The organism is Pantoea sp. S-LA4 (assembly GCF_054482835.1).
This window is the reverse complement of record NZ_JBTLRC010000004.1, coordinates 401687-459357: the sequence shown is the minus strand read 5'-3', so window position 1 is coordinate 459357 and position 57671 is coordinate 401687. Positions and strand designations below refer to the sequence as shown.

The window sequence follows — 57671 nt, the reverse complement described above, 5'->3', positions numbered from 1 at the left end:
AGCGTGCCGTCGCGCAGGCAGACGGCAATCCCTAAGTGGTCAGCGGCAACGTCCGCCAGCGCCGGAATGTAATTGGCCACTTTCCCCTGATGCACCAGTGGACGCACCTGGTCCAGCACTTCCTGTAGCAGTTCATGACTCAGATCGGACACGCACGCTTCTCCCGTCGATAATGGCTGGCCGGGATGATGAGTCTCCGCGGCCAGCGAATCAAGGCTAATTTTTGCCGCTGTGAACCATGCCGAAGCGCAGCTTCAGCTGATGGGCTTCGACTGAGCGGCGAGCGGAGCCAGCAACATCTGCAGCAGGCTCAGCCCGGTCAGCAAGGTGAAGGGTAAGGTCCAGTTGCCGCTGTAGTCGTGCAGTACGCCAAAAAACAGCGGCCCGAGCGCCGCCAGCGCGTACCCGACGCACTGCGCCATACCCGACAGCTGTGATGCCTGGCGGTGGTTACGGGCCCGCAGATTAAATAATGAGAGGCAGAGTACCAGCGACGCGCCCGCGCCGAGCCCGGCCAGCGTCAGCCAGGCCAGCGCCGCCTGCGGCAGCAACAGCAGGCCCAGCATCCCGAGAAAGATGGCGGTGGAGGCAATAAAGGCGGTCAGCCGGGCATCCCTGACCCGCTTCAGCGCCACCATGCAGCCAAGATTGGCGACGATCGCTATCGCCTGATACCAGAACAGCAGCCATCCCGCAGCAGCCTGACTAAAACCATTGGCCTGGGCATAGAGCGTGAACCAGTCAATCAGGGTATAAAACGCCAGCGACTGCAGCGCCATAAACAGCGCAATCTGCCAGCCACCGGGCGACCGCCAGGGATGACGATGCGCCACCGTATCTGAGGCGGGCGGCAGCGTGGTGGCGTGACGGCGTAACAGCGGCAGCCAGGCGATCAGCGCCACCAGCCCCGGCAGCGCCCAGACCACCAGCGACAGACGCCAGCCCGCCGGCGACAGCTGACTCAGCGGCACCGCCACGCCCGACGCCAGGCTGGCGGTAATTGACATGGTGGCGGCATAAAGACCGATATATTTCGCGGTGCGGGCGGTAAAGTCGCGCTTGATCAACGGCGGAAGCAGCACGTTCGCTGCCGCGATGCCGGCACTCAGCAGCAGCGTGCCGCCCCATAATGCCGCTTCGGCAGGCAGCCAGCGCATCAGTGAACCCACAGTAATCAGGCACAGCGCGCCCCATAAACTGCGTTCCAGCCCGATACGGTTGCCCAGCCAGGCCGCCAGCGGCGCCAGCACAGCAAACAGCATCAGCGGGATAAAGTTAAACAGGCCCGCTTCACCGGCGGTCAGGCCAAACGTCAGGCGAATATCCTGCAGCACCGGACCCACAGCGGTTATCGGCGCACGCAGGTTAGCGGCAGTGAGTAGCAGAACGAACAGAAAAAAAGCGGCACTGGAAAAGCGCGGCTGAGAGGTGGAAACGTGTTGAGCTGGGGTCATCAGGATAATCGTCACGGGCAGCATTGCTGCGGGGGCGTTGATTAACGTTAACGCTTACGCATCAGAATTGATGTCTGGACGCTACTTTACTGACCGCTCTTACCGCTGTAAAGCCTTGTTATCCGTTCATATTTGCGCCGTCACGCTTTAAGCCACCTGCACGCCATGATGCAGCAGCAGGTGGCGGCGCAGCGGTTCAGTGAAATTCAGGTTCCGGGAAGTGGCCGCAGTCGTTTTGGCTGGGATTGGTACCGGGTGGGCAGGTTTGCTGGCGGGTTTCACCGGCGGGCACCGGTTTTTCATTACCCGGTTGGGCACTACAGGCGGTCAGGGCAGTGATCACCATCATCAGGCTGAGAAAACGCATATCCGCTCCTTAATTGAGATTTTCATGAGCAAACAAACGTCGGTGGCCAGGCGATATCCGGCCAGAGGCGTATACCCTCAGTGTGGTGGGAAAGGGTAAATTGTCAATTAAAACAGGGCAAACATCAGCGCGACCGGGAAACTCATCGGCCAGGTTGCGCCGACTAAAAATGCGCTCAGCAGTTTAATGCTCAGTTTATCTTTAGCGATAAAGAAGGTGATCAGCGTAGCGACCAATGCAACAACGGCATAAAAAATTAGCATACCCTGGTACAGTGTCATCGATCTCTCCGCAGCGTCATTAAGGTTTTCGCAGCGCATGATGCGGATTTTTGTGATCCAGATCAAGTCAAACACCCTTAAAAATCTAAAGAAACTGCACGCTAAACGGGGCAGTAAAATGAGGAAAGATCGGGCGATTTCAGGCTGAAACCGGGCGGTTAAAAAGCGGTTGAGGCGTTGCCGGCTGCCGTTGGCTGAGGTGAAAGCGTTGTGGCGAAGCAGAATTAAGGAACCGGCCCGCAACAGCAGGCGGACCGGTTTACATGCCACCCGCAGCGCGGGCGGCAACAATCGACGTTAGCTCTGAAGATACAGCGCCATCACCTCGTCCAGATTTGGCTCACGCGGGTTACCACCGGTACAGACATCATCCAGCGCCGCCTGGGCCAGCGCGGCAATATCCGCATCCTGCAGGCCAACTTCCCGCAGTGAGCGTGGAATGCCGACATCACGGCAGAGCTGCCTGACCGCTTCCACCGCCGCCTGCCGCGCCTGATCGAGCGACATCGAATCCACCTGCTTCACGCCCATTGCGCGGGCGATATCGCGATATTTCTCGCCGGTTGCCGGCGCATTCCACGCCATCACCTGCGGCAGCAAAATCGCGTTGGCCACGCCGTGCGGCACGTTATAAAACGCGCCCAGCGGATGCGCCATGCCGTGCACCAGCCCCAGCCCGACGTTGGAGAATCCCATGCCGGCCACATATTGTCCCAGCGCCATCTGCTCCACCGCGTCGATGTTGCCCGCCACCGAGTCACGCAGCGAGTGGCTGATAATCTCGATCGCCTTGAGGTGCAGCATATCGGTTAACGCCCAGGCACCACGGGTAATGTAACCTTCTATCGCGTGCGTCAGGGCATCAATGCCGGTCGCAGCTTTGAGCGAGGCGGGCATACTGGCCATCATCTCGGCATCAATAATCGCCACTTTAGGAATGTCATGCGGATCAACGCAGACAAATTTGCGGCGGTTCTCTTCGTCGGTGATGACGTAGTTAATCGTCACTTCCGCCGCCGTACCAGCGGTGGTCGGAATGGCAATAATCGGCACGCAGGGGTGGCGAGTGGGCGTGACGCCTTCAAGGCTGCGCACATCTTCAAACTCAGGATTATTGATAATGATGCCGATCGCTTTGCTGGTGTCCTGCGGTGAACCGCCGCCAATGGCGATCAGATAGTCGGCACCCGACCGTTTAAAACATTCCACTCCTGCCTGTACCACCCGAATGGTAGGGTTCGGGACAACCTCATCATAGAGTGCCCAGTCGAGCTGATGTTGCGCCAGTAAATCGGTCACCCGCTTGAGTGCACCGGCTGCCACCAGCGCTTTATCCGTGACGATTAGCGCTTTACGCATACCACGACGCTGAACCTCTTCCGGTAAATGGCGTAACGCACCTGCGCCAAACCAGGCGGTCTCATTCAGAATCATACGTTGGGTCATCAAAACATCCTCTGTTAACAAATGAATTTTTACCTTCCGTGTTTAATCAGTGCAGTTCTGCGCATAAGCTCTCAGAAAAAGGTAAAGACATTTGATAAAAATCAATCAATTAACGAAAAGTGTTTCGACTGGCGGGCAGACGTGCTGCAGACCGCCCGGTGTGTCGTGTGCCGAACTGTCTGATTTCTGCGCTTAGCGGCGTGAATTTCCCCACGTCTTCTTTGGCTGTGCAACACTTCGTCAGGAGCAAACCGACACTTTCAGAAGAGGAAAAGCCATGACCCGGTTCGTAATGAACAAAAAGGATGACCTTGTTGATAGCGCGTTAGATGGCATGATTTACGCCAGCCCGTGGGGCAATCTGGTGCGGCTGGCGGTTGCGCCACGCATCCGTATCGTGATGCGCAAAGATTGGCAGAAACAGCAGGTTGCGCTGATTTCCGGTGGCGGATCGGGCCATGAACCGGCGCACGTCGGGTTTATTGGTAAAGGGATGCTGACCGCTGCGGTGTGCGGCGATCTGTTTGCCTCGCCAAGCGTTGATGCGGTGTATAACGCCATTATCAATCTGACCGGTGACGCGGGCTGCCTGCTGATCGTCAAAAATTACACCGGTGATCGGCTCAACTTTGGCCTGGCGGCGGAGAAAGCGCGTAAGGCGGGCTTTAAGGTCAATATGGTGATTGTGGGTGATGATGTCGCTTTGCCCGACAATCCTCAGCCGCGTGGAGTCGCCGGGACTCTGCTGGTGCATAAAGTGGCCGGTTTTGTCGCTGAACGCGGTGACGATCTGGCGGCAGTGACCGAGGCCGCTGAGTCCGCCAGCCAGGCGATCGCCAGCATGGGCGTGGCGCTGTCGAGCTGTCATCTGCCGGATGAACAGAGCGGTGAGCGCGTGCCGGAGGGCAGCGTTGAAATGGGGCTGGGTATCCATGGTGAACCGGGCGTGGACGTGCTGAAAACGCAGAACAGCGAGCAAATTGTGCAGCATCTGCTGGAGAAAGTGATGCAGAAGGGCGATGCGCAACAGCCGCGGGCGCTGCTGGTCAATAATCTCGGCGGCATGTCGGCGCTGGAGATGAGCCTGGTCACCCGTGACCTGATTGCTTCGCCACTTAGCCAGCAGGTCAGCTATCTGATTGGACCCGCGCCGCTGATGACGGCGCTGGATATGAAAGGCTATTCCGTCACCAGCATGACGCTGACACCTCTGTTTGAAGAGGCGCTTTGCGCGCCGGTAGAGGTCACGGGCTGGGTGAAGGCGATTAAACTCAGTCCATTACAGCCGGTTAGCGCAGAGAAGCAGGTGACGGAACAGGCCGCCACGCCTTCAGAGAATCCGGCTGTCGCCCGCATAGTGAACCGCATTTGTGAAACCCTGATCGCCAGTGAAAGTGAACTGAACCAGTTGGATGCGCAGGTGGGCGACGGGGACACCGGATCGACCTTCGCCGCCGGTGCGCGCCAGATCCAGCGCGAATGTGCGGACAACCAGCTGCCGCTCAACACATTACCCGATCTGCTCGCGGTTACCGGAGAACGGCTGGCCACGGTGATGGGCGGTTCCAGCGGCGTGCTGATGGCCATTTTCTTTACCGCCGCTGCGCAGCAACTGGCCGAAGGCGATGCCCTGCCCGCCGCGTTGCAGCAGGGGCTGGAAAAAATGAAGCAGTATGGTGGGGCGCAACAGGGCGATCGTACCCTGATCGATGCGCTGCAACCGGCGATTGAAGCGATGATGGCAGGCAAATCGCTGGCGGAGGTAGCTGCCGCGGCGCAACAGGGCAGCGACGCCACGGCGACTATGGGGCAAGCCAAAGCGGGACGCTCATCCTACCTCAACAGCGACAATCTTAATGGCGTACCCGATCCTGGTGCCGTGGCGGTAGCGCGGGTGTTTGCCGCTCTGAACAAGGGTTAACGCTGGCGGCGCGGTTAAGCAAGCAATCGCGCCTGTAAAAAGGCCAGTAACTGACGGTTTACCTCACTGCGCTGACGGTGCTGGGGGTAAACCGCATTCAGCGCCAGCGACGGCGGATGAAACGGTTCCAGCACCGTCACCAGTTCGCCCCGTTGCAGCGCCTGACCAACAATGAACTCGGGCAGCAGGACCAGCCCTAAGCCCGCCAGCGCCGCATCCCGTAACACTTCACCGTTGTTGCTGACCATCGGCCCCTGTACCGCCAGCCATTTCCCTTTGCCGCTGACCTGTAACTCCCAGCCGTTCTGACCTTCCCGGCCATAGCGCAGACAGGCGTGTTGCAGCAGTTCATCCGGCTGTTGTGGCGTGCCGGCCCGGGCCAGATAGGCCGGACTGCCGCAAATGACCCGTTTCAGCCCGCCTAACGGACGGGCAATCAGCGTGGAGTCGGCCAGTGCGCCAATGCGGATCGCCATATCAACCCCTTCACCAATCACATCGACATAGCGGTCGGCCAGTTCAATCTGAAACTGCAGTGCCGGATGCTGGCTGAGAAACTCCGCGATCAGCGGCGAAAGATGATTCATGCCATAGGACATCGGCAGATTAATGCGAAAGCTGCCGCGCAGCGTCTGACGCTGTTCCGATACCGCCAGCTCCGCTTCCTGAATGTCATCGAGAATGCGCTGGGCGTGTTGTGCGAACAGCAGACCGGCATCGGTTACCGACAGTTTGCGGGTATTACGAATCAGCAGGCGTGCGCCAAGCGAGGCTTCCAGCGCGGCCATACGGCGACTCACATACTGCTTCGATAACATTAACTGGTCAGCCGCTGCGGTAAAGTTGCCTGCATGAATGACGGCGACGTAGATCCGGAGGTCTTCGATCTGCATTGTTCCTGCTTCCGGGCGTCAAGGCTGTGCATTGCCTTGTTTATTAATCAGAAGCGTTAACTTATATCGATTAAATCGCCAAAGGACAACGGCGTCGCGATCGGCAGGGCAGAGCAGACCGATCCCGGCGTTAAAGCCGCTAAATCTTTCAAAACCGTTATATTTAAGCAGCAGCAACCGGCAACAAGCCGCCAGACTGCTGCAAATTACCCTGATAAAACCCTGTAAAGGAGCGACTGGTGAAGAAATTACTCTGTGCAATGATGCTGGCAACGCTGCCTGTGACTACCCTGGCAGCATCGGTATTTACGTTGCAGTCAAAAGATTTCAACGATAATGCGCTGCTGGATAAAAAGTTTGCCGGTGCGAATAAAAGTAATCCGTCCTGCACCGGCGAGAACATTTCGCCGGAACTTAACTGGTCTGCCGTTCCTGCCGGCACCCGCAGTCTGGCCCTGCTGATGACCGATCCGGTGGGCGCTAAAGGGCTGGGCGTGACGCATATGGTGGCCTATAACATTGCGCCAGATCGCAACGCCTTTGCTCAGGGTGAGCTGACGCAGGGCAAAGGATATACCGGCGGCAAAAATACTCCCGGCACTCAACACTACTACGGGCCCTGTCCTCCGGCGGGCAGCGGTCTGCATCACTATAACTTCGTGCTGATTGCGACCGATCTGCCGGCCGGCCAGCTCAAAGCCGGGTTAACCCATCAGGAGCTGCTGAGCCAGCTTAAAGGGCACGCGATTGGCGCGGCCAGTACCGTGGGCCGCTTCAGTAATGAGTAACATTCGGTGAACAGGCTGCCGCCAGGGGCGTAACGGCACGGCAGCCCAGGCGGTGAGTCGTCGCTGAAAATCTCGCGGATGCGCTGGGCGATATAAGCGGTATAGGTTTCCAGCGCAAAAGGGCCACTTTCCAGCCTCTCAACCACCGCCTGCGGGTTATCGCGCTGCCGCGCCATGCAGATAGTGCCACTTAACGGCTTCCGGCGTCAGGATGGCGTTGCGGATCACCTCATCATTGGCTTCAGTCGGCTCGTCCCAGTAAGCCCGCACCGGCGCCCAGGCGTCACCCGGCCCTTACAGATCAGCGTTGCCGTTTTGTGAGATCAATCCGCTGACCCGTTCGGGATAAGCCAGCGCCAGCCGCACCGTAATCGGAAACAGAGATCGCATAGCGCTCAAGCCCTAACGCATTGACCAAGGCGGTCGGCGTCTGGCCAGAGGCATCGAAAGTCTACGGATAGTGGCGCTCTGCGGGCATGTCGGTAAAGCCGAAAACGGGCAGAGGTGAATAATGTGGAATTTATCAGCCAGCAGCGGAATTAAATCGCGGAACTGATGAGACAAGGTGGGAAAAGCGTGCAGCAACAGCAGGGCAGGCAGCGCCCGTTTCAGGCAGGCGAATCCGGCGGGGAAGTCACGGACGACAGAGAAAAAAACACCCTGCTAAAGCAGGGTGTCGGTCAGGTTATTTAGCCGGTGTCGCTGCGGGCTTGTGGCGTTTGCGCAGCTTATCAATCAGGCGCTGCGCTTCGGCTTGAGTGGCCACCGCAGGCGATGAGCCGCTCAGCGGCTGACGAGCGGTTTCACGCACCGTCAGGATAGTGATCAGACCAATCACACCGGCGCCCATCATATAGTAAGCGGGCATCATGTTGTTTTTGGTGGTATCCACCAGCCAGGCGGTGATCAGCGGCGTGGTGCCACCGAACAGCGATACGGACAGGTTAAAACCGATCGCCAGTGCGCTGTAGCGAATGTCCGTGGTAAACAGCGCAGGCAGCGTCGAGGGCATGGTGCCGCTGAAGCAGGTGTGCAGCACGCCCAGAATCAGCAGCCCGCCGAATACCGCCCACATATTACCGGAGCCGATCAGCATAAAGCTGGGGATTGCCAGCAGGATCAGACCCACTGCACCAAAACCAATGACCGGACGACGACCAATGCGGTCGGTCCAGCGTCCCCACAGCAGCGTCAGCGGCATCATCACAAACATCGCTACCATCACCAGCAGCAGGCCGCTCAGTTCAGGCAGACCCAGTACCCCGGTCAGATAGCTCGGCATGTAGGAGGTCAGCATATAGTTCGAGACGTTAAACAGCAGCACCAGGCCGATACATTTCAGCATCGGCGCGCGGTATTTGCTCAGCATCTGCATCAGCGTCAGACGCGGCTTGCTCTGCTCCAGCGCCTCCTGTTTTTCCATATGCTGCTGGAAGGCTGGCGTCTCTTCCAGTTTCAGACGGACATAGAGCCCGAACAGACCCAGCGGCGCGGCGATAAAGAACGGCACGCGCCAGCCCCATGACATCATCGCTTCATTCGACATCAGGGTTGTCATCACCGTGACCAGACTGGCGCCCAGCAGATACCCGCCGATGGTGCCAAACTCCAGGAAGCTGCCCATAAAACCACGGCGTTTATCGGTGGAGTATTCCGCGATAAAGGTCGCTGCACCACCATATTCACCGCCGGTAGAGAAGCCCTGAATCAGACGCGCCACCAGCAACAGGATCGGGGCCATGATGCCTATCGACGAATAGGCCGGGATCAGCCCGATACAGAAGGTGCCGATCGACATCATGATCATGGTCATCGCCAGCACTTTCTGCCGGCCGATACGGTCGCCGAGCGGGCCAAACACCAGGCCGCCGATCGGACGTACCAGGAAGGCCGCAGCGAAAGTACCAAAAGTGGCGATCAACTGAACCGCGTTATTGGCATCCGGAAAGAAAACTTTGCCGATAATCACGGCGAGATAGCTGTACACGCCGAAATCAAACCACTCCATCGCATTACCCAATGCGGCAGCGCCCACGGCACGCTTCAGCATGTCGTTATCGATCACGGTAATGTCATCAACAGTCAGCTCTTTTTGCTTCCTGTTCCAGAAGTGTTTCTTTGGATGTTCAGACGATGAGTTTCTGGTGTCCATATTCTCCTCAAATGCTTCAAATAAAGGAGTCTTATAGCTTTCGCAGCCGCAAAATAATGTTCAGAAGAAACCGTGGAAATGAAAGCTATAAGAAGCCGAATAATAGTTAAGCGAAGCGGCTGGTAACCGCAGCCGCCAAACCTTAGACCATTATTGTAAGTTATTGCAAGTTTTCGGAGTAAATAACCGCAGTTCCTGACAAATGCAGCAGGGTCTGTTTGTTCACCCCTGCTTACGCTTATCAATATTTTGTAACCAAACTGCAAATTTTATTATCAAAATGGCTGGCGCTGATTATTAATGTTCCGCATCAGATCAGCCAAATAATTTTAGCGCCGCAACGCGATCCAGGGCGCGCATAATTAAATCCGTCTCTGCAGTAAGGCTGATGCGAATATAGTGTTCACCCGCCGGACCGAATCCTTCACCAGGCGCGACCAGCAGATGCGCCTGCGCCAGTAACAGGGCGGCAAACTGCTTACCGGTCATGCCGGATGGCGTGGCAAGCCAGAGAAAAAAGGTGCCCTGACGGGACCGCACCGGCCAGCGCAGGTCGGCCAGCTTAGCCAGCACCTGCACCCGTCGCTGATGCCAGCATTCGGTCAGTTGCCCGATCTGTTCAGACGGTAGCCCCAGCGCGGTGATGGCGGCATCCTGCACGGCACCATAGACCGTGCTGTAACTGTGGGTATGCAACTTTTTAAACGCCGCGATGATCGAGGCATTGCCAACGGCAAAGCCAATCCGCCAGCCAGCCATCAGAAAGCTCTTCGACAGAGTATAAATTTCCACTCCCCATGCTTTAGCGTCAGGCTGAGCGAGCAGGCTGATCGGCTGTTCGCCGCGCTGGCTGCCGAGAGTGGCATAGGCAAAGTCGTGCACCAGCGGCACATGGTGCTGACGGGCAAACGCCAGCGCGGCGGCAAACAGCGCGGGCGTTGCCAGTGCGCCGGTCGGGTTATGCGGATAGTTCAGCAACAGCAGCCCGGCACGCGCCGCTATTTGCGCCGGGACGGCCTGGAAGTCAGGCAGGAAATCGTGGCGCGCCTCCAGCGGAATGCCGTAAAAATCCGCATTCGCCTGGCGGGCCGCTGAGCGATAAAGCGGATAGCAGGGATCGGTGGAAATCAGCACCTCGCCCGGGTTGAGCAGCGCGCGCGGCAGGCCGTTAACCGCAATATGCGCTCCCTGAAACACCGCAATTTCGCTGTCAGGATCGAGCGTCACGCCGTACTGCCGCTGATAAAAGTCAGCAATCGCCCGGCGCAGAGCAGGTTTGCCCCAGAAAGAGGGGTATTCATGATTTTCAGGCTGCGCCGCGGCTGCCTGCAGGGAAGCAATAATGTCGGGTGGTGTCGGCTGGCGCGGACTGCCCGAAGAGAGATCGATTAACGGCAGGTGCGGGTCATCGAACTGCGCCGCCTGCTTTTCCAACAGACTGAAAAGGTTTTCCTCCAGCCCTGCCACCATGTCCGATGCTGCAAACTCCGCCATAATATCCCCGAAAAGTGTCTGCTAAACGGCAGAGCATGACACAGCCGGGTTATTCCTTTTTAGCAGAAATAACACTATCGATTGCCGTTAAATGAATTTCCGGCAGACAACTATCGTTAGCATAAAAAAGCCAAAGCGACGGGCGGGTTTTAACTATTCCTGATTACAGCGGCTGTGATTAAATCAATTTTTCTCACAATAATGAATAAGGTTTTTTTATGCGCATCAGTTTTAAGGGAACGTGGTATTTAATGGTTGCCGCCGCAACGCTCATTTCCGCCGCCCATGCTGCGGAAGAAAAAGTGATTCGGATTGGCTTTAATCCCGGCCCCTATAAAGAGCAGTTTGAAAAGGGTGTTGCGCCCTGGCTAATTAAGCAGGGATATAAAATCGAATATAAAGATTTCAGCGATGGTATTCAGGTTAATGACGCGGTACACCGTGGCACTATCGATGCCAATATTATGCAGCATCCGGTCTATCTTAAATCGGTTAATGATCGGCTCGGCATCGATAATGTTGGCATTGTCCAGGTGCCGACGCCACCGATGGGGCTCTATTCTGAGCGCGTCAAACAACTGCCCACGCCAGCGCCGGGTATGACGGTTTCGGTGCCTAATCAGCCCTCTAATGAATATCGCGCCGCGCTACTGCTACAGAGCATCGGCTGGCTGAAGATCACGCCTGACAGCGACGCAGCGACATTTTCACAGAAAAACATCAGCGAAAACCCGTACAAGATCGTGCTGAAAGAGATGGACAACGCGCAGCAGGTGCGGGCGTTGCCGGACGTCGATTTTGGCGTGATTCAGGGCAATTTCGCCGTATCAAGCGGCATGAAGCTGAGTTCAGCGCTGAAGCTGGAAGCACCGACCAGCCAGTTTATTAACGTGGTGACCGTCGCCGGTAAGAATAAACAGGCGGCGTTTGCCCGCGATATTATTGCCGGCTATCACTCAGCGGCATTCAGACAGTATATCGTCAGCGATCCGCAATATAGCGGCTATCTGCTGCCAGATTATTTCAAATGAGCCAGCCAACTATCGTCTTTCGCCAGGTGAGCAAAACCTTCTCACGTAATGGCGTTGAGGTTAAGGCGCTGGATAACGTCAACCTGACCATTAATCAGGGCGACATTTTCGGCGTTATCGGCACCAGCGGGGCCGGAAAAAGTACCCTGCTGCGGTTGATCAATCATCTGGAAACGCCGACCACAGGCACGGTTGAGGTGCAGGGCGAAGCGTTACAGGGCGTCAGTAAAGCGCGTCTGAATCAGGTCAAAAAGCAGATTGGCATGATTTTCCAGCATTTCAATTTACTGAATGCCCGCACGGTTTTTCATAACGTGGCGATCCCGCTGATTTTACAGGGGCGGGATAAGGCATTTATTACCGCACGGGTCGACGAACTGCTGGCGTTCGTCAACCTCAGCGACAAGGCCCACAGTTATCCGGATGAACTCTCCGGCGGTCAGAAACAGCGCGTCGGGATTGCCCGCGCGCTGGCAACTAATCCCGCCATTCTGCTGTGCGACGAAGCCACCTCAGCGCTGGACCCACAGACCACGGTGCAGATTTTGCTGCTGCTGCAGGAGATCAACCAGCGCTACGGCATCACCATCGTTCTGATCACGCATGAGATGTCGGTGGTGCAGAAAATCTGCAACAAGGTGGCGGTGATGGCGCAAGGGCGGATTGCTGAACAGGGTGAAGTGCTGGCGCTGTTTGCCGATCCGCAACAGTCGGTCAGCGCCAGCTTTGTGCAATCGGTGATCCACGATCGGCTGCCACAGCAGACGCTGGCGCTGCTGAGCCAGCAGCCGAATCTGCAGTCCCTGCGGCTGGAGTTCGTCGGCAGCACCGCTCAGCAGCCGATTATCCATCATCTGATCCGCAATTTTGCCGTCGAGGTCAATATCCTGTTCGCCAATATGTCGGAAGTGCAGCGCACCATTCTCGGCTTCATGATCGTTCAGCTCAGCGGGGAGCCGGCACAGATCGCGGCGGCAAAGGATTTTCTGACCGCAACAGGAGTGAAAATTAGTCATGTCTGATCTGTTTGATACGGCGGTTACCGGCGACCAGTTTTTGATCGCCTTGCAGGACACGCTGGTGATGGTGGGCGTATCGCTGGGGTTTGGTTCGCTGCTCGGCCTGCCGCTGGGCGTGATTCTGGTGATTTGCCGTCCCGGCGGCATCATGCCGAACCGGCTGGTGCATCAAATCCTCAATCCGCTGGTGAATATTATCCGTTCACTGCCGTTTATTATTCTGCTGATTACTATTCTGCCGCTGACGCGGCTGCTGGTGAACACCACTATCGGCACCGCCGGAGCCATCGTCCCGCTGGTGATTTTTATCGCGCCCTACATTTCCCGGCTGGTGGAGAGTGCACTGCTGGAGGTCGATGAGGGCATTCTTGAATCCGCTAACGCCATGGGTGCCACCACCTTTCAGACCATCTGGTACTTCATGTTGCCGGAAGCGGCCGCCTCTCTGGTACTCGCGCTGACCACGGCCACCATCGGCTTGCTGGGCGCGACCGCAATGGCCGGCACGGTAGGCGGCGGTGGGATAGGGGATCTGGCGATCACCTACGGCTACCAACGCTTTGATGCCTTTGCCACCCTTACCACCGCGCTGGTGCTGATCGTTATCGTTCAGCTATTACAAACCCTGGGGACGCGCCTGTCGCGTCGTATTCGCCGCGAGTAGCCAATGAAAAACAGTGATTTAGCCGTAATGCACTGGGGGACTTATCACGTCACCACCGAAGAGGGGCGGCTGACGGCGGTAACCCCAGTGGCGTGGGATCGCAATCCTTCTCTGATTGGTCAGTCGCTGCCGGACGCGATACACAGTGACACGCGGGTGAAGTATCCGGCGGTGCGGCTGGGTTACCTGCAGGGTAAGCCCGCATCGCGCCAGTCACGCGGCAAAGAGCCGTTTGTTGAGGTGAGCTGGGATCACGCGTTACAGCTGGTGGCGGATGAGCTGGCACGGGTGCGGCAGCAGCACGGCAATCAGGCCATTTATGCGGGCTCTTACGGCTGGTCGAGTGCCGGACGTTTTCATCATGCGCAGAGTCAGTTGCACCGCTTCTTCAACGGTTTTGGCGGCTATACCGCCAGCACCAACACCTACAGCATTGCCGCCGGTGAACGCACCTTACCGCATATCCTCGGCGATCTGGACACGCTGCAGCGTCAGCACACCCACTGGCCGGTACTGGCGCAGCATTGCGAACTGTTTGTCGCGATCGGCGGATTGCCGCTGCGCAATGCTCAGGTCAATGGCGGCGGGGCCAGCGATCATGCGCTGGCGCACTGGCTGACGACGCTGCGCCACAACGGCACCCGCTTTATCAATATCAGCCCGGTCAGAAACGATTTGTCGGCGGTGCCGGATGCGGAATGGCTGGCGATTCAGCCGGGCTCCGATACCGCGCTGTTGCTGGCTATCGGTCAGGTGCTGATTGCGGAATCCCGCTATGACGCCGACTTTGTTGCCCGCTACACGGTGGGATTCGAGGAGTATGCCGCTTATCTGACTGGCGAGCGGGACGGCGTGGTAAAAACCCCGGAATGGGCCGCGCCGCTGACCGGATTAGCGGCGGCGCAGATCCGCCAGCTGGCGCGGCAGATGGCGGAAAGCAAAACCATGGTCAACATTGCCTGGTCGGTGCAGCGTGCGCGACAGGGTGAACAGGCGTTCTGGGCGGCGGTCGCGACGACGGCGCTGCTGGGCCAGATTGGCACCGCGGGTGGCGGGCTGGGTTTTGGCTATGCCTCCACCAATCTGGCGGGTGCGGCCCGGCGTCAGTTTTCCGGTCCCCGGCTGCCTGCCGGTCACAATCCGGTGCAGCAGAACATTCCGGTGGCCCGTATTGCGGACATGCTGCTGAATCCTGGCGGCAGCTATGCGTTTGATGGTCAGCAGCGGACCTACCCGGATATCCGGCTGGTCTACTGGGCGGGCGGCAACGTTTTCCATCACCATCAGGACCTTAATAAGCTGATCCGCGCCTGGCAGCAGCCGGATACCATTATCGTGCATGAGCAGTTCTGGACTGCCCAGGCGAAGTTTGCCGATATCGTGCTGCCCGCCAGCACTTCGCTGGAGCGCGAAGATATCGGTAGCGCCAGCAATGATGGTTTTATGATCGCCATGGCGCAGCATCTGCCCCCGTTTGCCGGATCGCAGTCTGACTATGCGATTTTTGCGGCGCTGGCGGAACGGCTGGGCTTCGCCGGGCATTTCACCGAAGGACGCGATGTACGCCAGTGGTTAGCGGCCATTTACGAGGCATCGCGCCCACGCGCTGCGGAGCAGGGCATTATGCTGCCCGACTTCGAAACGTTCCGGGCCGCCGGCAAGCTGGAATATCCGCTGCCCGATACGCCACAGATCCTGTTGCAGGCGTTTCGTGACGATCCTGATGCCGCCCCGCTGACCACGCCTTCGGGCCGGATTGAGCTGTTTTCGCAGACGGTTGCCGGTTTTGGCTACGCCGAAGCGCCAGGGTTTGCCTGGTGGGACCCGGACGAATATCAGGCGCAGCAGCAGGAGAAGCAGCAGTGGCCACTGCATCTGCTCTCCAGCCAGCCGCGTACCCGGCTGCACAGTCAGTACGATCACGGGCGTATCAGCCAGCAAACCAAAATTGCCGGACGCGAGCCGCTATGGATGCACCCGGATGACGCCGCACCGCGCGGCATCAGCGAAAACAGCATTGTGAAGGTGTTTAATGGGCGCGGCGCGGTGCTGGCCGGTGTGCATCTGACGCGGGATATCCGGCCTGGTGTGGTGCAGATGTCGACCGGCGCCTGGTATGACCCGCTGGATAAGGAGAGCGACCAGCCGCTGGATAAACACGGCAATCCTAACGTGCTGACCCGTGATTGCGGCAGCTCGCGGCTCGGGCAGGGATGCAGCGCCCAGACCTGCTTTGTCGATATCGAGCGTTATGACGCGCCGCTACCCGCTATCACCGCCTGGCAGCCGCCGGAATTTGTCCGGTGGCCCGCAGAATAATCACTGAATATTGAGACGGTTAAGAATAATCGCGATATTCCCGCCGTCTGAATATCGATTGCAGGATTAGTTGGTAGTTAAACCCTGGATGAACTGGCAAGGTTAATTCATTCCATGCCAACAGGGTGTTAATAATGAGTGAGTCAGCGTCATCATCATTACCGATCATTGATTTCGCGCTATTGTCCGGTAATAAACAGCAGCAGCAACAGTGTCTGGAAAAATTAGGCCAGGCAGCGCGCGATGTCGGTTTCTTTTATTTAATTAATCACGGCATAGATACTGAATTATTAAATGCGGTACAGCGCGTCGCCCGGGATTTTTTTGCGTTACCCGAGCAGGACAAATTATCGGTCAGAATGGCTAATTCGCCCCATTTTCGCGGCTATAACCTTGCCGGTGTTGAAATTACCCGTAGCCAGCCTGATTTCCGCGAACAGTTTGATATTGGTGCTGAACGCGAGGCGCTGCCGGTGACTGCGGATTCTCCCGCCTGGCAGCGGATGCAGGGACCGAACCAGTGGCCCGCCGCGCTGCCTGAGCTACAAACGGTGGTGACCCACTGGCAGCAGGAGATGACTTCGGTGGCGCTGGAACTGCTGCGGGCCTTTGCCGAAGCGCTGGACCTGCCGCGTCACGCCTTCGACAACCTCTATGGCGACTACCCCAACGAACACATCAAGCTGATCCGCTATCCTGGCCGCACCGACAGCGAATCGCGTCAGGGCGTAGGTGCGCACAAAGACTCCGGTTTTCTGACGCTGCTGCTGCAGGACGACCAGCCAGGCTTGCAGGTGGAAGTCACGCCCGATCGCTGGGTTGACGCCTCGCCGCTGCCCGGCGCTTTTGTGGTGAATATCGGCGAACTGCTGGAGCTGGCGACCAACGGCTACCTTCGCGCTACCGTGCATCGGGTGGTATCGCCTCAGCAGGCCAGTGAACGACTCTCTATCGCCTTCTTCCTGGGCGCGCAACTGGATGCCGTTGTACCGATCTATCAGTTGCCGCCGTCGCTGGCCCGGCTGGCGCAGGGACCGAGCAGCGATCCCCAGAATCCGCTGTTACGTGAAGTAGGCTGGAACTACCTCAAAGGCCGGTTACGTTCCCATCCGGAAGTCGCCCAGCGTTTCTACCCTGAACAAACTCAACACTGATAATAAGAGATAAATGATGATGAAAAAGCGCTTCTTAGCCCTTGCCGGGCTGACTTTACTGATTGCTCAGAGTTTGCAGGCGGCGCCATTACGCATCGCGGCCGATCCGGTACCACACGCGGAAATTCTGGAGTATGTCAAAACCCTCGATCCGGCACTCGATTTCAAAATCGTCGAGCTGAGCGGTGGCGTCAATGCCAACGAGCTGCTGGCATCAGGTGATGTCGACGCCAACTATTTCCAGCATCTGCCTTATCTGAAAGATCAGGAAAAAGCGCTGGGGAAAACCTTCGCGGTGGCGGCCAGTGTGCACATTGAGCCGCTGGGCATTTACTCGCATAAAGTGAAAAGCCTGTCGGCCCTGCCGCAGGGTGCCAGCATCGCGGTGCCGAACAACACCACCAACCTGAGCCGGGCGCTGTGGCTGTTGCAGGACAAGGGGCTGATTAAACTGGCTGCGCAGGGCGAAGCGGGATCAACGCTGGTGACGCCAAAAGATATCAGCGACAACCCGAAGCAGATCAAAATCATTGAGATTGAGTCGCCGCAGCTGCCCCGGGCGCTGGATGATGTGGATGCGGCGGTCATTAACGGCAACTACGCGCTGGAGGCGGGGCTGACGCCCGCGAAAGATGCGCTGGGACTGGAGTCAGCGAATCACAATCCGTATGCCAACCTGCTGGTGACCACGCCTGAGCTGGCGAAAGATCCGCGTATTCTGCAGCTGGCGAAAGACCTGCGCTCACCGCAGGTGGCTGACTTCATCCGCAAAAATTATCACGGCTCGGTGATCCCGGTGGCGGACCCGCAGCATGATTAAACTTTCTCATCTCAGCAAACACTATCCCGGCGCGGCAACCCCCGCGCTGGATGATCTGTCGCTGACCATCGAAGAGGGGACGATTTTTGGCATTTTAGGCCGCAGCGGTGCCGGAAAAAGTACGCTGCTGCGTTGCCTGAACCGGCTGGAGAGTCCCTCCAGCGGCCAGATTGAGATTGATGGGCAGGATATTGCCGCCATGAGCCTGGCGCAGTTGCGCCAGCAGCGGCAGCAGATGGGGATGATCTTTCAGCACTTTAATCTGCTGCACTCGCGCAACGTACACGACAACATCGACCTGCCGCTGGAGATCGCCGGTATAGCGCCCGCCGCGCGGCGTCAGCGGGTCAGTGAACTGCTGCAACTGGTGGGGCTGGAGCACTTTGCCCGCGCCTGGCCGTCGCAGCTTTCAGGCGGGCAGAAACAGCGGGTTGGTATCGCCCGCGCGCTGGCGGCCAGGCCGCGTTATCTGCTGTGTGATGAAGCAACCAGCGCGCTTGACCCGGAAACCACCGCATCGATTCTGGATTTACTGGCGGATATCCAGCAGCGGCTGAATATCACCATTGTGCTCATTACCCATGAGATGACGGTGGTAAAACGCATCTGCGACGGTGCCGCGCTGCTTGAACAGGGTCGGCTGGTGGAGAGCGGTTCACTGAGTCAGATCATGGCACGTGAAGAGGGACGGCTGCGGCAGATGTTGCTGAAGGATGGCGCAGCGGACCGGGCTTTTATCGAAAAATATCAGCGTGGAGCCTTAACCCGATGCGTAGCCTGACCAGCGATCGTTTTCAGCAACTGCTGCTGAACGCCACCGGAGAAACGCTCTATATGGTGCTGCTGGCGGCGCTGTTTACCGTGGCGATCGGTTTACCGGTTGGCGTCTTACTGTTTCTGACTCGCCCGCAAGGCATTCTGCCCAACCGGCCAGTTTCATGGCTGCTGAATGCGCTGGTGAATACCGGCCGGGCGCTGCCGTTTGTGGTGCTGTTGATCGCGCTGATTCCGTTTACCCGCTTGCTGGTCGGCACCACGCTGGGCAGTACCGCCGCAATTGTGCCGATTACCCTTGGAGCCTTTCCTTTCTTTGCCCGCATCGTCGAGAACGCGCTGGATGAGGTGGATCGCGGACGGATTGAAGCAGTGGTGTCGATGGGCGGCACGCTGTGGCATATCGTCAGCCGCGTGCTGCTGCCGGAAGCGTTACCGGCGCTGGTGGCGGGCATTACCCTGACCATTGTGATGCTGATTGGTTTCTCGGCGATGGCCGGTGTGGTGGGCGGCGGTGGATTAGGCGATCTGGCGATCCGTTACGGTTATCAGCGTTTTGACAATCAGATCATGGCCGCCACCATCGTGGTGCTGCTGGCGCTGGTGATGCTGATTCAAAAACTGGGCGATCGGCTGGTCCGCTCGCTGGCCTATCGTCGCTAAGGAGCACTGATGTTTCGTGTTATGTCACCGAAAGGCTATCTGCAACGTCCCGGCCTGCGGGCTGAGGTGGGTGAAATCATCCGGCCGCTGGCCACGCACATTCATATCCTGACCTCGCCGCGCGCCTGGCAGGCGGTCAACCCTGAGCTGAGTATCAGCCTGGAGCGGGCCGGCATACGCTGGCAGCTCGACTACCTATCGGGAGAATGCACCGATGCGGCGATTGCCGATCTGCAGCAGCAGGTGCTGACGCACGGCGCATCGCTGATTCTGGCGATCGGCGGCGGCCGGGTGCTGGACTGCGCCAAAGCGGTCAATGATGCGTTGCCGCAGGTACGGCTGGTGAATATGGCGACGGTGGCGGCGACCTGCGCCGCCTGGTCACCGCTGGCGATTATTTATAATCAACAGGGCGGTCATCTGCGCAGCCAGCCGCTCAGCCATATGCCGGAGTGGATTCTGGTGGATAGCGAGGTGATTGCCACCAGTGATGTGCGTTATCTGCGGGCCGGCATGGTGGATGCGCTGGCGAAATGGATTGAGTTTGAACCCTATCAGCGCCAGAGGCCGCACCAGCTGGCGCTGGATTTAAAAGTCAACGCCGCGCGGCAGGCGCTGGAGTGGTGCGATCGCTGGGGCGAGGCGGCCGTAGAGGCTAACATCGCCCGGCAGGTGACACCGGCGCTGGAGAAGATTATCGAAGCCAACATTGTGCTGGCTGGCCTGGCAAACAGCATTCAGGACAGCATGGCAACGCCTGGCTTTGCACATGTGATCCACGATCGGCTGACGCATCAGCCTGAACTTCATCACTGGCTGCACGGTGAAAAGGTGGGCTTCAGCCTGCTGGTGCATTCATTGATCGAGCAGGATAACGGGCAGGTTGAGCCTTCACTGCTGTCGCTACTGCGGCGTTTCAACAGCCCGCTGACGCTGCCCGACACTCTCACTGACGCTGCGCTGCGGCAGATCGCCCAGGATATTCATTTCCCCGCTGCCAGCCTGGCAGATCTCCCTTTCAGCATCGACGCGCATAAGCTGGAACAGGCGTTGCGGGCGACCGCTGAACAGGCGCGACGCTGATTCCCCAATAAAAATGGCGGCCCGCAGGCCGCCGAATCCTCAACCACAACAGATGTTGTGTAAGCAGTGGCAACGTACAATGATGATCGTTTACCCTTTCACGCCCCCAGCGGTCAGGCCGCTGACCAGCCAGCGCTGCGCCAGCAGGAATACCAGCGTGATAGGAATGGCCGAGAGCACCGCCGCGGCGGCAAAATCGCCCCATAGATAGTTTTGCGGATTCAGGTATTGCTGCATCCCCACCGCCAGGGTGTAACTGTTCACATCACGCAGCAGCAGCGACGCGACCGGTACCTCAGTGACCGCCGCGATAAACGCCAGAATAAACACCACCGCCAGAATCGGCACCGACAGCGGCAGCAGCACCAGCCGGAACGCCTGCCACGGCGTGGCGCCATCCAGCGCGGCGGCTTCTTCCAGCGAACCGTCGATGGTTTCGAAATAGCCCTTAATGGTCCAGACATGCAGTGCAATGCCGCCCAGATAGGCGAAGATCACCCCACCGTGGGTATTCAGCCCGATAAAGGGCAGATACTGGCCGAGCCGATCGAACAAGGCATACAGCGCCACCAGCGACAGCACCGCCGGGAACATCTGGAAAATCAGCATTCCTTTCAGCAGGCTGGCGCGACCGGTAAAGCGCATACGAGCAAACGCATAAGCACAGGTGGTGGAGAGCGCCACAATGCCCAGCGCACTGATGGCGGCAATCTTGACCGAGTTCCACAGCCACAGCAGCACCGGGAAGGGCGGCGGCGTCACCCGCCCATCCGCATGTTCCACGCTAAAGCCCAGCGCCAGCCGCCAGTGCTCCCAGGAGATCTGCTCCGGGATCAGACTGCCGGTGGCGAAGTTGCCGGCACGCAGCGAAATGGCGATGACCATCAGCAGGGGAAACAGGATTGCGGCAATAAATAACAGCAGCAGCAGGTGCGTCATCAGCAGACGCAGCCGTTGCGATTTGGGTTGTACCATAGCCATAACAACTCCTCAGAGCCTGGTCCATCAGGCTATTTTATTTGTCAGTCTGAAGCGGGGCAGTGCTCACAATCCTCACCTCCCAGCTTCCGGTTGTTCCGCGCTCTTCGCGTCCGGACTGCCTGCAACCATGACGCCTGTTGGGCCAGGCCGTTAGTCGAATTTCATCCGCGACGCTTTGAGGTTAACCACCGCCAGCGCACCCACCAGCAGGAAGATCAGGGTAGCGATCGCCGCCGCCAGTCCAAAGTCCTGGCCGCCGCCGCCTTCAAAGGCGATGCGCCAGGTGTAGTTGACCAGCAGATCGGTATAGCCCGCTGGCGTGGTGGTCCCGATGCGATCCGGTCCGCCGTTGGTCAGCAACTGCACCAGCACAAAGTTATTAAAGTTAAAGGCGAAGCTGGCGATCATCAGCGGCATTAACGGCTTGAGCAGCAGCGGCAGCGTAATCAGGAAGAAGTTCTGCAACGGTCCGGCACCGTCCATCGCCGAGGCTTCATAGAGATCGTCCGGAATCGCCTTCAGCAGTCCCATACAGAGAATCATCATGTAGGGATAACCGAGCCAGGTGTTGACGATAATCAGCATGGTGCGTGCCAGCGTCGGATCGCTGAACCAGGCGGGCTTAACGCCAAACAGTGCGCTGAGCATCACGTTGATCTCGCCAAAGCTCTGGTTGAACAGCCCCTTAAAGATCAGGATCGAGATAAACGCCGGTACTGCATAAGGCAGGATCAGCATCACCCGATAAATCGCTTTGCCGCGCAGCGCCTCCCACTGCACCAGACAGGCCAGCACCATGCCGACCGCCACGGTCAGCACCACGGTGATCAGCGAGAACAGCAGCGTCCAGCCAAAGATCGCCAGGAACGGCTTCTGAATCCCTTCGTCGGTAAACACCCGCACGAAATTCTTCCAGCCGGTGTTGACGGTGAAGCCAGGGCTCAGGGTTTCATTCGCCCAGCTGCCGTCGGCATTAATCGCCTGATAAAAACCGGTTTGTGGGTTAGCGCGATAATGCACGCCGCTCTGCTGGTTGGTCAGTTCATCCTGCGCGCCCATCCGATAGAGCGGCTGGGTCCCGGAGAACTGGCGCAGCGAGCTCATGCGCAGCTGGCGGCCATCCGGCAACTCCGCACTGATCTGACTCAGCGCCTGGCGATTACCGGTGATCACCCGCAGCGTGGCGCGTTCGCCAGCCGGTTGCGCGGCGGGCTGCATTTTCAGCTGCTGTTCACCGCCAAAACGGAACGGCGGCGAGACAAAATGCTGTTCGCCCTGCTTCAGCACCAGTTGCCAGCGGTCGCCCGCCGGGTAGAGCGAGAAATTAACCGCCTCGCCCGACTGGAAAGAACGGCTCATCAGCACCTGCTGCGCCCGTTCAAAGGTCAGCTGGTTAGTGCTGCTGTAGTTGGTGAAAGCGATAGCGATGGTACAGGCGAGGGGAAACAGCACAAACAGCGCCATTCCCGCCACGCCGGGATAGACATAGCGCCAGGCGTAGGCGCGGCGATTAGCGTAAATCCACAGGCCGAGCGCACTGAGAATCAGCGTCAGCAGTGCAAACAGATACTCGCCCTGTGCGTACATCAGCACCAGCAGATAGCCGACCAGCAGACAGCAGATCCCGATGAGAACGCTTTTAATCAACAGACCCGGCGTTTTCGGTTTTCCTGACATGATGCGGTTTTCCTTAACGGTCACTCAAGCCGGGTTGCCCCGGCCGTAAAGGGTGAATTACTTTTTCAGGCGCGCCTGGGCATCTTTCAGTGCGGCATCCACGCTCTGACGACCGCCCAGCGCATTCAGGGTGGCGGTGCGCATCGCGTACCAGAACGCGGCCATTTGTGGAATGTTCGGCATGATATCGCCGTGACGGGCGTTGCTCATGGTGGCGGCAATGCGGGAATCTTTCTCCAGCGTCTGCTGGAATGATTTCAGCGCCACGGCACCCAGCGGCTTGTCTTTGTTAACCGCATCCAGTCCGGCATCGGTCAGCAGGTAGTTTTCCAGGAACTCTTTCGCCAGCTCTTTGTTCGGGCTGGCGGCGTTGATCCCGGCACTCAGCACGCCGACAAAGGCTTTTGACGGTTTGCCGTTCAGCGTGGGTAACTCAGCCACGCCATAGTCGATGCCGCTTTTATCGATGTTGCTCCACGCCCAGGGACCGTTAATGGTCATGGCGGTTTCCCCTTTGTTGAAGGCGGCTTCAGCAATCGAATAGTCGGTGTCAGCATTCAGGGTTTTGGCTTTGACCTGATCGACCAGGAACTGCATACCCGCTTTGGCACCGGCGTTATCCACCCCGACATCTTTCACGTCATAGCGTCCGTCATTCAGCTTAAAGGCGTAAGCGCCACCGGCGGCCAGCAGCGGCCAGGTGAAGTAGGGTTCCTGCAGGTTAAACATGATGGCGCTTTTGCCTTTGGCGCGCAGTTGCTTATCGAGCCCGGCAATCTCTTCCCAGGTTTTCGGCGGTTGTGGCAGCAGCTTTTTGTTGTAGATCAGCGACAGGGATTCAACCGAAATCGGATAACCGATCAGCTTGCCGTCGAAGCGCACCGCATCCCAGGTGAAAGGGAAGATTTTTTGCTGGAAGCTGGCGTCCGGGCTGATCTCAGCCAGCAGGCCGGATTGGGCGTAGCCGCCAAAGCGGTCATGCGCCCAGAAGATGATATCCGGGCCATCGCCGGTGGCGGCAACCTGCGGATACTTCTCTTCCATCTTGTCAGGATGCTCCACCGTCACTTTAATGCCGGTCTCCTGTTCAAACTTCTTACCGACCTCGGCCAGGCCGTTATAGCCTTTGTCGCCGTTGATCCAGATGACCAACTTGCCTTCCTCAATTTTTGCCACTGCGGATGCTGAAAACAGCACGGCAGAGAGGGCAGAGAGGGCCAGAATTCGTGCACCGGTTTTCATCGTCATAAGTCCATCCTGTTTGCGGAAGCGGTGATTGCTCTACCGGCAACATTGTGCGCATCCGTCACCGCTTCTCATCCTCCTTCGCTCTACGCCCTGTAGCTGAGGGGTGTGATCGCGCTGGCAAAAAGCGGGCGAAGCGGCCGGATACGGGCTAAAAATTCCGGCAGGTCTGCGTTAGCGATCACAAAAAACAGCCAGCGGCCGCCTGCTGCCGCGTCAGCCGCGCTTTCTCCTCCTCCCGTCTCCTCCCCCAGCAGGTTGCGCTGCGGCGGAGGATGTTAGCCCCGCCATCGTTGCGCATAGTAAGCCCCGCAACCCGTCTGCCGAGAGCAGACACGAATGAGCAGCTAAGAGGGAAGGGATCATGGCGAGCGTTGTGCTACGCAATGTCACAAAAGCCTGGGGCGATACGGTGGTGTCGAAAGATATCGATCTCACTATTCGTGAAGGGGAATTTGTCGTTTTTGTTGGCCCATCAGGCTGTGGCAAATCAACACTGCTGCGCATGATTGCCGGACTGGAAACCATCACCAGCGGGGAGCTGCTGATTGGTGACCGCCGCATGAATGAGGTGCCGCCAGCCGAGCGTGGTATCGGCATGGTGTTTCAATCCTATGCGCTCTATCCGCACCTGTCGGTGGCGGAAAACATGTCTTTTGGCCTGAAGCTGGCCGGGGTGAAAAAAGCGGAAATTCATCAGCGGGTGAATCAGGTGGCGGAGATTCTGCAACTGGCCCATCTGCTGGACCGTCGCCCTAAAGCGTTATCCGGCGGGCAGCGTCAGCGCGTGGCGATTGGCCGGACGCTGGTGGCGGAACCGCGGGTTTTCCTGCTGGATGAGCCGCTCTCCAACCTCGATGCGGCGCTGCGCGTCCAGATGCGAATTGAGATCTCGCGTCTGCATAAGCGCCTGAAGCGCACCATGATTTACGTTACGCACGATCAGATCGAAGCGATGACGCTGGCCGATAAGATTGTGGTGCTTGATGCCGGGCGCATCGCGCAGGTGGGCAAGCCGCTGGAGCTCTATCACTATCCCGCCAATCGCTTCGTTGCCGGCTTTATCGGCTCACCGAAAATGAATTTCCTGCCGGTCAAAGTGACCGCCACCGCCATCGATCAGGTGCAGGTCCGGCTGCCAAATCAGCAACTGGTCTGGCTGCCGGTCGACAGCGCAGGCGTGCAGATCGGCAGCAACATGTCACTGGGCATCCGCCCTGAACATCTGCTCTCCAGCGATATCGCTGACGTCACCCTTGAAGGTGAAGTGCAGGTGGTGGAGCAACTGGGACATGAAACCCAGATCCACATCCAGATTCCCGCCATTCGTCAAAACCTGGTCTACCGCCAGGAGGACGTCGTGCTGGTAAAAGAGGGCGCCATCCTCGGTATCGGCCTGCCGCCCGAGCGCTGTCACCTGTTCCGCGAGGACGGGAGCGCCTGTCGCAGACTGTATCAGGAGCCGGGTGTATAGCCCTGCCAAAACAATAAAAGCAATGACCTCAGGAGATAGAAAATGTTAACTCTGCGCAAACTTCCCCTCGCCGTTGCCGTCGCGGTGGGAACCCTCTCCGCCCCGACGATGGCGGTTGATTTTACCGGGTACGCCCGTTCCGGCATCGGCTGGACCGGCAGCGGTGGTGAACAGCAATGTTTTCAGGCCACCGGTGCTCAAAGTAAATACCGTCTGGGTAACGAATGCGAAACCTACGCCGAATTAAAATTAGGTCAGGAAGTGTGGAAAGAGGGCGATAAGAGCTTCTATTTCGACACCAACGTGGCCTACTCCGTGGCGCAGCAGAATGACTGGGAAGCGACCTCACCGGCCTTCCGTGAAGCCAACGTGAAGGGAAAAAACCTGATCGAGGCGCTGCCCGGTTCCACCATCTGGGCCGGTAAGCGTTTCTATCAGCGTCATGACGTTCACATGATCGACTTCTACTACTGGGATATCTCCGGTCCGGGTGCCGGTCTGGAAGATGTGGATCTCGGTTTCGGTAAGCTGTCATTCGCCGCGACCCGCTCGTCTGAAGCGGGCGGCTCTTACACCTTCTCCAGCGATCGTATCCGTGACTTCGCCACCAGCACCGCCAACGACGTGTTCGACGTGCGTCTGGCCGGGCTGGAAACCAACACCAACGGCGTGCTGGAACTGGGGGTCGACTACGGTCGTGCCAACGCCCGTGACGACTACCGTCTGGAAGATGGCGCCTCGAAAGATGGCTGGATGTTCACGGCTGAACATACCCAGAGCATGCTGAAGGGCTACAACAAATTTGTGCTGCAGTATGCCACCGATGCGCTGACCTCGCAGGGCAAAGGCGTGCCGCAGGGTACCAGTCTCAACAACAACGGCGACATGTATCGCATCCTCGACCACGGCGCAATCTCGCTGGCGGAACGCTGGGATCTGATGTATGTGGCGATGTATCAGAATATCGATCTGGATAATAACCGCGGCACCGAGTGGTACACCGTCGGCGTGCGCCCGATGTACAAATGGACGCCGATCATGAGCACCCTGCTGGAGCTGGGCTACGACAACGTGAAGTCGCAGCAGGCTAACGAGCGCAACGGCCAGTATAAAGTGACGCTGGCGCAGCAGTGGCAGGCCGGTGACAGCATCTGGTCCCGTCCGGCGCTGCGCGTGTTCGCGACCTACGCCAAATGGGATGAGAAGTGGGGCTACAGCAAAGACAGTTCCGGCGATCTCACCACCTTCGCCTCTGCAGACAGTACCGGTAACGGCATCCTGACTAACAGCCGTGGCGATAACGACGAGATTACCTTCGGTGCGCAGATGGAAATCTGGTGGTAAGCCGACGCTCTCCAGCACAGGCGCGGTTGCGCGCCTGACAGAACTTTTGGGTCACGGTGCGCCATTGCCTGGTTCGCGTCGTGGCCTGCAATAAGGTAGGCATAATGAAAATGAAAAAACTGGCTGCACTCTGCCTGAGCGCGGCGTTACTGGCCGGACATGCTCTTCCCGCCCTGGCGGATGTCAATCTGGTGCCGCAGGATCTCTCGTCCGCACCGGTGGTGGCGCCCGAAACGCTGCAACGCCTGAGCTGGCAACCGCTGGCTGCCTCTCAGACCCAGACTATCCAGCTGGCGAACAGCGGACAGTCGCTGAATGCCCCGCACATCGCCGGATCGGTGGCGGCCTTTAGTCTGCCAGCCAACATCGGTGAACTGACGGTGACGCTGAGCAGCGAAGTGGCGAACAATCAGGTTTTCGCCCCGAACGTGCTGGTGCTGGATGAAAATATGCGGCCCGCCGCCTGGTTCCCGAGCCGCTACTTCACCTACCAGAAACCGGGCGTGATGGCGGCGGACCGGCTGGAAGGGGTGATGAAACTGACGCCAGCGCTGGGCCAGCAAAAAATTTACCTGCTGGTGTTTACCACCGAACAGGATCTGACACAGACCACCACGCTGCTTGATCCGGCCAAGGCTTACGCGCAGGGCACCGGTCACGCGGTGCCGGATATTCCCGATCCGATTGCGCGCCACAGCAGTCAAGGGACGCTGAAGCTGAAGCTGCAGACCAGTTCCGGATCATCAATTCTGGTCGGCCCGCTGTTTGGCTCTTCCGGTCCGGGTCCGGTCACGGTCGGCAACACCGCTCCGGCGGCGGCCTATCGTACTGCGCCTGCAGCGGCCCCCGCACCGGCGGCAAAAGCGGAACCGATCATGAGTGACACGGAAAGTTACTTTAATCAGAAGATTAAACAGGCAGTGGATAGCGGCAATATCGATAAGGCGCTGAAGCTGCTGGATGAAGCCGAGCGGCTGGGATCAACTTCCGCCCGGCAGACCTTTATCAGTAGTGTTAAAGGCAAGGGGTGAAGCGGCCCCGACAATACTGATGTTGTCCCACCTGGTGCGCTGCGGCGCACCTTTTTTATGCGGCAGAAATCCCCTGTCTGAGGAGTCTTTCAGCTGTTATCCCGGGTGACTACTCTGCCTGTTTTTTGATACCCCAGCCGATTAAGCGTTGGACCAGCGCTTAATAATGGATAGTCTCGTACTGCCGAAGACAGATCATAATCCTTGTGTTGTACCTTTGTTATGTACATTTCAGAACAGTATTGATGGGGGTTTTATGCGCACCTTTACCACAACTCAGGCCCGGCAAAATATTGCTGAGGTTATGGAAAAAGCTACCGCTGGTGAGCCGGTTGAGATCACCCGGCGTGATGGTTCTTCTGCCGTGCTGATTAGCCGCAATGACTTTAATGCGTGGCAAGAGGCGAAACTGGATGCTGAATTTGCCAGCATCATGGGACGACATGACCGCACCATTAAGGCGCTGGCCGATCGGTGAAATGGGTCAGCGCGCAGAGGTGATAAGCTTCCATAATCGCTTGTTGACCCTGCTGCCGGGCGTCCCAGGCATGCCTGATCCCGAAAGGGCAGAGGAGATTATCCATCGGCTACAAATCAGCTTTATTAAATATTTATGCACTGGCCGCACTCTACCTGGTTGCTATCGCCCGTGGACATATTTTCAATGATGGCAATAAACGAACAGCTTTTTTCGTTGTGATGGTGTTTTTAAACCGTAACGGTATTGCTATCCGGGATGAAGATGACGAACTTGAGGAGTTAACCGTCTCGGCCGCGACTGGCGCTGTTACGCCCGATCAGGTTGCCGCTGTTTTACGCCGTTTATCAGATGCGCCTTATATCCCCGTCCTTCAGGGCGGGGATATAAGGCGCGGTTTTCCGACTAACCTGGTGTTTGTTGCTGCTCAATGTATTGCCGGATGATCAATATTGGCGCTCCGCCACAACTGCTTGCAAAATAACTCGGTGTCCACAAAACGCCTTTGTAGTAATAGCGTTGGGCGATGTCCGGCCTGTCACGGCGAAGCAGCCTGCTGGATACGCCCTTAAGACTGTTGACCAGATTCGATACTGCGAGCTTTGGCGGATAGTTGATCAGTAAATGCACGTGATCGCATTCGCCGTCCATCTCAACCAGTTCAACATCAAAATCAGCGCATACGCTGGCAAAGTAGCTGCGTAGCTTTTCGATAGCATCCAGATCAAATATCTTTCGTCGATATTTGGTGACGAATACCAAGTGAACGTGCATCAGGAAAACGCAGTGTCTTCCCCGGCGAATATCAGTTTCTTTTGTCATAGACCAAAGTATAATGATAGTCATGAAACGACTTCAAGCCTTCAAATTCCAGTTAAGGCCAAATGGCCAGCAGGAGCGCGATATGCGGCGCTTCGCAGGGGCTTGTCGGTTCGTTTTTAACCGTGCGCTGGCACTTCAGAATGAAAACCATGACGCGGGGAATAAATATATCCCCTACACCAAAATGGCTTCATGGCTCATTGAGTGTAAATCTGCGCCTGAAACGCAATGGTTGAAAGAATCACCCTCGCAGCCGTTGCAGCAGTCACTGAAAGATCTGGAGCGCGGCTACAAAAATTTCTTCCAGAAGCGTGCTGCATTCCCTCGTTTCAAGAAACGCGGCCAAAACGATGCATTCCGCTACCCGCAAGGCGTGAAGCTCGATCAGGCCAACCATCGTATATCGCTTCCAAAGTTGGGATGGGTACGCTATCGCAATAGCCGTGAAGTCATCGGCGAAGTGAAAAACGTCACGGTCAGCCAGTCATGCGGTAAATGGTACGTCAGTATCCAGACGGAATATGAAGTAGCTGATCCGGTTCACAACGCAGAGTCAATAGTCGGACTGGATGCCGGAGTCACGAAACTCGCCACGCTTTCAGATGGCACGGTATATCAGCCCGTCAACAGTTTTAAAGCAAGCCAGCGCAAGCTGGCAGTGCTCCAGAAACAATTAAGTCGCAAAGAAAAGTTCAGTGTAAACTGGCAGAAGCAGAAGCGAAAAATCCAGCGTCTTCACTCGCATATTGCCAATGTCCGGCGCGACTACCTTCACAAAGTCACCAGTGAAATCAGCAAAAACCACGCGATGATCGTCATTGAGGATTTGAAGGTCAGTAACATGTCGAAATCGGCAAAAGGCACGGCAGAGCAGCCAGGGCGAAATGTTCGAGCCAAATCTGGCCTGAACCGCTCGATACTGGATCAGGGTTGGTATGAAATGCGTCGTCAGCTTGAGTACAAGCAGCTCTGGCGCGGTGGTCAGGTACTTGCCATACCTCCGGCATACACAAGCCAGCGTTGCGCCTGCTGCGGTCATACAGCGAAGGATAATCGTCAGTCACAAAGTAAATTCGAGTGCCAGATATGCGGCTACACCGCGAATGCTGATATCAACGGTGCTCGTAATATTTTAGCGGCAGGACATGCCGTGCTTGCCTGTGGAGGGATGGTGCAGTCAGGCCGCCCGTTGAAGCAGGAACCCACCGAGGCGAGTCAGGCTCTGGTCTGAACGCGGCAGGAATCCCCGTCCTTTAGGGCGGGGAGGATGTCAACTCTTAACAAGGCTTTTCCGGCGAGCCGTCAGATCACGCAGCAGCGTGTCGGTAGCGGGATCGCTGAACAGCGTTTCCAGCGTGGCGCTGAGCTTGCGTCGCCAGTTCGGATACTCGTCGCTGGTGCCGGGAATATTGACCGGTGCCGCCATATCCAGCCAGTCCTCCGGTTGCAGACCCAGCAACGCACTGTGGCTGTCCGCCAGATAACGCTGCATCGCCCGGTTCAGCGCTTTGCTCATCTGGGTACGACGGGCATCGCGTCCGGCACGTTTGGGCAGCGCGCCGACCCGATGCAGGCTGTTGAGCAACGCCTGCTTCGCCCGCAACCGATCCTGATATAACCCCGCCAGCACCACTTTGTCAGGATAGAGGCCGAGCTTCGCCCCAAGAGTAAGATCGTCGCTTTGCCACCAGCCGCGCAGCGTTGGTAAATCGTGGGTGGTGGCGACGGCCATCGCCTGACGCGGCCACTCGGCCGGCGGACGAAAACCCTGCGCGGAGGCCTGCTCAAAATAGAGCACCTTGTAGGAGTAAACCCCGCCGTCGCGCAGCTTATCGACAATTTCTGCCGGAACGGTACCAAGATCTTCACCGATCACCATGCAGCGGTGACGCTGACTTTCCAGCGCCAGGATCGCCAGTAAATCATCGATTGGATAGTGGACATAAGCGCCGTTGGCGGCGCCCTGACCGGCTGGGATCCACCACAGACGCAGTAACGCCATCACATGATCGATACGCAACGCGCCGCAGTCGCGCATATTGGCGCGCAGCAGGGCAATCCAAGGCTGCCAGGCGCGCTGCTGCATCACCTGCGGGTCCATTGGCGGCAGGCCCCAGTCCTGGCCGCGCGGGCCCAGTATATCGGGTGGTGCGCCGACGCTGGCATCGAGGCAATAGAGATGGCGTTCGCTCCAGGTTTCAGCCCCGCCTTGCGCCACTCCGACCGCCAGATCGCGATAGAGTCCAATCGGCATCTGCTGCTGCTGACTGCACTGCCAGCAGGCGGCAAACTGCTCTGCGGCCAGCCACTGCAGCCACAGCCAGAAACGCACCTGATCGCCTTGCTGGTGCAGAAACTGCTGCACTGCCGGACTGTCGGGTTGCTGTAACGCCTCTGGCCACACCGGCCAGCCCCAGCGCTGGCTATCCTGCGCCATCTGGTCGGCATGCAGCGCATCAAACAGCGCCTGATGTAACAGACTTTCGCCGCCTTGCTGAATAAAGGCGTTAAACGCCCGCACGTCGGTATCATCGGCCTCACGCTGCATAAACTGCGGCCAGGCTAAGCGAAGCGCAGCCATTTTTAGCCGGGTAACGGCCGGATAATCCACCCACTCAGCCGAACGTGCCTGTTCCAGCGCCTGCTGCGTTCCAGCCTGCTGCCACCAAGCCTGTGCCGCTGGTGAACGCTGAAAATCCGCCACCGCGCTCACATCGATGTAAATCACATTCAGCCAGTGGCGGGACGAGGGACTGTAAGGGCTGGCGCTGTCGGGTGAAGCCGGGAACAGCGCATGGATCGGGTTCAGACCGATAAACGCGCCACCGCGTGCCGCCACCTCCGGCAGCATCCGGCGTAAATCACCGAAATCACCGATGCCCCAGTTCTCTGCCGAACGCAGCGTGTAAAGCTGGACGCAGGCGCCCCATAAAGCGTGACCCGCCACCAGCGCCGGCGGCTCATAGCAGCGTGCCGGTGCGATAATCAGCTGGCAGGTCCACTGCTGATGCCCCTGCTGCAACGTCAGCTGATGATAACCTTCAGCCAGCGGTGGCAGCGACAGCGACTGCGCAGGCTGGCAGCGACCCGCGGTGATCTCACCCGTCTCGCGGGTGAGCTGCCAGTGCGCTTCCGTGCTGAGCAGTGGCGAGAGGCGCAGCCTCTCGCCACTGCGAAAAATTACCACTGGCGGCAGCGGCGTGGTCGCCGGTCGCGGCGGCTGCATCACCGCCAGCAAACGCTGGCGGGTGTCGGCCGGGATCGCCTGCGGCTGGCCGTGGGCATTAATATACTCGGCGGCAATACCTGCCTGAGAAAACGGGTCCAGTACCTGTTCGGTTTTCATGCCGTTCCTTAGCGCGTGGCTTGCCAGATACGCTGCTGATAGTCGCGGATGGCACGATCGGAACTGAACATGCCGCAACGCGCGGTATTCAGGATGGTGGCGCGTGTCCAGCCATCCTGATCGCTCCACAGCGCTTCCACCTGCGCCTGCGCATCGAGGTAGGGCTGGAAATCGGCCAGCACCAGATAGGGATCGCCGCCTTCCGGGCCGAGGCTATGCAGCATAGCGTCAAACGCCGAACAGTCGCCCTGACTGAAGGTGCCATCTTCCAGCGCCTGCAGCACCTGATTGAGCTGATGATCTTTCTTACGCCACTGCGCCGGGGCATAGCCGTCGGCCTTTAACGCCACCACCTGATCGACGGTGTGACCGAAGATAAAGATGTTCTCGCTGCCAACCTGTTCGGCGATTTCAACGTTAGCGCCATCCAGCGTACCGATGGTCAGCGCGCCGTTGAGCGCCAGCTTCATGTTGCCGGTGCCGGAGGCTTCCTTACCGGCGGTGGAGATCTGCTCGGAGAGATCGGCCGCCGGGATCAGCCGCTCAGCCACCGAAACGTTATAGTCAGGCACAAACACCACTTTCAGACGGTTGCCGACCCGCGGGTCCTGGTTGATGGTTTCCGCGACTTTGTTGATGGCATAAATGATGTTCTTCGCCAGCGCATAACCCGGTGCCGCTTTGGCCCCGAACAGCACCACGCGCGGTACCCGATTGGCCTGCGGATCGGTGACCAGCGTTTGCCACAGCGCAATAATATGCAGCAGGCTCAGATGCTGACGTTTGTACTCATGCAGGCGTTTAATCTGCACGTCGAACAGCGCCTCAGGATCGATCTCGATCCCGGTACGCGCCGCGACCCATTTCGCCAGCGCTACTTTGTTCTGCTGTTTGATGGCGCGATATTCCGCACGGAACGTTGCATCGTCGGCAAACGCCTCCAGTCCCTGCAGCGCATCAAGATCGTTCAGCCAGGGTTTTTGCAGCGTTTTGTCGATTAACGCGCTCAGCGCCGGGTTGCACTGATTGATCCAGCGACGCGGCGTGATGCCGTTAGTGACGTTATGGAATTTTTCCGGCCACAGCTGGTGATACTCCGGAAACAGATCCTGCACCACCAGCTTCGAGTGCAGTGCCGCCACGCCGTTCACCGCAAAACCGCTGGTGACGCACAGGTTCGCCATGCGCAGCTGGTTGTTATGCACCAGCGCCAGCTTCGCCCATTTCGCCTCATCGCCCGGCCAGCGTGCCTCAACCTGCGTTTTCAACTGGGCGTTGAGGGTGTTGATGATCATCATGTGGCGCGGCAGCAGGCTGCGCACCAGACGCACATCCCAGCACTCCAGCGCTTCCGGCATCAGGGTGTGATTGGTGTAAGCAAAGGTCTGTTGGGTAATCTGCCAGGCGCGATCCCAGCTCATCTGATGTTCATCCAGCAGCAGGCGCATCAGCTCGGGGATCGCCAGCGTCGGGTGCGTGTCGTTGAGCTGGATCACTTCATGATCGGCCAGAGTGTCAATGCGGCGACCGGCCTGATGATGGCGGCGCAGGATATCTGCCAGCGCACAGGCGCACTGGAAGTATTGCTGCATCAGACGCAGTTTTTTGCCGTTCTGATGATTGTCATTCGGGTAGAGCACTTTAGTCAGTTTTTCAGCGTCGATTCCCTGCTGTTCAGCGCGCAGGAAATCACCGTCGTTAAAGCGGTTAAGATTGAACGGCTGCGCATGTTTCGCCTGCCACAGGCGCAACGGCTGGCTGATGCCGTTCTGGTATCCCACCACCGGCAGATCCCAGGCTTCGCCCTGCAGCACGAAGGCCGGTTGCCAGTGCGGGCGTCCGTCAACGGGTGTGACTTTGCCACCCAGGCCCACTTCGACATTCAGCGCCGCATTATGGTTAAACCACGGATAGCGATCGCGCTGCCAGTCATCGGGGGTTTCATGTTGTGCGCCATCTTCGAAACGCTGGCGGAACAAACCGTACTGGTAGTTCAGCCCGTAGCCGATGGCGGGTTGTCCCACCGTTGCCATCGAGTCGAGAAAACAGGCGGCCAGGCGTCCGAGGCCGCCGTTACCCAGCGCCGGATCGGTTTCGTTTTCCAGCACCTCAGTCAGTGAGATATCCCACGTCGCCAGCGCCTCGTTTACCGCGTTATACCAGCCGAGATTCAGCAGGTTGTTGCCGGTCAGCCGGCCAATCAGAAATTCCATCGACAGGTAATTGACGTGGCGCAGCGAGCTATCCGCCGCAATCGCAGGCTGAGCCGCCAGCAGATCGGCCAGCGCGCCGCTCAGCGCCTGCCACCAATGGGCGTGAGTCATTTCACGCGCATCGCGCAAGCCAAACCGTTGCCACTGACGCGTCAGGGCAGCAGTAAAATGTTCAGGGTTAAATTCGGGCTGTGTCATGGTTAGTGTCCTGTCAGAACAGTAATGGTCAATGTGGCATCAGTGTGCCCGTGCGACAGGAAAGGCTCCTCCTCCTGAAGCGAATTAGACCAGGAGGATAGGGAGGGTGGAGAGGCTGAGGCTAATCTGAAAGCGCGCCGAGAGTGTGATTGCGCGCGCTTTTGTAAAGTTTACTTAATGGGTTTACTTGCATTCACCAGGCGAATGGCTGAACGTGTGTAAGGAATAATTACGAAGCGTAAAATAATGATGCGCTCGACGTGAATGGAGAAACGTGCGCCCATGTTAATACCCTCTAAACTCAGCCGCCCGGTTCGCCTTGAAGGCACCGTCATCCGTGAAAGATTGCTGCAAAAGCTGACCGCTGCCGGTAATTACCGACTGGTGCTGATCACCAGTCCGGCGGGCTACGGCAAAACCACGCTGGTGTCGCAGTGGGCGGCGGGCAAAAATCATCTTGGCTGGTATTCCTTAGATGAGGGTGATAATCAGCCGGAGCGGTTCGCCGACTACCTGATCGCGGCGCTGCAACAGGCCAGCAACGGCGGCTGTCCGCGCAGCGAATTACTGGCGCAGAAGCGGCAATACGTAAATCTCAACGCCCTGTTTTCTCAGTTATTTATTGAGCTGGTGGAGTGGCAGCAGCCGCTGTGGCTGATCGTAGATGACTACCATTTGATCACCAATCCGGTTATTCACGACGCGATGCGTTTTTTCCTGCGTCACCAGCCTGAAAATCTGACGCTAATTCTGCTGTCCCGCAACCTGCCACAGCTCGGCATCGCGAACCTGCGGGTGCGTGAACAGCTGATTGAACTCGGCAGCCAGCAACTGGCCTTTACCCATCAGGAAGCACGGCAGTTTTTCGACTGCCGGCTGGCTGCACCGCTGGAAAGCGAGGAGAGCGGCAAACTGTGTGATGACGTCGCGGGCTGGGCCACCGCGCTGCAATTAATCGTGCTGTCGGCACGCCAGGGTGCCAGTGCGGCGCAGGATTCGGCGCGCCGCCTTTCCGGCATTAACGCCAGCCATCTCTCCGATTATCTGGTGGAAGAGGTGCTGGATAATGTTGACCTGCCAACCCGTCACTTTTTACTGAAAACCGCGTTGCTGCGCTCAATGAATGATGAGCTGATCGCCGGTGTCACCCGCGAAGAAAACGGCCAGATGCGGCTGGAAGAGATTGAGCGCCAGGGGCTGTTTTTGCAGCGCATGGACGATTCCGGCTGCTGGTTCAGCTACCATCCGCTGTTTGGTAATTTTCTGCGCCAGCGCTGTCAGTGGGAGCTGGCGGCGGAGCTGCCGGCACTGCATCGCGCCGCAGCGGAAAGCTGGATGGCGCAGGGCTTTCCTGGCGAGGCGATCCATCATGCGCTGGCCTCCGGCGATGCCAGTATGCTGCGTGATGTGCTGCTGAAGCACGCCTGGACGCTGTTTAATCAGAGCGAGCTGCCGCTGCTGGAGAACTCTCTGAAAGCGCTGCCGTGGGAGATGATGCTGGAAAACCCGATGCTGGTGCTGCTGCAGGCGTGGCTGATGCAGAGTCAGCATCGCTTTTCTGAAGTGGACAGTCTGCTGGCCCGTTTTGAACAGGCCAGCCGCTGCGAGATCGATGATGCGCTGCGTGGCGAATTTAATGCGCTACGTGCTCAGGTGGCGATCAACGATGGCAACACCGATGAAGCCGAGCGCCTGGCGAAAGTGGCGCTCGATACTTTACCTGCCAGCCGCCACTACAGCCGCATCGTGGCTACCTCGGTACACGGTGAGGTGATGCACTGCAAAGGTGATTTAGACAACTCTCTCAGCCTGATGCGTCAGACTGAACAGATGGCGCGCCGCGATGAGGCGTGGCATTACGCGCTGTGGAGCCTGATTCAGCAGAGTGAAATTTTGTTTGCTCAGGGCTTTTTGCAGGCGGCTTACGAAATTCAGAGTCGGGCCTTTGTACTGGTCGACGAGCAGCATCTGGCGCAGTTTCCGCTGCACGAGTTTCTGCTGCGGATTCGCGCTCAGCTGCTGTGGGCGTGGGGACGACTGGAGGAGGCAGAGCAGGCGGCACGCGAAGGCATTAAGGTGCTGACCGGCTATCAGCCGCAACAGCAGATCCAGTGTCTGGGGCTGCTGGTGCAGTGCTCGCTGGCGCGTGGCAATTTAGATAACGCCCGCAGCTATCTCAACCGGCTGGAGAACCTGCTGAATAACGGCAACTGGCACAGTGACTGGATCGCTAATGCCGATAAAGTGCGGGTGATCTACTGGCAGATGACCGGCGACAGCGAAAGCGCCAGCAACTGGATGCGACAAACGCCGAAACCGGCTTTTGCCAATAACCATTTCCTGCAGGGACAGTGGCGCAACATCGCCCGGGCGCAGATTTTACTGGGTGATGTCAGCCAGGCGGAAGTGGTGCTGGAGGAGCTGAATGAAAATGCCCGCGCTCTGCGGCTGATGAGTGATTTGAACCGTAACCTGCTGCTGCTTAACCAGATTTACTGGCAAACCGATCGCAAAGCCGACGCCCAGCGCACGCTGATCGAAGCGTTAAAACTGGCGCGCAGCACCGGCTTTATCAGTCATTTTGTGATTGAAGGCGAGATGATGGCTCAGCAACTGCGTCAGCTGATTCAGCTGAATACCCTGAATGAGCTGGATAACCATCGCGCCCGACGCATTCTGCTGGAGATCAACAAATATCACCGTCACAAGTTCGCCCATTTTGATGAAGGCTTTGTCAGCCGGTTGCTTAACCATCCTGACGTGCCGGAACTGATCCGTACCAGTCCGCTGACGCAGCGTGAATGGCAGGTGCTGGGGTTAATCTATTCCGGCTACAGCAACGACCAGATTGCCGGTGAACTGGCGGTAGCATCCACTACCATCAAAACCCACATCCGTAACCTCTATCAGAAGCTGGGCGTGTCGCATCGGTCAGAAGCGATGAATCAGGTGCAGTCACTGCTGAAAATGATGGGTTACGTCTGACGGTGGGTGTCGCTATTCGAGCGGGCATCAGCCCGCTCATACCGAAGTGAATCTGCAGCAAAACCTCGATGCCCAGGCCCGCCTGATAGCGATATCTGTTGTCAAACGGCAATGGTTGTATCAACTTCCGGGGGCGGGAGATCGGCCCCCGGTCAGCTCATTGGGTTTTGCAGACTGCTGTTGGCCTGGCGTCCACTTTCCCGGTCAGGCGGATGCCAGGACGCATCCAGCGATCAGGCAAAACGTGCAGGTATCTACGTCGCCGCGGAGATCGCACCAGAGAGGTAACGGGTACCATGCCTGCAACATATGCTTAACTTATCTTAGTCCTCGACCCAACGCCGCATCAGGTTTGACTGCGTTTTTGCCAGCAGATCCATCTCTGGCGTTTTTCCTAACTGATCGAAGAGTCGGTGGCGGGCAGTGTCCAGATCGAAAAGTATTTCGCGCTGCGCGGCATCGCGTATATAACTGCGAACCCAGGTGACAGCCGCTAACCGCTCGCCAGACACCACCGGTGCTACACGGTGCAAAGAGGTCGTGGGATAGGTGACGGCATAACCCGCCGCGAGTTTAATTCCCTGCTCACCGGCTGCGGACTCTATTATCAATTCACCGCCTTCATATTGATCAGGATCTGAAAGGAAAACGGTGACTGAAACGTCAGTACGCATTCCTCTCATGATCGAATTATCAACATGGGTTCCATATTCCATGCCTTTTTCGTAGCGGCTGAACATCGGGGGAACAATATTTTTTGCCCGGGTTGCCATCCGGAACAGATCATTACCCATCAGGCGATCTTTAATAAGTTTCTGCATCTCTGCCAATTGCGGATCGGTACGGGAAACTTGTTCGTTCCTTTTTACCGGTCGCGCCTCACGTCCAGCGGTAACGCGACCATCGACATAATTAACATGACGCATTTTCTCGCTAAGCAGGCTCACTTCACCTGAACTCAGTAAATCGGCTATTATGACCAACATGTTATAATCCTTTTTCGAGACAAATCCTTAGGGATGATGATGATAACACTGAAGGGAGATCAAAGAGTATGCGTATGAAATTATGGATTGGCGTGGGTATTTTTGTCATGGCTCAATCGGGACAGGTTGCTTATGCCGCTGTTCAGGATAGCCGAACCGAAACTCTGCCGATAAATTATCAGAGTGGCGAACACGAAGGCGGCGAGTACGAAGGCGGTGAGCACGAAGGCGGCGAGCATGAAGGTGGCGAGTACGCAGGCGGTGAGCACGAAGGCGGCGAGCACGAAGGTGGCGAGCACGAAGGTGGCGAGCACGAAGGTGGCGAGCACGAAGGTGGCGAGCACGAAGGTGGCGAGCACGAAGGTGGCGAGCACGAAGGCGGCGAGCATGAAGGCGGCGAGCACGAAGGCTAATGTTTACGAGCTCAGACCTGGTCTGACAGTGACCTGTTATTTATACTGACCGCCCCGTTTCCTGGGGCGTTATTAAACCCGTTACTCACGCTGCCAGAGGATTGACAGCGTGAATAGCAGTCCTGTTTGACTATGGATTTTTTTATAACGTCGGTTTATCCACGCTTTAATTTCCTGCCCATCCAGACTTGCCCGGACATAAGTTCATTCTCTGTTTCCCCTGTTTATTATCAGTAGTGGCTGGTTAACAGGACATTCTTCGTTCGTCTCTGCATACAGTGAAAGTGAAATCGTGAGTCTGCCATTATCACGCTTCACTTAATGGGTTCTTTCAAAATGTTGTCATATTTATTAACTTACAATACCAAATCTGCTGACTTTAATTATCATAAAAGACTAATGTGAAGCATTAGGGTGTTAATTAACTCAAGATCACCTCATCTGTAATGGCTTTCAGCCCTGGTAATAAGAATTAAGCGAAGAAGGGTGTGAATGACAAACCTGGCACACTGGCTGTAATGCCTGCCAGTTAAGGTTAAATTTACAAAGGCTGTCACGGTCAAATGTGGCCGCTTTTTTTCTGGGCGGGCGTGCCGCCGCAGTGCGGGCCTGAGCACCTCTGCTGCGCGAGGATCGCCAGCCCCTGCGCGGCCCCATACTGCGTTATCAGCGGTCGCTTTACTGACCAGCATCAGGCACACAGGCAGTCGATGCCCGCTAAGAAAATAGCCTGCGCAGTTCAGCGCATAGGGAATGCATGAATAGCGTTATGTCCTGATGCTTATGTGAAGGCCGGTTCTACTATCATCTGTCCAGAGCGCTACGGGAAATCATGTTGTGCAAGTTCCCGGCGAGCAAAATCGGCGTTGAACAGAGTACAAGCGTTAACCCACTTGCACATCAGGTGGTCAGACGCGCTTTACCGATCTGAATGTTGCAGATTAAAGCGGGGCATCCGTTTCAAGTGCAGCAAGGATTGCGTCCTCCATTTTCTCCGGGGTGGAGATCGGTGCAAACCGCCTGAGCGGTTGACCGTTGCGTCCAATCAGGAATTTAGTGAAGTTCCACTTGATCCGCCCGCCCAGCACGCCGGGCAATGCCTCTTTCAGATAACGAAACAGCGGATGCGCTGCGGCACCGTTGACCTCCACTTTCCCGAACATCGGGAAGCTCACACCGTAGTTGACGTGGCAGGTCTGCGCGATCTCGTCCGCTCCACCGGGTTCCTGCTTACCGAACTGGTTGCAGGGAAACCCAAGCACTACCAGACCTCGATCCGCGTATTTCTTATAAAGCGTCTCCAGACCGGCATATTGTGGCGTGAATCCACACTGGCTGGCGGTATTCACCACCAGCACCACCTTGCCAGCGTAGTCGGCCATAGAGATGGGCTGGCCACGCAGGCTGGTGGCAGTAAGCTGATGAAAGGGCGTCATGGTGGCATCCTCAGTGTAAAACCGGTTTAACGCTGGCCTCGCGACGCCGTGCCGGGCTGCATAAACAGACGGCGTGTAGCCTAATAAGCCGGTGCGAAAGAGTGACTTCAAACAGTCATTCAGGTGTGGTGCGATCAGTTCACTATTATGGGGGAAAGGTCCGCGTATTGCACAAAGCAGAGATTCTGACTGCGGCTTATTGATCAAAACAGCGCGGGGAGACAGTTTCCTCCCCGCGCTTTAATCCTCTTTACTGTTGCTTGCTGTTACCCAGCACTTTGTGAATCGCTCCGGTGCCGCATTGATCGTCAGACTCCGCGCCGCCGGTGCCTGCCATGCCAACAGCCCCGATCCACTGACCGCGATATTGCACCGGTACGCCGCCGCCAAGCAGCAGCAGATCATTAACCGTGTTCAGGTTGACGCTTTCCGGTGAGGATTGCGCCTTAATGGCAAGTTGTCTGGTCGGGGTTTTGGTGGAGAGCGCGGTAAACGCTTTACGCCAGGCCGCCTGGGTATTGTGAGGCCCCACGTTATCATCCCGCATCAGCGTGACCAGATTTCCGCCACGATCCACCACCGCCACCACACCCTGACGATTCATACTATGGCAGGCAGACAGGGCCTCGGTGGCCAGTTGGTTGCTCAGCGCCTGGGTCATGTCATAAACGGTGGCTGGCTCAGCAGCGAGTGCCACGGCAGGTCCGGTTGTCAGCATCAATGCCAGCAGTAAACGTTTCATCTATTTTCAGCTCCCGCGATAGGTGGAATAACCGTACTGGCTCAGCAGCAACGGAATGTGATAGGGGGTAGTGGTATCGGTGATATGAAATTCCACCGGGATTTCCGGGAAGAAACTCTGCTGTTGGTGTGCCGCGAAATAGTGACCGGTTTTAAAAATCACCCGATAGTCGCCCGCTGCAAACGGCCTGGCTGGCCAAAGGGCATTGATACGGCCCTGCTGATCGGTACTGGCGCTATTCAGCACTTTCCAGCTCTCTCCCTGTTTCTGCTCCAGCATCACCTCAACCTCTGCGGCCGGCAGCCCGGTTTGCTGGTTCAGTACGTGAACGCTCAGCGGATTTTTACTGGCAGCGAAGGTGACTGCGGGAACGGCAAGCAGCGCGGCGAGGGCCAGGGCAGTGAGTCTCTTTTTCATTTTTTAATACTCCGGTGTTAATCACCCGGCTGTTATACCCGCACGGTGCTTCCTTCTGCCTGTCAGGAAGATGACCATATTGTCATCTGGCGCTGAAACGCTGGGGCGGTCATAAATTTCATGGCAAACTGCGCCGATGAAACTATTACTGATCGAAGATAATCAGAAGGCCAGCGCCTGGGTGCGAAAGGGGCTGGAGGAAGCGGGCTATATCGTGGATTACGCCGCAGACGGGCGGGATGGCCTGCACCTTGGGCTGTCGTATCCTTATAGCCTGGTGATACTGGATATTATGCTACCAGGTATGGACGGGTGGCAGGTGCTGAAAACCCTGCGTACCGCCAGTCAAATTCCGGTTATCTGCCTGACCGCCAGAGATTCCGTCGAGGACCGGGTAAAAGGGCTGGAACTGGGTGCCAATGATTACCTGGTCAAGCCATTTTCCTTTGCTGAGCTGCTGGCTCGGGTAAGGAATCAGCTTCGGCAGCAGCAACCGCACAGTAGCGTGCTGCGGGTAGGCGATCTGGTTATGGACTCCGCCCGTTTTCAGGTTATACGTGACGGTGTCACTCTGACGCTGACGCGCAAAGAGTTTATGCTGTTATGGCTGCTCGCCAGCCGTCACGGTGAGATTCTGCCGCGCACGCTGCTGGCCAGCGAGATCTGGGGCGTTAATTTTGACAGTGAAACCAACATCGTCGATGTCGCTATCCGCCGCCTGCGGCGTAAAGTTGACGATCCCTTTCCTCAGAAGCTGATTACCACGGTAAGGGGCATGGGATATTGCCTGTCAGAGAAGGCGGTCGACGGTGTATAGCCCTTCTCTGACGCTGCGGCTGACGGTGATTTTTACGCTGATCATGGCGATGGCCTGCGGCGGCATCAGCCTGATCCTCTATAACGCCTTACGCAGCGAATTAGTCTGGCGCGACGATCAAACGCTGATTAACCGGGCGGCGCAGTTAAGGCAGTTGCTGGAAGATGGCGCCCATCCCAGTTCGCTGCCGCTCTACTTCAATCGGATGGTCGATGTTCGTCAGGACATTCTCAGTATTCGATCGCAGCATGAACAGAACGTCAGCATTAATCATACCGGCGTGACGTTGCCTGTGCTCTCTCCGACGCCGGTCGACAGCCCGCCCAATGCGAAACAACTGCACCGCTGGACCAGTGCGGACAATACCGAAGCGTCGGCGTTAAGCCTGCAGGCAAACTCATCGCTCGGGCCGGTCACCATTACGCTTGCGCGGGTCGCGCGGGAGCGAGCGCTGATGCTGGAGCGTTATCGCCAGCAAAGTATTCTGGTTTCCCTGGCGGCCATTTTGCTGTGCGCCGCCGTCAGCCCGCTGCTGATTCGCAGAGGGCTGCGGGCGATAGGGCGGTTAAGTCAGATCGTGGCAGAAACGGCCAGCGACCGGTTAAATCAGCCGGTGCCGCTTCAGGCGATCCCGCAGGAGCTGCTGCCGATTGGCAACGCGCTTAATGCGATGCGCCAGCGCTTATCGACGGACTTTATCCGTCTGACTCAGTTTGCCGACGATCTGGCTCACGAAATCCGCACGCCGATTAATGTGTTGCTCGGCCAGAATCAGGTCGCGCTGGGGCATCAACGGTCCGCCGCTGAATACCAGACGCTGCTTGAAGGCAACATTGAAGAGCTGGAAAGCCTGTCGCGGCTGACTGAAAACATTCTTTTTCTGGCGCGTGCGACGCACCACAATATCAGACTCAATAAACAGGACTTCCCGCTGCATGATGCGCTGGAAGCGCTGATCGACTTTCTTGAACCGGTTGCGGAAGAGCAGGAGAAGGTTATTGAGCTCAACGCCACGGGGAATCTCAGCGCGGATAAAATGCTGTTCCAGCGTGCAATCAGTAATCTGCTGATCAACGCCATACGCTACTCGCCGGAGAAAGGCGTGATTCGGGTCAGCACGTCCCATCAGACTGGCTACGTTGAGATTGAGGTATCGAACGTCGGTGACGAGCTTGCGGAGCCAGAAAAGTTATTCGAACGATTCTGGCGCGGCGATAACGTCCGTCACACCGCCGGCAGCGGGCTGGGACTCTCATTAGTGCGCGCAATCGCCGCCTTACACGGCGGCACGGCTTACTACCGGCACGAGCAGGGAGCCAATATTTTTGGCCTTCGCCTGCCTTCCTGACCAACAGCGTCTGCGTATAGCCCCCAGTTCGAAACGAAGAATCGGTGGCGCTGTCAGCGCATCAGGGCAGCGGGCCGGGCTGTGAAATCAAGGTGATGCCCGGCGCTGACATCAGGTGCGCCGGGATACCTTCAGCCCTTTTTCAGCCCAGACGCCGGACCTGGTGAGTTGAGGGCGTTGCCCTGCGATGAGGTCCGCAAAGTACCTTAAAGGCCAGCCCCTTCAACCAGCACGAAAGTTCCGGTTGCGGCACCTGCGCGTAATAACCGGGCTGCCTGATAACCCGGGCTTTGGTAAAAACGCCTGGCTTCGGCAAAAGAAGCGAACTCAAAAACCACATGTCGTTCATGAGACTCTCCTTCCAGATTTTCATACTGCCCGGACCAGGCGATGATCTTTGGATCAAAGTCCTGCATGGCTTCACCGGCAGCGCGGGCATATTCGGCATAGGCAACCGGGTCCGACACCGTGACGTGTGCAATTAAATAACCTTTATTCATTTCTCTTTCTCCTGGGTCAGAATTGTTTCAGGCAGGTGTGAGCCTGCACAGAAACAGGGGGACAGACGGTAAACAGAGTGCTGAATCAGAAGCCTGGAAGATTCAGGGTAAGCTGACGGCTGCGTTTTTACCGGGCATTCCTGGTCAGTGCATTTGCGGTTGGATGCGCTGTCGCGCGTGATGGCTGACCGCCGGGTTAATCAGCCTGGCGGGATGCGCGGTGTGAAAAGAGTTTATTAACTCTTAACAGGGTGATAAATAACCCTATAAATAACGCACTGTTACTCTGAGAGAAAACAATGAAAAATCTGGAGGCCCTGGTCATCTTTGCGCGGGTAGCGGAAATGAAGAGCTTTACGCAGGCGGCAGAAAGTCTGGGGATTCAGAAAGGACGGGCTTCATTGGTGGTTCGTGAACTCGAACAGGAAATTGGCGCGACGCTCTTGCACCGGACAACGCGAACGGTGCAGCTGACTGAGGATGGCCGGGCTTTTTATACGCGTGCCTGCGACCTGCTTTCAGACGCAGAAGAATTACACTCAATGTTCTCGCATGGCGAGAGGTCACTACGGGGACGGATACGCATCGATATGCCCGCGGTGCTGGCGCAAAGTGTGATCCTTCCCGCGCTGCCGCCGTTGCTGGCAGCACATCCGGAACTGGAGATCGAGCTTTCCAGTACCGATCGCCGGGTCGATCTGGTTCAGGAAGGATTTGATGCGGTAATTCGCCTGGGACCGATCGTTGATGAGACGCTAATTGCCCGGCCACTGGGTCAGCTGCGCATGATCAACGCAGCCAGTCCGGACTATCTGGCGCGCGTCGGCGTGCCACACTCGATTGACGATCTGCTGAATCAGGGACACAGAATGGTGCATTACACGCCAGTTTTTGGTGCTAAGCCGGAGGGATGGGAGTATCCGGCGGGTGAGGGCTACACATCGCTGATGCTGCCCGGTGCCATGCGGGTCAATAGCGTACCGGCTTATCATGAAGCCGGGATTGCGGGTCTGGGCTTAATCCAGGGCGGTTATTCCACGCTCGCGCCCGATATCCAGCGCGGTGCGCTGGTTGAGATCCTTCCCGATCTGCGCCCCAGGCCGCTCAACGCCTTTTTTGTCGTTGCGCACCGGCGAAATTTATCGCGCCGCGTCAGGGCATTTATGCAGTGGACTGAAGAGATTTTAAAACCTTATTTTGACTGATCCCACAGTGATCCCCGCGACAGGAAAGAGGATGCGATCGGTCTGTTTCGGGGACAGCGCGGGCGTAGTCAGCATAGGCATACCGTATTCAGGCTGCTACGTTCAACGCATCTGTTGAATTTTACATCTGTCAGAAAACAGCAAGGGCATCGCCTGCTCGCTGAAAGGCATACAATTTTACCGCGAAGGCGGCGTAGCAACCCTGGATGACTTCAATCAGTTGGGCGATACCGGGCACGAATTTGCCTGATGGTTACCCGTTGTTGATACCTTGTTTGCCTCTTACTAGTTTATACACAGTATAACTTTCGAGGATAAATTGATGGCTATCGCAACCGTGAAAAATGGGGCAACAGCCCGGCTATCCGGTTAACTGCAGATGTCATGCGCGCGGCTAATCTCAACGTTGACGACCGTGTTGAAATCACGGTAGTTGAGGGACAACTCACTGTTCGGGCGGTTAAGAAACGCCCAACACTCGCGGAATTAGTTGCACGAATCACGCCGGAGAATATGCACGACGCTGTCGAATGGCGCGCGCCGGTTGGAAAGGAAATTAACGAAGGGTAAAGCGCTATATTCCTGCCGCTGGTGATTTAATCTGGCTTGATGTTGACCCGCAAGCAGGACACGAACAGGCGGGACATAGACCCGCCGTCGTTCTGAGCAGCATAAGTTACAATGCAACCGGTGTTTTAATCTGTGTGCCTGTTACAACGAAAATTAAAGGCTATCCGTTTGAGGTTGAGCTTGTTGGTGATGTAAGAAGCGCTGCACTGGTCGGTCAAGTCTGTCATAAGGACTGGAAAGCGCCTGGTGCAAAGTTTATCCGTAAGGTTGAACCTGACGAACTCGAAGAGATCCGCGAACTGGCGCAAATCCTGATAAGCACAAATTAAGCTTCTGCCTGAATAAACCCGCTACGGCGGGATTTTTATGGGTCAGCTGTGAATACGCTGTAATGGTCTGTAGAAACCGACTTCCTCATTCCAATCCTATACGCCTCACCCCGCTACGCAGCATAAGCCGAATAGATAGGTTTACCTGTTCGCCGGCAAAAAAACAGCCAATTGCCTGTTTATTAAAGTTTATTAATGGTTAGATCTGTGGCTGCTAGTCGCAGGCCCTGACGGGACAACCTTATAACCGGTATAGAGGGTTCTTCATTCAGCACGTTCAGCGCAACAGGCATAGCAGCCCCGTTTTGCATTATCTATCCGGACATAACTTATCAACGGATCGGTAAAGAACAGGCCAGTCAGTTTTTCAGCTTAGCCGGTCTGATTAAAGATTAGGAGCCGATCAGCCGATAAACACCGATGATTCCTGCTGATCCTTAATGTCGTCACAGATGATTTTCCGCACCGTCCGGCTGGCAACCTGGCATCGCCGTAACGGCTGAAGCCATTGCTTATGACTGCTATTCGTCTGACCGAACCCCTTAGCGAAGCCTCTTCATGGCGGGCGGGGCGATCCTGTCGTCTGCAACGATCAGTTCTACGCTTGTTTAGTCACGTCAGCCAACAACGGAGCCGACCACCATGAACACCGTGATCAAACCTGATTTCTCCGCTGTCTGGTCCACGGATGCCCAGGGCATCTGCATCGCCAGTCAGGAAAGCCCGACTGGCCTGCTGCCCGCACTGAAAGGCGTCACGCTGAGTGCATGGCTGAGACTCGCCCAGGCGGATGATGATGCCAGGATCGCGCTGCAACTGACTTCGGCGCTGGAAGGCGTGAAACCTTTTCACATTGAAGTGCCGATCCACTGTCTGGACGGGACAACACGGCATGTGGTGGTGTCAGGATTGCCGGGCGGCCAGTCACCGGCTTCATGCCTGCAGTATAACGGTTTCATTCTGGATATCAGCGCACAGCGCAAAGCGCTGGCGGAGGCGATGCGTACCGCAGCGGAATACCGGCTGTTGATTGAAAACAGCACTGACCTGATCGCGCATTGCAACAACGAAGGCAGGTACGTTTCGATCTCGCCCTCTTACAGTGAAATGATCGGCTGGTCAGCCGATGAGATCATCGGGCAGCGGGTGGTGGATTATCTGCATCCGGATGACCGCGCATCCGCGACAGAAGAACTGGTGCGTCTCTTCAACGGAGGAACGCTGCCGGATGTGGTTGAGGTACGCAAACTGCATCGCGACGGCCACTACATTACGCTTGGCACCAGGGCGTGCGGCGTCAGCGATCCCGCCACCGGCCGTAACCTTGGTGCCGTACTGGTTTCGCGCGACATCACGCGCGACAAAGAGAGGATCCGCAAACTTGAAAAGCTGGCGACCCGCGACGCACTGACCGGCTTACCTAACCGGGCCTGGATCAACGATCAGGTGGGCTGCATGCTGGCGCAGGACGACGATCTGGCTTATACCGCAGTGCTGTTTATTGATCTGAATGGCTTCAAGGCGGTGAATGATTCTCTCGGCCATGCCACCGGCGATGCCTTGCTGCAGCAGGTCAGCGAACGGCTGCAACACTGCATGTGTCCGGGCGACTCGGTGGCCCGGCTGGGCGGCGATGAATTTTTAGTGGCAGCGAAGTGCAGCAGCAGAGAAACAGCGTCAGCCATCGCGCAGCGCATTCTGGAGAGCCTGAATAAACCCTTTGCGATCAACAGTAGGGATCTCCGCATCGGGGCGTCAATTGGCATCAGCCTTGCCCGGTTCGGGACCGCATCGGCCAAAGTGTTAGTTGAACAGGCCGATAGGGCGATGTACCAGGCGAAAGCGCGCCGTGATGGATCATACCGGTTTTTTGAGCCGGAAACGCTGCCGTCAGAGGAATAGCCCGCTTTGCCTTCAGCCCTTATTAGCGACAGTTCGCCCGTCATGTCCGTTTTTAGCCTCTCTCCTGTCCTCACCGCCAGCTCTGTCGCCGCCGCCTGAAATCAGCCGAAGTGAAAACAGAGCATCAAAACAGCCTCCGGATTATGATACTTACCGGCTGTCGGCGCCATCTTGCGCGTGTCGCTCAGCAGCGGTAACCTGGTTGCCGTGTAATTATCTTCGAAACAACAGGATAGCGTGAATTTTGCTTGAGAAAATCTCTGAACTGAAGGATCAGCCTAACGGGAACGCGCCCCCGGTGCGGTTATTATTCAGCGCGCTGCTGCTGGTGATGCTGCTGGCGGCGCTGGATCAGACCATTGTTTCCACGGCACTGCCGACCATCACCGGCGAACTGGGTGGACTGGATCGGCTGTCATGGATCGTCACCGCCTATACCTTGTCATCGACCATTGTGGTGCCGCTGTACGGTAAATTTGGCGATCTGTTTGGTCGCAAGCGGGTGTTGCAGATTGCGATCGTGCTTTTTCTGCTGGGTTCCGCGCTGTGTGGCCTGGCGCAGAATATGACGCAACTGGTGCTGACCCGCGCCCTTCAGGGGCTGGGCGGCGGCGGGCTGATGGTGGTCAGTATGGCGGCGGTGGCCGATGTGATCCCGCCGGCCGAGCGCGGAAAATATCAGGGCCTGTTCGGCGGCGTCTTCGGGCTGGCGACGGTGCTGGGTCCGCTGCTGGGCGGCGCGATTGTGCAGCATGTCTCCTGGCGCTGGATCTTCTATATTAATCTGCCGCTGGGGCTGTTCGCCCTGCTGGTGATTGGCATCGTTTTCAATGCTGGCGGCAAACGTACCCGGCATGAAATTGATTATCCGGGCGCGGTCTTCCTGAGCATGGCGCTGGTCGGCATCACCCTGTTTACCAGTGAAGGCGGCACCATCCGGCCGTGGTCCGACCCGCAACTGTGGTGCATTCTGGCGTTGGGTCTGATCGGCTGTATCGGCTTCATTTATGAAGAACGACGGGCGTGGGAACCGATTATTCCGCTGTCGCTGTTTCGCAACCGCAGCTTTGTACTGAGCAGTCTGATCGGCTTCATTATTGGCATGTCACTGTTTGGCAGCGTCACCTTTTTGCCGCTCTATCTGCAGGTGGTGAAAGGATCGACCCCAACCGAAGCCGGTCTGCAACTGCTGCCGCTGATGGGTGGCTTGCTGACCACCTCGATTATCAGCGGCCGCATCATCAGCAAAACCGGCCGCTATCGCCTGTTCCCGATCGTCGGCACCTTGCTGGCTACCGTCGGGCTGGCGCTGATGGCCACGATTACGATTACGTCGCCGCTGTGGCAGTTGCAGTTGTTCAGCGCCGTGCTGGGAATGGGGCTGGGGATGGTGATGCAGATTCTGGTGCTGGTGGTGCAGAACAGCATTGAACCGGCGATGACCGGCGTTGCCACCTCATCGGTAACGCTGTTTCGCTCGATTGGCGGCTCGATTGGCGTGGCGCTGTTTGGCACCATTTTCAGCCAGGTGCTGAAATCGCAGCTGGAAACGCTGATACCGGCCGGAACCGTCCTGTCGCCGGCGATCTCACCCGCGGCGCTGAATCAGCTGCCGGTCGATATCCGTCACGATTATTTGCAGGCGTTTGGTGCGGCGATTCACGCGGCGTTTTTGATGCCGGCCTGCGTCATGGTGCTGGCCTTTATCCTGTCGCTGCTGATGCGTGAAGAACCGCTGATTAAAAGAAAACAGGGCTGAGGAGTTGCACGGCGCAGCCCGCCGTGCAGCGTTTTTTAGCGATAGAAGGCCGGTTTTGCCGCCATCTTAACCGGCACGATATCACCAGAGTTTTGGGCGGCGACGCAGGCATCAGCCGCCACCGCCGCGGCATAGCCATCCCAGGCTGAGGGACCGCTCATCTCGCCCGAGATCACGTTATTAATGAATGCCTGCAGCTCGACGTCATAGGCGTCGATAAAGCGCTTCTTCCAGTCGGTCAGGATGGTGGTCGAGAGTTTCGCCGCGCTGCGCAGCTGCACCGACATCGGTTCAGGCAGACGGGCAATACCGCTTTCACCCACCACCTCACACTGAATGTCGTAGCCATATTCACAGTTCACGAAAATTTCGACGTCGATACGCGCGCCTTTGGTGGTTTCCAGCAGCACGATTTGCGGATCGCGCAGGTGTGACGAAGCCTTACGGGTTTTGCGCGGGAAGATCACCTGCACGCTGGCATAATCATCGTTCAGCAGCCAGCGCAGCACATCCAGTTCGTGGATTAGCGTGTCGGTGATCGCCATATCGGTGGTGTAGCTGTCGCCGACTTCCGGGTTACGGTGCGCGCAGTGCAGCATCAGCGGTTCGCCAATCTCACCGCTGTCGATCACCGCTTTCAGCGCCCGATAGCCGCTGTCATAGGGCCGCATAAATCCGACCTGCACCAACTGGCGACCGGCTTTGATCTCCGCCTCAACGATGTTCATACAGCCTTCGGCGGTGACCGCCAGCGGCTTCTCACAGAAGACCGCTTTGCCCGCTTCGATCGCCGCCAGCACAAAGGCTTCGTGCGTCGGACCCCAGGAGGTCACCAGCACCGCATTGACCTGCGGATCGTTGATCAGGTCAATGGCATTGTCATAGATACGTGCTTCCGGAGTGAGCTGATCGACAATCTGCTGGCAGTTTTCACGATTGATGTCGTTAAGCGCCACCACGCGCGCATTCTGTAAAACCGTGCTGCAGCGACGGATGTGTTCGCGGCCGATAGCGCCGGTGCCGATTACGCCAATATTGATAGTCATGATGCTTCCTTAATCAGGCTGAATGGTTCAGCAGGTGAATGCTGTTACGAATTTCGCGGGCGATCTCTTCTTCCTGCCAGTTATTCATCACCGATGAGAACGGCTCGAACGCATAAAGGCCGGTGTAGCCTCTCTTTTCCAGTTGCTCAACCTGCTGCTTGCTGCGTAAGCGGTCGTCAGCGCTGAGCATGATGCGTTCTTCGTCGGTGAGCTGGGCGACCGGACGCGGATCGGTGACGCCAGAGAGATGAACCAGTCCGATCTGCTGCACATCAACGCCCTGTTCGAACTCTTTTTCCGCATCCTCATAGAGATGATGATGAAAGGTATCAATCAGCAGCCGGAACGGGACATCTGCTTCTTTGATCAGCGTCTGCGCCAGTGCTGCCGAACGCAGCGAACTTTGCGGAAAACCTAACGGCTCAACCAGCCCCTGAATGCCATAGTCGGCGAACAGCGGGGCCAGAGTTTGCAGCGCCGTCACGGTCTCCGCCGCGCTGATCGGCGTGCCGTCATTAAGAGGACAAAGCACCAGAGAGGCTGCGCCGACGGCCTGAGCGTCGCTCAGCAACTGGCGGGTGCGCTGCAGCAGATCCTCGCTGAGCTGGTTGAAGGGGTAAACCGCGTTGATCGTGACAATTTCAATGCCGGACTGACGTGCCAGCGCGTTAACCTCTTCACCGGTGAGATCGTCGGTCACGCGTCCGCTTTTCATGTCGTTGCGCAGTTCAACTTTATTCAGACCCAGCTGCGTCACCAGATTAAAAAAGCGTTCAATGCTCAGATTGGGGGCAATTTTGCGATTAACACAAAAGCGCGAGGTTGCAATAGATAAGGTCATAGCGATTTCCTGAAAGTCATGTGTGCGTGATAATTGGGTGAACAGCCATCGGTTATTCACCCGTTAAACGTCGATATAGCCTTTCTGTCCGTCATCAGGCGAAAGTGATATCTCTGCGTGCTCCATGCGGCGGCATTATTTTTTGCCGTTATAAAGCGCGTAGAAATAGTGCTCTACCTGCTCAAGACTTCTTCCTTTGGTTTCAGGAATAAACTTCAGAACAAAAAGGGAACCGCCGATACCGATGAGGGCAAATATCAGGAATGCGCCGGACAGGCCAAAGGCGGCTAATAACAGCGGGAAAGCCATCGAAATCGCGAAATTGGCAATCCACAGTGAAAACACCGCGCCGCCCATGCAGATGCCGCGCATCCTGGCCGGGAAGATCTCCGACAGCAGCAGCCAGGTCACCGGCGATAAAGCTCCTTGCTGAAAGCAGAGAAACATCAGCATTCCCGCCAGCACCAGCCAGGCGCGCAGCAGGTTAACGGCACCGTGCTGATATTCCGGCATCAGCCAGCAGATCAGCCCGATAAAGAACAGGCAGCAGGTACAGCCCATCTGACCAATCAATACCAGCGGACGACGGCCCGCTTTGCCGATCAGCCAGATACCGACCAGGGTCATCACCACCGAAATCACGCCGTTCGCAATGGTGGCAAACAGGGCGGCATCGTTGCTGAGTCCGGCAGCGGTCAGCATGGTCGGCGCGTAATACATAATGGTATTGACGCCGGTCAGCTGCTGAATCGCGGCAATCCCGATGCCGAGCAGGAATATTTTCATCAGCCACGGGGTTGCCAGATCGCGCAGCCGGCCTTTTCCCCGCTGACGGTTCTCTTCAATCATCTCTTCAATCTCTTCGAGTTCCCACTCCACATCCTCAGCGGCGCGGGTTTTCTCTAATACTTCGCGGGCCGCCTGGCTGCGGCCTTTCATCACGTGCCAGCGCGGGGTTTCCGGCATAAATATCATGCCGATCCACAACAGAATGGCGGGCACAATCGACAACGCCAGCATCCAGCGCCAGGTATTTTCACCGCCCCAGATATCGTTGAAGGTGGCGTTAGAGATGTAGGCCAGCAGTTGTCCGCTGACGATCATCAGCTCCTGTAAGGTCACCAGCTGGCCGCGCTTGTTGGCTGGCGCGATCTCTGCGATGTAAACCGGCACCGTGGCCGCTGCACCGCCTACTGCGAAGCCAAGGAACAGGCGTGAGGCGATCATCCATTCCACGTCCGGGGCGATGGCCGATCCCACTGCACCCAGGGCGAAAATCAGCGCCAGCGCGATAATAATGCGTCGGCGTCCAAGGCCATCTGCCAGATGACCGGCGGCCAGCGCACCAAACGCCGCACCAAACAGCAGCGAACTGGTCACCAGTCCGGTGGTCAGGGGAGTGAGATGAAGATCGCCCCGCATAAACAGCAGTGCGCCGGAGACCACGCCGGTATCGTAGCCAAACAGTAATCCGCCCAGCGTCGCCACCAGCGCAATAATCTTCACAAACGGCTCGGTGCGGGTGGCGCTATTCGGGCCGGATGCCGGGTTCGACGAGATATACAGTTCTTTTTCCATGAAAACTCCAGGTAAAAACAGGCCAGGTCAAACGTCAGAATAGAAGGAGCCTTCACCCTACTGATATTTATATTTCGGGTTAAATTATATTTGGAACTTTGTTTTCATTTTGTGAGCTCAAGCCTTCTGGCTATTTTATTTTGATGGGATTCCATCAGTCGCTGAATAACTTCATTGAATTTACGCCATTTATTTCACGGAGGCATAAAGAGTGGCGGCAAAAAATAAAGCGGAGAAGGGGACTGAAAAGAGAATGGAATTGTCTTAATGGCAAGTAAATAGCATCAGGATGAAATAAACATCCCGAATGCTGAGAAAAAAATTAATAACCGGGCGACAGAATACCCGGCGGCGTCAGCTTAGCGGATCACCAGCCCGCTCAGGGCAGAGAGCAGGGCATCGACTTTCGGCAGGAACTGTTTGCGACGGGGCCACACTACGCTCAGCGTCAGCCCGTCGGGTTGCAGCTGAGGAAGAATAATCTCCAGCTCCCCGGCAGCCACCGCATGGCGAATCAGCCACGAAGGCATTTGCGCCACGCCAAGACCGGTTGTAACCGCCTGCATCTGTGCATCCACATCGCCTAAGGCCATCCGAAATGGCACATCCCGCCAGTTTGGCTGCCCATCTTCGGTGGTAAACAGCCAGGGTTTTATGGAGCCGTCGACGCGTTCATAGAGGATGGCGCGGTGATTCAGCAGCTCTGTTTCGTTTTGCGGCCGGCCTTCACGCTCCAGATAAGCTGGCGCGGCGCAGAACAGCATCTGCTCACGGCCCATATTACGCCAGCCGAGTGAAGCAGGCAGATCGGGCGCACCGCCAATCCGTACCGCCACATCAACCCCTTCATCAAACAGGTCGATGAAGCGGTCGGAGAAACTCAGGCTGAGCGCCAGTTCCGGATGCTGCTGACAGAACGGCATCAGCAATGGCATCACGTTCAGCCGGCCATAGGTGTTCGGCACCGCCAGCCGTAACCGTCCGGAGGGAATGGTGCGCTGCGCCGCCAGCACCGCCTCGGTTTCGGCAAGATCCTCCAGAATACGCAGGCAGGTCTGGTAGTAGGCGCTGCCGGCATCGGTCAGTTGCAGGCTGCGGGTAGTGCGCTCCAGCAATCGGGAGCCTAATCTTATTTCAAGCCGGCTGACACTTTTGCTCACCGCCGAGCCGGTGACATGCAGTCGCTCCGCGGCAGCGGTAAAGCTGCCGCACTCCACGCTGGCAACAAAAGGCAGGATATCTTTGAGGCGCTGATCGTGCATCGATTAATGAACTCAGGTTGAGAATGCTGTGAATTAATGCCAGAGATAAGAACTGGATTCTCTATTAGGCTTAGCATTACGCAAAACGAGGAGAAATCAAATGAAAAAACAGGCTTTGATTGTGGGTATCAGCGGCGTTATCGGCCGGGCACTGGCGGACAAGCTGCAGCAGGAGGGCTGGGAAGTGACCGGCCTGTCACGCGGACGCGGCGCCGTGCCGGAAGGCGCGACCAGCCTGACCGCCGATCTGACCGATGCGGATGCGGTGCGTGAGGCCCTGAAGTCAGTGAAACCAGATGCGCTGTTCTTCAGCGTCTGGGCGCGTCAGGAAAATGAAAAAGAGAACATCCGGGTCAACGGCGGCATGGTGCGCAACGTGATTGAGGCGCTGGGCGAGCGGCTGAAGGGCGCGCACGTCGCGCTGGTAACCGGTCTGAAACACTACCTGGGGCCGTTTGAAGCCTACGGTAAAGGCGCGGTGCCGGTGACGCCGTTCCGTGAAGAGCAGGGCCGTCAGCCGGTCGACAACTTCTATTATGCTCAGGAAGATGAGCTGTTTGCGGGCGCGGAAAAGTATGACTACCGCTGGAGCGTTCATCGTCCGCACACCATCATTGGTTACGCGGTCGGCAACGCGATGAACATGGGCCAGACGCTGGCGGTTTATGCCACTTTGTGCAAAGAGAAAGGCTGGCCGTTTATCTTCCCCGGCTCACCAGAGCAGTGGAATGGCGTCGCCGACATGACCGATGCGGGTCTGCTGGCCGAGCAACTGCACTGGGCGGCCACCTCACCCGCGGCGGCCAATCAGGATTTCAACGCCGTGAACGGCGATGTGTTCCGCTGGAGCTGGATGTGGCCGAAACTGGCTGAGTATTTCGGTATCGAGGCTGCCGATTTCCCGGCGCAGATGATGCCGCTGGAAGGCCGGATGCAGGAGGCGGCCAGTGCGTGGCAGGAGATTGCCCGGCAGCACCAGTTGCGTGAAGCGGATGTGAGCAAGCTCGCCTCCTGGTGGCATACCGATGCCGACCTGGGACGTCCGATGGAAGCCTTTACCGACATGAGCAAAAGCCGCAAAGCTGGCTTCACCGGCTATCGCAGCACGCTCGACTCCTTCACTCAGCTGTTTGATAAGCTGAAAGCGGAAAAAGTCATTCCGCAGTAATCACACAGGCGCCGCATCAGGCGCCTGTTCTGTTTCTGGCGGATGGCTATACTTCGGCTCTCGCTCAATGAACAGAGGAACTGAAATGATGGCGACATGTTTTATTATCGGCGCGGCCGGAAAAGTTGGCCTGCGACTGACGCGTCAGTTGAGCGCTAAGCAGCACGCGGTTTCGGCACTGCATCGTAAACCGGAGCAGGCTGCGACGCTGCAGGCGGCGGGTGCGCAGCCGGTAGCTGGCGATATTCAGCAGCTGACGGTTGATGCGCTGGCGCAACAGATGGCCGGTCACGAGGTGGTGGTTTTCACCGCCGGTGCCGGTGGCGCGGGTATTGCGTTAACCAACGCGATTGACGGCGATGGCCTGGATCTGGCGGTCGCGGCGGCGGAGCAGGCAGGCGTACCGCGCTTTATTCTGGTCTCGGCGTTTCCCGATGCCGGTCGCGGTAAAGCGATATCAGAAGGCTTCGAGAACTACATGCGGGTCAAACGGCTGGCGGATGCGCGGCTGGTGGCGAGCGGGCTGGAGTGGGTGATTCTGCGTCCGGGCACGCTCACGGATGCCGCGGGCACCGGTCGGGTAAAGGCCGATCTGGCAATTCCTTACGGTGAAATCCCGCGTGATGATGTCGCGGCTACGCTGGTCGCCCTGATTGAAAATCCGGCGATCAAATATCAGATAATCGAGCTGACCACCGGCGATCAACCGATTGAAGCGGCGCTGCAACGGCTGCAGCGCGGTTAAAAAAAGCCCCGCTTGCGGTAGCTTGTCAGTTAAGCGACAGGTGATAACGCAGTCTGGTGCCGCTCAGGGGCTGGCGGTCCTCGCGCCGCTGCGCGGTACCTTCACGTCATTCCTCTGCCTGACGGACCGGCGGGGATGGCACATCCTGTGCCGCCCCGCCTTTCGCCCGCGTCCTGCGGGCTCTCCTGGCTAATGTTCAGCGCTGCGGATTGCCTGCCCCTGATCGACCCCAGCCTGCTCTGAAACTTCAGTGCGTGTTGTTAAAAAGGGCACGAGCGTGAAGACCTGAGCGCCTCTGCTGCTGAAAGGGCTATCCGCAGCGCTGAGGCGTGACGTTGGGCCAGAACGCCACGCCGGGAAGCGTGGAGAGGTCGGGGCCGGCCAGGGAAGGCCGATCCGCGAACGGTTGGTCGGCACGACGTCAAAGCCGAAGGAACCGCGCAGCGGCGCGAGGACGGCCCGACAGCAGCAGCGGTGCTCAGGGCCCGCA

Annotated in this window: 50 protein-coding genes and 1 pseudogene (1 of these 51 cut by a window edge); 28 read left to right on the top strand and 23 right to left on the bottom strand. The window is 57.4% G+C overall.

Going from position 1 to position 57671, the window contains the following annotated elements:
• The 5 genes from glsB to fucO form a co-directional block, all read right to left on the bottom strand.
• Window positions 1-152: the 5' portion of a glutaminase B gene (gene glsB, locus ACX3P5_RS22655; RefSeq protein WP_262287735.1), read on the bottom strand. 769 nt of this gene lie to the left of the window's left edge; only the first 152 of its 921 coding nucleotides appear in the window; its start codon is at window positions 150-152; the stop codon falls past the left edge of the window.
• 102 nt (window positions 153-254) lie between these two features.
• Complete coding sequence (locus ACX3P5_RS22650) at window positions 255-1454, bottom strand: CynX/NimT family MFS transporter (RefSeq protein ID WP_233988648.1); 1200 nt, start codon at window positions 1452-1454, stop codon at window positions 255-257.
• A 196-nt stretch (window positions 1455-1650) separates the two neighbouring features.
• Window positions 1651-1821, bottom strand: coding sequence for a hypothetical protein (locus ACX3P5_RS22645; protein WP_233988649.1), 171 nt, complete (start codon window positions 1819-1821; stop codon window positions 1651-1653).
• A gap of 107 nt (window positions 1822-1928) precedes the next feature.
• Complete coding sequence (locus ACX3P5_RS22640) at window positions 1929-2102, bottom strand: GhoT/OrtT family toxin (protein WP_008924737.1); 174 nt, start codon at window positions 2100-2102, stop codon at window positions 1929-1931.
• Window positions 2103-2399: 297 nt separating this feature from the next.
• A complete protein-coding gene (gene fucO, locus ACX3P5_RS22635) occupies window positions 2400-3548 on the bottom strand; it encodes a lactaldehyde reductase (protein ID WP_233988650.1) in 1149 nt (382 codons plus the stop codon).
• Between the two features lie 277 nt (window positions 3549-3825).
• Between fucO and ACX3P5_RS22630 the strand changes: the two genes are divergently transcribed.
• On the top strand, window positions 3826-5469 hold the full coding sequence (locus ACX3P5_RS22630; RefSeq protein WP_458969444.1) for a dihydroxyacetone kinase subunit DhaK: 1644 nt from the start codon (window positions 3826-3828) through the stop codon (window positions 5467-5469).
• 14 nt (window positions 5470-5483) lie between these two features.
• Here the strand turns inward: ACX3P5_RS22630 and ACX3P5_RS22625 are convergent, their stop codons facing one another.
• The gene (locus tag ACX3P5_RS22625; RefSeq protein WP_458969443.1) at window positions 5484-6362 is read right to left on the bottom strand and encodes a LysR family transcriptional regulator; all 879 of its coding nucleotides are present in this window, start codon (window positions 6360-6362) and stop codon (window positions 5484-5486) included.
• A 239-nt stretch (window positions 6363-6601) separates the two neighbouring features.
• Between ACX3P5_RS22625 and ACX3P5_RS22620 the strand changes: the two genes are divergently transcribed.
• The gene (locus ACX3P5_RS22620) at window positions 6602-7150 is read left to right on the top strand and encodes a YbhB/YbcL family Raf kinase inhibitor-like protein (RefSeq protein WP_233988653.1); all 549 of its coding nucleotides are present in this window, start codon (window positions 6602-6604) and stop codon (window positions 7148-7150) included.
• 685 nt (window positions 7151-7835) lie between these two features.
• Here ACX3P5_RS22620 and proP read toward each other — a convergent pair.
• Together proP and ACX3P5_RS22610 are read right to left on the bottom strand one after the other, a co-directional pair.
• Window positions 7836-9302, bottom strand: a complete 1467-nt coding sequence (proP, locus tag ACX3P5_RS22615) for a glycine betaine/L-proline transporter ProP (RefSeq protein ID WP_233988654.1) — start codon at window positions 9300-9302, stop codon at window positions 7836-7838.
• Between the two features lie 315 nt (window positions 9303-9617).
• A complete protein-coding gene (locus tag ACX3P5_RS22610; RefSeq protein WP_458969442.1) occupies window positions 9618-10796 on the bottom strand; it encodes an aminotransferase class I/II-fold pyridoxal phosphate-dependent enzyme in 1179 nt (392 codons plus the stop codon).
• A 251-nt stretch (window positions 10797-11047) separates the two neighbouring features.
• Between ACX3P5_RS22610 and ACX3P5_RS22605 the strand changes: the two genes are divergently transcribed.
• The 9 genes from ACX3P5_RS22605 to ACX3P5_RS22565 all read left to right on the top strand — a co-directional run bounded on the left by ACX3P5_RS22605 (window position 11048) and on the right by ACX3P5_RS22565 (window position 20323).
• The gene (locus tag ACX3P5_RS22605) at window positions 11048-11827 is read left to right on the top strand and encodes a MetQ/NlpA family ABC transporter substrate-binding protein (RefSeq protein WP_336756356.1); all 780 of its coding nucleotides are present in this window, start codon (window positions 11048-11050) and stop codon (window positions 11825-11827) included.
• Window positions 11824-12849: a methionine ABC transporter ATP-binding protein gene (locus ACX3P5_RS22600; protein ID WP_233988656.1), complete on the top strand. Its 1026-nt coding sequence runs from the start codon at window positions 11824-11826 to the stop codon at window positions 12847-12849. The genes ACX3P5_RS22605 and ACX3P5_RS22600 overlap by 4 nt, the downstream gene beginning before the upstream one ends.
• Window positions 12842-13510 (top strand): methionine ABC transporter permease, encoded by a 669-nt coding sequence (locus ACX3P5_RS22595; RefSeq protein ID WP_458969441.1) that lies wholly within the window; start codon window positions 12842-12844, stop codon window positions 13508-13510. Before ACX3P5_RS22600 ends, ACX3P5_RS22595 begins: the two co-directional genes overlap by 8 nt.
• A gap of 3 nt (window positions 13511-13513) precedes the next feature.
• A complete protein-coding gene (locus ACX3P5_RS22590) occupies window positions 13514-15829 on the top strand; it encodes a molybdopterin-dependent oxidoreductase (RefSeq protein ID WP_458969440.1) in 2316 nt (771 codons plus the stop codon).
• Window positions 15830-15963: 134 nt separating this feature from the next.
• Window positions 15964-16983, top strand: a complete 1020-nt coding sequence (locus tag ACX3P5_RS22585; RefSeq protein ID WP_233988659.1) for an isopenicillin N synthase family dioxygenase — start codon at window positions 15964-15966, stop codon at window positions 16981-16983.
• Between the two features lie 16 nt (window positions 16984-16999).
• A complete protein-coding gene (locus ACX3P5_RS22580) occupies window positions 17000-17803 on the top strand; it encodes a MetQ/NlpA family ABC transporter substrate-binding protein (protein WP_233988799.1) in 804 nt (267 codons plus the stop codon).
• Entirely contained in the window at window positions 17796-18584 is a 789-nt protein-coding gene (locus tag ACX3P5_RS22575) for a methionine ABC transporter ATP-binding protein (RefSeq protein WP_458969439.1), read from the top strand. Before ACX3P5_RS22580 ends, ACX3P5_RS22575 begins: the two co-directional genes overlap by 8 nt.
• Window positions 18572-19240, top strand: coding sequence for a methionine ABC transporter permease (locus tag ACX3P5_RS22570; protein ID WP_233988661.1), 669 nt, complete (start codon window positions 18572-18574; stop codon window positions 19238-19240). Before ACX3P5_RS22575 ends, ACX3P5_RS22570 begins: the two co-directional genes overlap by 13 nt.
• A gap of 9 nt (window positions 19241-19249) precedes the next feature.
• Window positions 19250-20323 (top strand): iron-containing alcohol dehydrogenase family protein, encoded by a 1074-nt coding sequence (locus tag ACX3P5_RS22565; protein ID WP_233988662.1) that lies wholly within the window; start codon window positions 19250-19252, stop codon window positions 20321-20323.
• A 90-nt stretch (window positions 20324-20413) separates the two neighbouring features.
• Here ACX3P5_RS22565 and malG read toward each other — a convergent pair whose 3' ends face one another.
• The 3 genes from malG to malE form a co-directional block, all read right to left on the bottom strand.
• Window positions 20414-21304, bottom strand: coding sequence for a maltose ABC transporter permease MalG (gene malG / locus ACX3P5_RS22560; RefSeq protein WP_233988663.1), 891 nt, complete (start codon window positions 21302-21304; stop codon window positions 20414-20416).
• A gap of 150 nt (window positions 21305-21454) precedes the next feature.
• Window positions 21455-22981 carry a maltose ABC transporter permease MalF gene (gene malF, locus ACX3P5_RS22555; RefSeq protein ID WP_233988664.1) on the bottom strand — a complete coding sequence of 509 codons (1527 nt, stop codon included), beginning with the start codon at window positions 22979-22981 and terminating at the stop codon, window positions 21455-21457.
• Window positions 22982-23038: 57 nt separating this feature from the next.
• Window positions 23039-24229, bottom strand: coding sequence for a maltose/maltodextrin ABC transporter substrate-binding protein MalE (gene malE, locus ACX3P5_RS22550; protein WP_336756234.1), 1191 nt, complete (start codon window positions 24227-24229; stop codon window positions 23039-23041).
• Window positions 24230-24590: 361 nt separating this feature from the next.
• Between malE and malK the strand changes: the two genes are divergently transcribed.
• The 5 genes and pseudogenes from malK to ACX3P5_RS22525 form a co-directional block, all read left to right on the top strand.
• The gene (gene malK, locus ACX3P5_RS22545) at window positions 24591-25700 is read left to right on the top strand and encodes a maltose/maltodextrin ABC transporter ATP-binding protein MalK (RefSeq protein WP_233988666.1); all 1110 of its coding nucleotides are present in this window, start codon (window positions 24591-24593) and stop codon (window positions 25698-25700) included.
• A 42-nt stretch (window positions 25701-25742) separates the two neighbouring features.
• Window positions 25743-27044 carry a maltoporin gene (locus ACX3P5_RS22540; protein WP_233988667.1) on the top strand — a complete coding sequence of 434 codons (1302 nt, stop codon included), beginning with the start codon at window positions 25743-25745 and terminating at the stop codon, window positions 27042-27044.
• A 104-nt stretch (window positions 27045-27148) separates the two neighbouring features.
• Complete coding sequence (gene malM / locus ACX3P5_RS22535; RefSeq protein ID WP_233988668.1) at window positions 27149-28075, top strand: maltose operon protein MalM; 927 nt, start codon at window positions 27149-27151, stop codon at window positions 28073-28075.
• Between the two features lie 256 nt (window positions 28076-28331).
• Window positions 28332-28553 carry a type II toxin-antitoxin system Phd/YefM family antitoxin gene (locus tag ACX3P5_RS22530; protein WP_458969438.1) on the top strand — a complete coding sequence of 74 codons (222 nt, stop codon included), beginning with the start codon at window positions 28332-28334 and terminating at the stop codon, window positions 28551-28553.
• A pseudogene (locus ACX3P5_RS22525) lies at window positions 28550-28894 on the top strand (type II toxin-antitoxin system death-on-curing family toxin); the annotation flags it as partial. The gene ACX3P5_RS22530 and the pseudogene ACX3P5_RS22525, both read left to right, overlap by 4 nt.
• A 64-nt stretch (window positions 28895-28958) precedes the next feature.
• Here the strand turns inward: ACX3P5_RS22525 and tnpA are convergent.
• Complete coding sequence (gene tnpA / locus ACX3P5_RS22520) at window positions 28959-29375, bottom strand: IS200/IS605 family transposase (protein ID WP_458969484.1); 417 nt, start codon at window positions 29373-29375, stop codon at window positions 28959-28961.
• Window positions 29376-29397: 22 nt separating this feature from the next.
• Here tnpA and ACX3P5_RS22515 point away from each other — a divergent pair, with 22 nt between their 5' ends.
• A complete protein-coding gene (locus ACX3P5_RS22515) occupies window positions 29398-30606 on the top strand; it encodes an RNA-guided endonuclease InsQ/TnpB family protein (protein ID WP_458969437.1) in 1209 nt (402 codons plus the stop codon).
• Window positions 30607-30645: 39 nt separating this feature from the next.
• Here the strand turns inward: ACX3P5_RS22515 and malQ are convergent, their stop codons facing one another.
• Together malQ and malP are read right to left on the bottom strand one after the other, a co-directional pair.
• On the bottom strand, window positions 30646-32721 hold the full coding sequence (gene malQ / locus ACX3P5_RS22510) for a 4-alpha-glucanotransferase (protein ID WP_458969436.1): 2076 nt from the start codon (window positions 32719-32721) through the stop codon (window positions 30646-30648).
• An 8-nt stretch (window positions 32722-32729) separates the two neighbouring features.
• Window positions 32730-35132 carry a maltodextrin phosphorylase gene (gene malP / locus ACX3P5_RS22505; RefSeq protein ID WP_458969435.1) on the bottom strand — a complete coding sequence of 801 codons (2403 nt, stop codon included), beginning with the start codon at window positions 35130-35132 and terminating at the stop codon, window positions 32730-32732.
• 282 nt (window positions 35133-35414) lie between these two features.
• On the opposite strand from malP, the gene malT reads away from it, so the two are divergent.
• Window positions 35415-38117, top strand: coding sequence for an HTH-type transcriptional regulator MalT (gene malT / locus ACX3P5_RS22500; protein WP_233988674.1), 2703 nt, complete (start codon window positions 35415-35417; stop codon window positions 38115-38117).
• A 323-nt stretch (window positions 38118-38440) separates the two neighbouring features.
• Here malT and ACX3P5_RS22495 read toward each other — a convergent pair whose 3' ends face one another.
• Window positions 38441-39103 (bottom strand): Fe2+-dependent dioxygenase, encoded by a 663-nt coding sequence (locus ACX3P5_RS22495; protein WP_458969434.1) that lies wholly within the window; start codon window positions 39101-39103, stop codon window positions 38441-38443.
• Between the two features lie 68 nt (window positions 39104-39171).
• Between ACX3P5_RS22495 and ACX3P5_RS22490 the strand changes: the two genes are divergently transcribed.
• Window positions 39172-39516 (top strand): hypothetical protein, encoded by a 345-nt coding sequence (locus ACX3P5_RS22490; RefSeq protein ID WP_458969433.1) that lies wholly within the window; start codon window positions 39172-39174, stop codon window positions 39514-39516.
• 941 nt (window positions 39517-40457) lie between these two features.
• On the opposite strand, the gene ACX3P5_RS22485 is transcribed toward ACX3P5_RS22490, so the two are convergent.
• The 3 genes from ACX3P5_RS22485 to uraH all read right to left on the bottom strand — a co-directional run bounded on the left by ACX3P5_RS22485 (window position 40458) and on the right by uraH (window position 42111).
• Window positions 40458-40952: a glutathione peroxidase gene (locus ACX3P5_RS22485; RefSeq protein WP_233988677.1), complete on the bottom strand. Its 495-nt coding sequence runs from the start codon at window positions 40950-40952 to the stop codon at window positions 40458-40460.
• A gap of 250 nt (window positions 40953-41202) precedes the next feature.
• Window positions 41203-41694, bottom strand: coding sequence for a GlcG/HbpS family heme-binding protein (locus ACX3P5_RS22480; RefSeq protein WP_458969432.1), 492 nt, complete (start codon window positions 41692-41694; stop codon window positions 41203-41205).
• A 6-nt stretch (window positions 41695-41700) separates the two neighbouring features.
• On the bottom strand, window positions 41701-42111 hold the full coding sequence (gene uraH, locus ACX3P5_RS22475) for a hydroxyisourate hydrolase (protein ID WP_233988679.1): 411 nt from the start codon (window positions 42109-42111) through the stop codon (window positions 41701-41703).
• 136 nt (window positions 42112-42247) lie between these two features.
• Between uraH and hprR the strand changes: the two genes are divergently transcribed.
• Window positions 42248-42928, top strand: coding sequence for a response regulator transcription factor HprR (gene hprR, locus ACX3P5_RS22470; protein ID WP_336756224.1), 681 nt, complete (start codon window positions 42248-42250; stop codon window positions 42926-42928).
• Complete coding sequence (locus ACX3P5_RS22465) at window positions 42921-44276, top strand: heavy metal sensor histidine kinase (RefSeq protein WP_233988681.1); 1356 nt, start codon at window positions 42921-42923, stop codon at window positions 44274-44276. The genes hprR and ACX3P5_RS22465 overlap by 8 nt, the downstream gene beginning before the upstream one ends.
• A gap of 206 nt (window positions 44277-44482) precedes the next feature.
• Here ACX3P5_RS22465 and ACX3P5_RS22460 read toward each other — a convergent pair whose 3' ends face one another.
• Complete coding sequence (locus tag ACX3P5_RS22460; protein WP_233988682.1) at window positions 44483-44776, bottom strand: DUF1330 domain-containing protein; 294 nt, start codon at window positions 44774-44776, stop codon at window positions 44483-44485.
• Between the two features lie 299 nt (window positions 44777-45075).
• On the opposite strand from ACX3P5_RS22460, the gene ACX3P5_RS22455 reads away from it, so the two are divergent.
• From ACX3P5_RS22455 to ACX3P5_RS22435, 5 genes are all read left to right on the top strand, one after another.
• On the top strand, window positions 45076-45981 hold the full coding sequence (locus ACX3P5_RS22455; protein WP_336756223.1) for a LysR family transcriptional regulator: 906 nt from the start codon (window positions 45076-45078) through the stop codon (window positions 45979-45981).
• Between the two features lie 318 nt (window positions 45982-46299).
• On the top strand, window positions 46300-46551 hold the full coding sequence (locus ACX3P5_RS22450; RefSeq protein WP_458969483.1) for an AbrB/MazE/SpoVT family DNA-binding domain-containing protein: 252 nt from the start codon (window positions 46300-46302) through the stop codon (window positions 46549-46551).
• Window positions 46552-46559: 8 nt separating this feature from the next.
• Entirely contained in the window at window positions 46560-46880 is a 321-nt protein-coding gene (mazF, locus tag ACX3P5_RS22445; RefSeq protein WP_458969482.1) for an endoribonuclease MazF, read from the top strand.
• A gap of 642 nt (window positions 46881-47522) precedes the next feature.
• Entirely contained in the window at window positions 47523-48782 is a 1260-nt protein-coding gene (locus ACX3P5_RS22440; protein WP_458969431.1) for a diguanylate cyclase domain-containing protein, read from the top strand.
• A 298-nt stretch (window positions 48783-49080) separates the two neighbouring features.
• Window positions 49081-50541, top strand: a complete 1461-nt coding sequence (locus ACX3P5_RS22435; protein ID WP_458969430.1) for an MDR family MFS transporter — start codon at window positions 49081-49083, stop codon at window positions 50539-50541.
• Window positions 50542-50576: 35 nt separating this feature from the next.
• Here the strand turns inward: ACX3P5_RS22435 and ACX3P5_RS22430 are convergent, their stop codons facing one another.
• The 4 genes from ACX3P5_RS22430 to ACX3P5_RS22415 form a co-directional block, all read right to left on the bottom strand.
• Complete coding sequence (locus tag ACX3P5_RS22430; RefSeq protein ID WP_233988686.1) at window positions 50577-51587, bottom strand: Gfo/Idh/MocA family protein; 1011 nt, start codon at window positions 51585-51587, stop codon at window positions 50577-50579.
• A 13-nt stretch (window positions 51588-51600) separates the two neighbouring features.
• A complete protein-coding gene (locus ACX3P5_RS22425; RefSeq protein WP_458969429.1) occupies window positions 51601-52428 on the bottom strand; it encodes a TIM barrel protein in 828 nt (275 codons plus the stop codon).
• A 135-nt stretch (window positions 52429-52563) separates the two neighbouring features.
• Window positions 52564-54006, bottom strand: a complete 1443-nt coding sequence (locus tag ACX3P5_RS22420) for a sugar porter family MFS transporter (protein ID WP_458969428.1) — start codon at window positions 54004-54006, stop codon at window positions 52564-52566.
• A gap of 359 nt (window positions 54007-54365) precedes the next feature.
• On the bottom strand, window positions 54366-55268 hold the full coding sequence (locus tag ACX3P5_RS22415) for a LysR family transcriptional regulator (RefSeq protein ID WP_458969427.1): 903 nt from the start codon (window positions 55266-55268) through the stop codon (window positions 54366-54368).
• Window positions 55269-55368: 100 nt separating this feature from the next.
• Here ACX3P5_RS22415 and ACX3P5_RS22410 point away from each other — a divergent pair, with 100 nt between their 5' ends.
• Both ACX3P5_RS22410 and ACX3P5_RS22405 read left to right on the top strand, forming a co-directional pair.
• Window positions 55369-56436, top strand: a complete 1068-nt coding sequence (locus ACX3P5_RS22410; protein ID WP_233988690.1) for an SDR family oxidoreductase — start codon at window positions 55369-55371, stop codon at window positions 56434-56436.
• Between the two features lie 88 nt (window positions 56437-56524).
• The gene (locus ACX3P5_RS22405) at window positions 56525-57181 is read left to right on the top strand and encodes an SDR family oxidoreductase (RefSeq protein ID WP_458969481.1); all 657 of its coding nucleotides are present in this window, start codon (window positions 56525-56527) and stop codon (window positions 57179-57181) included.
• Window positions 57182-57671: the final 490 nt, after the last annotated feature.

What these genes read in the sequence shown, in the direction of transcription:
- ACX3P5_RS22460 (WP_233988682.1), bottom strand. Translation starts at nt 44,776, where the DNA reads ATGAATAAAGGTTATTTAATTGCACACGTCACGGTGTCGGACCCGGTT.
- malF (WP_233988664.1), bottom strand. Translation starts at nt 22,981, where the DNA reads ATGTCAGGAAAACCGAAAACGCCGGGTCTGTTGATTAAAAGCGTTCTC.
- malM (WP_233988668.1), top strand. Translation starts at nt 27,149, where the DNA reads ATGAAAATGAAAAAACTGGCTGCACTCTGCCTGAGCGCGGCGTTACTG.
- ACX3P5_RS22530 (WP_458969438.1), top strand. Translation starts at nt 28,332, where the DNA reads ATGCGCACCTTTACCACAACTCAGGCCCGGCAAAATATTGCTGAGGTT.
- malQ (WP_458969436.1), bottom strand. Translation starts at nt 32,721, where the DNA reads ATGAAAACCGAACAGGTACTGGACCCGTTTTCTCAGGCAGGTATTGCC.
- ACX3P5_RS22650 (WP_233988648.1), bottom strand. Translation starts at nt 1,454, where the DNA reads ATGACCCCAGCTCAACACGTTTCCACCTCTCAGCCGCGCTTTTCCAGT.
- ACX3P5_RS22600 (WP_233988656.1), top strand. Translation starts at nt 11,824, where the DNA reads ATGAGCCAGCCAACTATCGTCTTTCGCCAGGTGAGCAAAACCTTCTCA.
- ACX3P5_RS22625 (WP_458969443.1), bottom strand. Translation starts at nt 6,362, where the DNA reads ATGCAGATCGAAGACCTCCGGATCTACGTCGCCGTCATTCATGCAGGC.
- malG (WP_233988663.1), bottom strand. Translation starts at nt 21,304, where the DNA reads ATGGCTATGGTACAACCCAAATCGCAACGGCTGCGTCTGCTGATGACG.
- ACX3P5_RS22405 (WP_458969481.1), top strand. Translation starts at nt 56,525, where the DNA reads ATGGCGACATGTTTTATTATCGGCGCGGCCGGAAAAGTTGGCCTGCGA.
- ACX3P5_RS22640 (WP_008924737.1), bottom strand. Translation starts at nt 2,102, where the DNA reads ATGACACTGTACCAGGGTATGCTAATTTTTTATGCCGTTGTTGCATTG.
- ACX3P5_RS22580 (WP_233988799.1), top strand. Translation starts at nt 17,000, where the DNA reads ATGATGAAAAAGCGCTTCTTAGCCCTTGCCGGGCTGACTTTACTGATT.
- tnpA (WP_458969484.1), bottom strand. Translation starts at nt 29,375, where the DNA reads ATGACAAAAGAAACTGATATTCGCCGGGGAAGACACTGCGTTTTCCTG.
- malE (WP_336756234.1), bottom strand. Translation starts at nt 24,229, where the DNA reads ATGACGATGAAAACCGGTGCACGAATTCTGGCCCTCTCTGCCCTCTCT.
- ACX3P5_RS22455 (WP_336756223.1), top strand. Translation starts at nt 45,076, where the DNA reads ATGAAAAATCTGGAGGCCCTGGTCATCTTTGCGCGGGTAGCGGAAATG.
- ACX3P5_RS22565 (WP_233988662.1), top strand. Translation starts at nt 19,250, where the DNA reads ATGTTTCGTGTTATGTCACCGAAAGGCTATCTGCAACGTCCCGGCCTG.
- fucO (WP_233988650.1), bottom strand. Translation starts at nt 3,548, where the DNA reads ATGACCCAACGTATGATTCTGAATGAGACCGCCTGGTTTGGCGCAGGT.
- proP (WP_233988654.1), bottom strand. Translation starts at nt 9,302, where the DNA reads ATGGACACCAGAAACTCATCGTCTGAACATCCAAAGAAACACTTCTGG.
- ACX3P5_RS22410 (WP_233988690.1), top strand. Translation starts at nt 55,369, where the DNA reads ATGAAAAAACAGGCTTTGATTGTGGGTATCAGCGGCGTTATCGGCCGG.
- ACX3P5_RS22480 (WP_458969432.1), bottom strand. Translation starts at nt 41,694, where the DNA reads ATGAAACGTTTACTGCTGGCATTGATGCTGACAACCGGACCTGCCGTG.
- ACX3P5_RS22490 (WP_458969433.1), top strand. Translation starts at nt 39,172, where the DNA reads ATGCGTATGAAATTATGGATTGGCGTGGGTATTTTTGTCATGGCTCAA.
- ACX3P5_RS22495 (WP_458969434.1), bottom strand. Translation starts at nt 39,103, where the DNA reads ATGTTGGTCATAATAGCCGATTTACTGAGTTCAGGTGAAGTGAGCCTG.
- malK (WP_233988666.1), top strand. Translation starts at nt 24,591, where the DNA reads ATGGCGAGCGTTGTGCTACGCAATGTCACAAAAGCCTGGGGCGATACG.
- ACX3P5_RS22425 (WP_458969429.1), bottom strand. Translation starts at nt 52,428, where the DNA reads ATGACCTTATCTATTGCAACCTCGCGCTTTTGTGTTAATCGCAAAATT.
- ACX3P5_RS22485 (WP_233988677.1), bottom strand. Translation starts at nt 40,952, where the DNA reads ATGACGCCCTTTCATCAGCTTACTGCCACCAGCCTGCGTGGCCAGCCC.
- ACX3P5_RS22415 (WP_458969427.1), bottom strand. Translation starts at nt 55,268, where the DNA reads ATGCACGATCAGCGCCTCAAAGATATCCTGCCTTTTGTTGCCAGCGTG.
- malP (WP_458969435.1), bottom strand. Translation starts at nt 35,132, where the DNA reads ATGACACAGCCCGAATTTAACCCTGAACATTTTACTGCTGCCCTGACG.
- ACX3P5_RS22590 (WP_458969440.1), top strand. Translation starts at nt 13,514, where the DNA reads ATGAAAAACAGTGATTTAGCCGTAATGCACTGGGGGACTTATCACGTC.
- ACX3P5_RS22630 (WP_458969444.1), top strand. Translation starts at nt 3,826, where the DNA reads ATGACCCGGTTCGTAATGAACAAAAAGGATGACCTTGTTGATAGCGCG.
- hprR (WP_336756224.1), top strand. Translation starts at nt 42,248, where the DNA reads ATGAAACTATTACTGATCGAAGATAATCAGAAGGCCAGCGCCTGGGTG.
- ACX3P5_RS22515 (WP_458969437.1), top strand. Translation starts at nt 29,398, where the DNA reads ATGAAACGACTTCAAGCCTTCAAATTCCAGTTAAGGCCAAATGGCCAG.
- ACX3P5_RS22430 (WP_233988686.1), bottom strand. Translation starts at nt 51,587, where the DNA reads ATGACTATCAATATTGGCGTAATCGGCACCGGCGCTATCGGCCGCGAA.
- ACX3P5_RS22420 (WP_458969428.1), bottom strand. Translation starts at nt 54,006, where the DNA reads ATGGAAAAAGAACTGTATATCTCGTCGAACCCGGCATCCGGCCCGAAT.
- ACX3P5_RS22585 (WP_233988659.1), top strand. Translation starts at nt 15,964, where the DNA reads ATGAGTGAGTCAGCGTCATCATCATTACCGATCATTGATTTCGCGCTA.
- ACX3P5_RS22570 (WP_233988661.1), top strand. Translation starts at nt 18,572, where the DNA reads ATGCGTAGCCTGACCAGCGATCGTTTTCAGCAACTGCTGCTGAACGCC.
- ACX3P5_RS22595 (WP_458969441.1), top strand. Translation starts at nt 12,842, where the DNA reads ATGTCTGATCTGTTTGATACGGCGGTTACCGGCGACCAGTTTTTGATC.
- ACX3P5_RS22605 (WP_336756356.1), top strand. Translation starts at nt 11,048, where the DNA reads ATGGTTGCCGCCGCAACGCTCATTTCCGCCGCCCATGCTGCGGAAGAA.
- ACX3P5_RS22440 (WP_458969431.1), top strand. Translation starts at nt 47,523, where the DNA reads ATGAACACCGTGATCAAACCTGATTTCTCCGCTGTCTGGTCCACGGAT.
- malT (WP_233988674.1), top strand. Translation starts at nt 35,415, where the DNA reads ATGTTAATACCCTCTAAACTCAGCCGCCCGGTTCGCCTTGAAGGCACC.
- ACX3P5_RS22645 (WP_233988649.1), bottom strand. Translation starts at nt 1,821, where the DNA reads ATGCGTTTTCTCAGCCTGATGATGGTGATCACTGCCCTGACCGCCTGT.
- uraH (WP_233988679.1), bottom strand. Translation starts at nt 42,111, where the DNA reads ATGAAAAAGAGACTCACTGCCCTGGCCCTCGCCGCGCTGCTTGCCGTT.
- ACX3P5_RS22610 (WP_458969442.1), bottom strand. Translation starts at nt 10,796, where the DNA reads ATGGCGGAGTTTGCAGCATCGGACATGGTGGCAGGGCTGGAGGAAAAC.
- ACX3P5_RS22540 (WP_233988667.1), top strand. Translation starts at nt 25,743, where the DNA reads ATGTTAACTCTGCGCAAACTTCCCCTCGCCGTTGCCGTCGCGGTGGGA.
- ACX3P5_RS22575 (WP_458969439.1), top strand. Translation starts at nt 17,796, where the DNA reads ATGATTAAACTTTCTCATCTCAGCAAACACTATCCCGGCGCGGCAACC.